The organism is Methylocystis sp. L43, assembly GCF_015709525.1.
GTDB lineage: Bacteria > Pseudomonadota > Alphaproteobacteria > Rhizobiales > Beijerinckiaceae > Methylocystis.
In genome coordinates this window covers 1-57,540 of record NZ_JADNRA010000014.1, presented here as the reverse complement: position 1 = coordinate 57,540, position 57,540 = coordinate 1, and the positions used below count along the sequence as shown (strand labels likewise).

General features: G+C 62.7%; 50 protein-coding genes (1 of these 50 only partly in view). 22 read left to right on the top strand and 28 right to left on the bottom strand.

Annotated elements, in window-relative coordinates:
* On the bottom strand, window positions 1-62 hold the 5' portion of the coding sequence (locus IYX23_RS01925) for a MarR family winged helix-turn-helix transcriptional regulator (protein WP_196391775.1). Its footprint begins 415 nt before the window's first position; only the first 62 of its 477 coding nucleotides appear in the window; it begins with the start codon at window positions 60-62; its stop codon lies off the left edge, out of view.
* A gap of 242 nt (window positions 63-304) precedes the next feature.
* Between IYX23_RS01925 and IYX23_RS01920 the strand changes: the two genes are divergently transcribed.
* Window positions 305-775, top strand: coding sequence for a VOC family protein (locus tag IYX23_RS01920; RefSeq protein ID WP_196391776.1), 471 nt, complete (start codon window positions 305-307; stop codon window positions 773-775).
* A gap of 73 nt (window positions 776-848) precedes the next feature.
* Here the strand turns inward: IYX23_RS01920 and IYX23_RS01915 are convergent, their stop codons facing one another.
* Window positions 849-1,157 (bottom strand): hypothetical protein, encoded by a 309-nt coding sequence (locus tag IYX23_RS01915; RefSeq protein WP_018407231.1) that lies wholly within the window; start codon window positions 1,155-1,157, stop codon window positions 849-851.
* Window positions 1,158-2,438: 1,281 nt separating this feature from the next.
* Between IYX23_RS01915 and IYX23_RS01910 the strand changes: the two genes are divergently transcribed.
* Together IYX23_RS01910 and IYX23_RS01905 are read left to right on the top strand one after the other, a co-directional pair.
* Window positions 2,439-3,344, top strand: coding sequence for a ferritin family protein (locus IYX23_RS01910; RefSeq protein ID WP_196391777.1), 906 nt, complete (start codon window positions 2,439-2,441; stop codon window positions 3,342-3,344).
* Between the two features lie 81 nt (window positions 3,345-3,425).
* Window positions 3,426-3,905, top strand: coding sequence for a ferritin family protein (locus IYX23_RS01905; protein WP_196391778.1), 480 nt, complete (start codon window positions 3,426-3,428; stop codon window positions 3,903-3,905).
* A 15-nt stretch (window positions 3,906-3,920) separates the two neighbouring features.
* On the opposite strand, the gene IYX23_RS01900 is transcribed toward IYX23_RS01905, so the two are convergent.
* The 9 genes from IYX23_RS01900 to IYX23_RS01860 form a co-directional block, all read right to left on the bottom strand.
* Window positions 3,921-6,521 (bottom strand): PAS domain S-box protein, encoded by a 2,601-nt coding sequence (locus IYX23_RS01900; protein ID WP_196391779.1) that lies wholly within the window; start codon window positions 6,519-6,521, stop codon window positions 3,921-3,923.
* A 3-nt stretch (window positions 6,522-6,524) separates the two neighbouring features.
* The gene (locus tag IYX23_RS01895) at window positions 6,525-9,869 is read right to left on the bottom strand and encodes an NAD-glutamate dehydrogenase domain-containing protein (protein ID WP_348643611.1); all 3,345 of its coding nucleotides are present in this window, start codon (window positions 9,867-9,869) and stop codon (window positions 6,525-6,527) included.
* Window positions 9,870-9,945: 76 nt separating this feature from the next.
* Window positions 9,946-10,392, bottom strand: coding sequence for an ATP-binding protein (locus IYX23_RS01890; protein ID WP_246716413.1), 447 nt, complete (start codon window positions 10,390-10,392; stop codon window positions 9,946-9,948).
* Window positions 10,393-10,400: 8 nt separating this feature from the next.
* The gene (locus tag IYX23_RS01885; RefSeq protein ID WP_196391781.1) at window positions 10,401-10,733 is read right to left on the bottom strand and encodes an STAS domain-containing protein; all 333 of its coding nucleotides are present in this window, start codon (window positions 10,731-10,733) and stop codon (window positions 10,401-10,403) included.
* Between the two features lie 121 nt (window positions 10,734-10,854).
* Window positions 10,855-12,132 carry a cystathionine gamma-synthase family protein gene (locus IYX23_RS01880; RefSeq protein WP_196391782.1) on the bottom strand — a complete coding sequence of 426 codons (1,278 nt, stop codon included), beginning with the start codon at window positions 12,130-12,132 and terminating at the stop codon, window positions 10,855-10,857.
* Window positions 12,133-12,195: 63 nt separating this feature from the next.
* Entirely contained in the window at window positions 12,196-13,455 is a 1,260-nt protein-coding gene (locus IYX23_RS01875; protein ID WP_246716412.1) for an aminotransferase class I/II-fold pyridoxal phosphate-dependent enzyme, read from the bottom strand.
* Window positions 13,433-14,425 carry an NAD-dependent epimerase/dehydratase family protein gene (locus tag IYX23_RS01870; protein WP_196391783.1) on the bottom strand — a complete coding sequence of 331 codons (993 nt, stop codon included), beginning with the start codon at window positions 14,423-14,425 and terminating at the stop codon, window positions 13,433-13,435. The genes IYX23_RS01875 and IYX23_RS01870 overlap by 23 nt, the downstream gene beginning before the upstream one ends.
* A gap of 51 nt (window positions 14,426-14,476) precedes the next feature.
* Window positions 14,477-15,925, bottom strand: coding sequence for a VOC family protein (locus IYX23_RS01865; RefSeq protein ID WP_196391784.1), 1,449 nt, complete (start codon window positions 15,923-15,925; stop codon window positions 14,477-14,479).
* 71 nt (window positions 15,926-15,996) lie between these two features.
* Complete coding sequence (locus tag IYX23_RS01860) at window positions 15,997-17,535, bottom strand: aldehyde dehydrogenase family protein (protein ID WP_196391785.1); 1,539 nt, start codon at window positions 17,533-17,535, stop codon at window positions 15,997-15,999.
* Between the two features lie 125 nt (window positions 17,536-17,660).
* On the opposite strand from IYX23_RS01860, the gene rocD reads away from it, so the two are divergent.
* Entirely contained in the window at window positions 17,661-18,899 is a 1,239-nt protein-coding gene (rocD, locus tag IYX23_RS01855) for an ornithine--oxo-acid transaminase (protein WP_196391786.1), read from the top strand.
* A gap of 9 nt (window positions 18,900-18,908) precedes the next feature.
* Here rocD and IYX23_RS01850 read toward each other — a convergent pair whose 3' ends face one another.
* Window positions 18,909-21,356, bottom strand: coding sequence for an FAD-dependent oxidoreductase (locus tag IYX23_RS01850; protein ID WP_196391787.1), 2,448 nt, complete (start codon window positions 21,354-21,356; stop codon window positions 18,909-18,911).
* The gene (locus IYX23_RS01845) at window positions 21,353-22,243 is read right to left on the bottom strand and encodes a choline kinase family protein (protein WP_196391788.1); all 891 of its coding nucleotides are present in this window, start codon (window positions 22,241-22,243) and stop codon (window positions 21,353-21,355) included. Before IYX23_RS01845 ends, IYX23_RS01850 begins: the two co-directional genes overlap by 4 nt.
* Before the next feature lie 163 nt (window positions 22,244-22,406).
* Here IYX23_RS01845 and IYX23_RS01840 point away from each other — a divergent pair, with 163 nt between their 5' ends.
* The 5 genes from IYX23_RS01840 to IYX23_RS01820 all read left to right on the top strand — a co-directional run bounded on the left by IYX23_RS01840 (window position 22,407) and on the right by IYX23_RS01820 (window position 28,002).
* Window positions 22,407-23,786 (top strand): ethanolamine ammonia-lyase subunit EutB, encoded by a 1,380-nt coding sequence (locus IYX23_RS01840; protein WP_196391789.1) that lies wholly within the window; start codon window positions 22,407-22,409, stop codon window positions 23,784-23,786.
* A 2-nt stretch (window positions 23,787-23,788) separates the two neighbouring features.
* Complete coding sequence (gene eutC / locus IYX23_RS01835) at window positions 23,789-24,574, top strand: ethanolamine ammonia-lyase subunit EutC (RefSeq protein WP_196391790.1); 786 nt, start codon at window positions 23,789-23,791, stop codon at window positions 24,572-24,574.
* Window positions 24,575-24,697: 123 nt separating this feature from the next.
* Window positions 24,698-25,705, top strand: coding sequence for a class I SAM-dependent methyltransferase (locus tag IYX23_RS01830; RefSeq protein ID WP_196391791.1), 1,008 nt, complete (start codon window positions 24,698-24,700; stop codon window positions 25,703-25,705).
* Between the two features lie 3 nt (window positions 25,706-25,708).
* Entirely contained in the window at window positions 25,709-26,635 is a 927-nt protein-coding gene (locus IYX23_RS01825; RefSeq protein ID WP_196391792.1) for an iron-containing redox enzyme family protein, read from the top strand.
* Window positions 26,636-26,643: 8 nt separating this feature from the next.
* A complete protein-coding gene (locus IYX23_RS01820) occupies window positions 26,644-28,002 on the top strand; it encodes a phosphoribosylglycinamide synthetase C domain-containing protein (RefSeq protein ID WP_196391793.1) in 1,359 nt (452 codons plus the stop codon).
* On the opposite strand, the gene pdeM is transcribed toward IYX23_RS01820, so the two are convergent.
* The 4 genes from pdeM to IYX23_RS01800 are packed head-to-tail and all read right to left on the bottom strand — an operon-like array spanning window position 27,999 to window position 33,923.
* The gene (pdeM, locus tag IYX23_RS01815; protein WP_196391794.1) at window positions 27,999-28,697 is read right to left on the bottom strand and encodes a ligase-associated DNA damage response endonuclease PdeM; all 699 of its coding nucleotides are present in this window, start codon (window positions 28,695-28,697) and stop codon (window positions 27,999-28,001) included. The two genes, IYX23_RS01820 and pdeM, sit on opposite strands and share 4 nt — an antisense overlap.
* Window positions 28,691-31,171 (bottom strand): ligase-associated DNA damage response DEXH box helicase, encoded by a 2,481-nt coding sequence (locus tag IYX23_RS01810; protein ID WP_196391795.1) that lies wholly within the window; start codon window positions 31,169-31,171, stop codon window positions 28,691-28,693. The genes pdeM and IYX23_RS01810 overlap by 7 nt, the downstream gene beginning before the upstream one ends.
* Window positions 31,168-32,898 carry an ATP-dependent DNA ligase gene (locus IYX23_RS01805; RefSeq protein WP_196391796.1) on the bottom strand — a complete coding sequence of 577 codons (1,731 nt, stop codon included), beginning with the start codon at window positions 32,896-32,898 and terminating at the stop codon, window positions 31,168-31,170. Before IYX23_RS01805 ends, IYX23_RS01810 begins: the two co-directional genes overlap by 4 nt.
* Window positions 32,895-33,923, bottom strand: a complete 1,029-nt coding sequence (locus tag IYX23_RS01800) for a ligase-associated DNA damage response exonuclease (RefSeq protein WP_196391797.1) — start codon at window positions 33,921-33,923, stop codon at window positions 32,895-32,897. Before IYX23_RS01800 ends, IYX23_RS01805 begins: the two co-directional genes overlap by 4 nt.
* A gap of 252 nt (window positions 33,924-34,175) precedes the next feature.
* Between IYX23_RS01800 and IYX23_RS01795 the strand changes: the two genes are divergently transcribed.
* The 8 genes from IYX23_RS01795 to ligD all read left to right on the top strand — a co-directional run bounded on the left by IYX23_RS01795 (window position 34,176) and on the right by ligD (window position 42,594).
* The gene (locus IYX23_RS01795) at window positions 34,176-35,900 is read left to right on the top strand and encodes a thiamine pyrophosphate-binding protein (protein ID WP_246716411.1); all 1,725 of its coding nucleotides are present in this window, start codon (window positions 34,176-34,178) and stop codon (window positions 35,898-35,900) included.
* A 13-nt stretch (window positions 35,901-35,913) separates the two neighbouring features.
* On the top strand, window positions 35,914-36,471 hold the full coding sequence (locus IYX23_RS01790) for a carboxymuconolactone decarboxylase (protein ID WP_196391799.1): 558 nt from the start codon (window positions 35,914-35,916) through the stop codon (window positions 36,469-36,471).
* A gap of 173 nt (window positions 36,472-36,644) precedes the next feature.
* A complete protein-coding gene (locus IYX23_RS19900; protein ID WP_210330435.1) occupies window positions 36,645-37,031 on the top strand; it encodes a CsbD family protein in 387 nt (128 codons plus the stop codon).
* 109 nt (window positions 37,032-37,140) lie between these two features.
* On the top strand, window positions 37,141-38,196 hold the full coding sequence (locus IYX23_RS01780; RefSeq protein ID WP_196391800.1) for an AI-2E family transporter: 1,056 nt from the start codon (window positions 37,141-37,143) through the stop codon (window positions 38,194-38,196).
* Between the two features lie 90 nt (window positions 38,197-38,286).
* On the top strand, window positions 38,287-38,607 hold the full coding sequence (locus tag IYX23_RS01775) for a hypothetical protein (protein ID WP_196391801.1): 321 nt from the start codon (window positions 38,287-38,289) through the stop codon (window positions 38,605-38,607).
* A gap of 18 nt (window positions 38,608-38,625) precedes the next feature.
* Window positions 38,626-39,123: a hypothetical protein gene (locus IYX23_RS01770; RefSeq protein WP_196391802.1), complete on the top strand. Its 498-nt coding sequence runs from the start codon at window positions 38,626-38,628 to the stop codon at window positions 39,121-39,123.
* Window positions 39,124-39,168: 45 nt separating this feature from the next.
* The gene (locus tag IYX23_RS01765) at window positions 39,169-40,029 is read left to right on the top strand and encodes a Ku protein (protein WP_196391803.1); all 861 of its coding nucleotides are present in this window, start codon (window positions 39,169-39,171) and stop codon (window positions 40,027-40,029) included.
* Window positions 40,030-40,035: 6 nt separating this feature from the next.
* Entirely contained in the window at window positions 40,036-42,594 is a 2,559-nt protein-coding gene (gene ligD / locus IYX23_RS01760; protein ID WP_196391804.1) for a DNA ligase D, read from the top strand.
* Here the strand turns inward: ligD and IYX23_RS01755 are convergent.
* Window positions 42,591-43,397: a Ku protein gene (locus IYX23_RS01755; protein WP_196391805.1), complete on the bottom strand. Its 807-nt coding sequence runs from the start codon at window positions 43,395-43,397 to the stop codon at window positions 42,591-42,593. The two genes, ligD and IYX23_RS01755, sit on opposite strands and share 4 nt — an antisense overlap.
* Before the next feature lie 141 nt (window positions 43,398-43,538).
* Between IYX23_RS01755 and IYX23_RS01750 the strand changes: the two genes are divergently transcribed.
* Window positions 43,539-43,817: a NepR family anti-sigma factor gene (locus IYX23_RS01750; protein ID WP_196391806.1), complete on the top strand. Its 279-nt coding sequence runs from the start codon at window positions 43,539-43,541 to the stop codon at window positions 43,815-43,817.
* Between the two features lie 151 nt (window positions 43,818-43,968).
* Here the strand turns inward: IYX23_RS01750 and IYX23_RS01745 are convergent, their stop codons facing one another.
* The 9 genes from IYX23_RS01745 to IYX23_RS01705 all read right to left on the bottom strand — a co-directional run bounded on the left by IYX23_RS01745 (window position 43,969) and on the right by IYX23_RS01705 (window position 52,311).
* On the bottom strand, window positions 43,969-44,142 hold the full coding sequence (locus IYX23_RS01745) for a hypothetical protein (protein ID WP_196391807.1): 174 nt from the start codon (window positions 44,140-44,142) through the stop codon (window positions 43,969-43,971).
* A 200-nt stretch (window positions 44,143-44,342) separates the two neighbouring features.
* Window positions 44,343-44,546, bottom strand: coding sequence for a CsbD family protein (locus IYX23_RS01740; RefSeq protein ID WP_018407191.1), 204 nt, complete (start codon window positions 44,544-44,546; stop codon window positions 44,343-44,345).
* 109 nt (window positions 44,547-44,655) lie between these two features.
* Complete coding sequence (locus IYX23_RS01735) at window positions 44,656-45,171, bottom strand: YchJ family protein (RefSeq protein WP_196391808.1); 516 nt, start codon at window positions 45,169-45,171, stop codon at window positions 44,656-44,658.
* Between the two features lie 115 nt (window positions 45,172-45,286).
* Entirely contained in the window at window positions 45,287-45,559 is a 273-nt protein-coding gene (locus IYX23_RS01730; RefSeq protein ID WP_196391809.1) for a formate dehydrogenase subunit delta, read from the bottom strand.
* Entirely contained in the window at window positions 45,549-46,376 is an 828-nt protein-coding gene (fdhD, locus tag IYX23_RS01725) for a formate dehydrogenase accessory sulfurtransferase FdhD (RefSeq protein ID WP_196391810.1), read from the bottom strand. Before fdhD ends, IYX23_RS01730 begins: the two co-directional genes overlap by 11 nt.
* Window positions 46,373-49,252 (bottom strand): formate dehydrogenase subunit alpha, encoded by a 2,880-nt coding sequence (gene fdhF / locus IYX23_RS01720; RefSeq protein ID WP_196391811.1) that lies wholly within the window; start codon window positions 49,250-49,252, stop codon window positions 46,373-46,375. The genes fdhD and fdhF overlap by 4 nt, the downstream gene beginning before the upstream one ends.
* A gap of 10 nt (window positions 49,253-49,262) precedes the next feature.
* Entirely contained in the window at window positions 49,263-50,813 is a 1,551-nt protein-coding gene (locus tag IYX23_RS01715) for an NADH-quinone oxidoreductase subunit NuoF (RefSeq protein WP_196391812.1), read from the bottom strand.
* A complete protein-coding gene (locus IYX23_RS01710) occupies window positions 50,813-51,286 on the bottom strand; it encodes a formate dehydrogenase subunit gamma (protein WP_196391813.1) in 474 nt (157 codons plus the stop codon). The genes IYX23_RS01715 and IYX23_RS01710 overlap by 1 nt, the downstream gene beginning before the upstream one ends.
* 125 nt (window positions 51,287-51,411) lie before the next feature.
* Window positions 51,412-52,311: a LysR family transcriptional regulator gene (locus IYX23_RS01705; protein ID WP_196391814.1), complete on the bottom strand. Its 900-nt coding sequence runs from the start codon at window positions 52,309-52,311 to the stop codon at window positions 51,412-51,414.
* A 233-nt stretch (window positions 52,312-52,544) separates the two neighbouring features.
* On the opposite strand from IYX23_RS01705, the gene IYX23_RS01700 reads away from it, so the two are divergent.
* From IYX23_RS01700 to IYX23_RS01685, 4 genes are all read left to right on the top strand, one after another.
* The gene (locus tag IYX23_RS01700; RefSeq protein WP_196391815.1) at window positions 52,545-53,945 is read left to right on the top strand and encodes a histidine kinase; all 1,401 of its coding nucleotides are present in this window, start codon (window positions 52,545-52,547) and stop codon (window positions 53,943-53,945) included.
* Window positions 53,942-54,598 (top strand): response regulator transcription factor, encoded by a 657-nt coding sequence (locus IYX23_RS01695; protein WP_196391816.1) that lies wholly within the window; start codon window positions 53,942-53,944, stop codon window positions 54,596-54,598. The genes IYX23_RS01700 and IYX23_RS01695 overlap by 4 nt, the downstream gene beginning before the upstream one ends.
* A 142-nt stretch (window positions 54,599-54,740) precedes the next feature.
* A complete protein-coding gene (locus tag IYX23_RS01690; RefSeq protein ID WP_196391817.1) occupies window positions 54,741-55,292 on the top strand; it encodes a DUF3280 domain-containing protein in 552 nt (183 codons plus the stop codon).
* Window positions 55,293-55,457: 165 nt separating this feature from the next.
* A complete protein-coding gene (locus IYX23_RS01685) occupies window positions 55,458-56,873 on the top strand; it encodes a D-alanyl-D-alanine carboxypeptidase family protein (protein WP_196391818.1) in 1,416 nt (471 codons plus the stop codon).
* 172 nt (window positions 56,874-57,045) lie between these two features.
* On the opposite strand, the gene IYX23_RS01680 is transcribed toward IYX23_RS01685, so the two are convergent.
* On the bottom strand, window positions 57,046-57,540 hold a 495-nt coding region (locus IYX23_RS01680), incomplete at its 5' end, for a transposase (RefSeq protein ID WP_210332542.1).

Sequence of the window (57,540 nt, the reverse complement as noted above, 5' to 3'; positions counted from 1 at the left end):
GCAAGGCAGAGACAGGCGTCGCGAACCTCATGAACGACCTCGATCGGGAGCTTCTTTGACATGGCGTCATTATGTTGATATCAACGCTTATTGCGTTTGTCGAGTCTTTCGCATCACCGCCCAACTTCGCCCTCATGCTGAGGAGCCGCCGAAGGCGGCGTCTCGAAGCACGAGGGCGAGCCTAAAAGGCGCGCATGAAGGTTCCCTCGTCCTTCGAGACGCGTGCTCCGCACGCTCCTTTAGGATGAGGAAACCTTCACCCGATCGCGCGTTGGAAATGACAGTCACGAAGCAAGGAGCAGCCATGCCGTCGAAAGTCAGAACCTGTATCGCCTTCAAGGATCAGGCGGAGGAAGCGGCCCGCTTCTATGTCTCGATCATTCCCGATTCAGTGTTCGAAGGCGCCTTCCGCCGCGAGCCGGACGGGCCGGCGCTGCTGGTCTCCTTCACCCTCGCCGGCGCGCCCTATCAGGGGCTGAACATGGGCCGCGAGACGATTCACAATGAGAACTTTTCGATCTCGGTGATGACCAAGGACCAGCGCGAGACCGACGAGCTATGGAATAAGCTGCTCGAAGGCGGCGGCGCCGAGATCCAGTGCAGCTGGCTGAGAGATCGCTTTGGCGTGCGCTGGCAGATCGTGCCGGAAGCCTTGCCGCGCATGTTCATGGATGACGATCGCGCCGCCGCCGGCCGCGCCTTTCAGGCGATGCTCGGCATGGTGAAGATCGACATCGCCGCGGTCGAAGCGGCGTTTCGCGGCGACGCCCCTTAAGCCGGCGGCGAATGAAACGCGCCAACGGCGCTTCGTCGCAACCCTGCGAGCCTGCGACTGTCTTAGCGTCGCCTTAAGCCGAGCGCGCGATCGGCGCGGCGTCGCTTTTGGCGGCGACGGCGTTCCATTCCTGCTCCCAGAAATCGGCGACGCCGAAGCGCGCAATGACGGCGCCTTTTTCGTCGAGAACGATCACCTCGTCGAAATCGACGACGTCGAGCGCCTTGGGGCTGGAGAGCTCCATCTCGAAGAAGCGGCTCACCTCGGCGATGACGCTCGCCGGATCGGAGGATTCCCGCTCATATTCACGCAGCGGCTTCAGCTTCACATGGCCGCCTTCGGTCTCAATGAATTTGACTTCGCGTACACGATAAATCGCCATTGTCTTACCCTCGCTTGCGCCGGGCACATGAGGGTGAAATTGGCTGCGCAAGCGGCGCGTCAAGAGGGATAGCGGGACCGTCGCTGTCGTTTGGAAGCGCGGGCCAACCTGTCGTTCCAGCGCGCGCGCTTGTGATAGGCCGTGGTGTCATTCCCGACGCGCGCATCGCGCGCGATCGGGAATCCAGAAAAACCGATCATTCGCGAATTTGCTCTGGATTCCCAATCAGGCCTTCGGCCTGTCGGGAATGACGCTGGAGCGCGCCATCATATTCGCACCCTCATGCTGAGGAGGCGCCGAAGGCGCCGTCTCGAAGCATGCGGCCTGCTCAGCCGCGCAGGACTCGGAACTCGGGTTTATTTAGCTCATTTTCAGTCGTCATGGCCGGGCTTGTCCCGGCCATCCACGCCAGGACATCGCGAAGCGTTTCACGCTGAAAAAGGCGTTCGGCTCATGCTCTCACATTTCAGCACGTCGTCGCGTGGATGGCCGCGACAAGCGCGGCCATGACGCTGTGAGCAGGCTTCCCGCGCGCCTCTTGACATCCATGGAATAAATTCCTATCATCCGCTCGCCTTCGTCAAGCGAGGGCGCGGCTCAGGGTCGAGCGGCGCCGGCGAAGGACGGATCCGGCGGGACGAACGACCCTCGTTCCCTGGTCCGGCGGCGCGTCGCCGGTCTGGGCTTCTCTCCTTTGCGCGGAGACGCATGAGCCCTTCGATAGGCCGCAAGGCTTAGCGAACCTCATGTGCAGGCTTTGAAAGCCCGGACCATAATATCCGAGGATGGCGCAGGCGTCGGTTACCCGAACGATGGGGAGCGGCTCCCTCAGCCCGGAGGCGGCGAGACGACGCGATCCGTGTCCGGGAGAATCCGGCCGTCGAAGACAATTTTTTGCGCTGCGGCCAGCGATGGCCGGGGGCGTCCCGGACCGCTCGCCCCCCGCGCCTTACGGCGGCGGGAAATCTTCGCGCGCCCGCTGCTCGCCCGATTCTTGGCGCGCCTTCTCAGCGCACTTTCAGCGCCGCCATGGCGAGTCGCCATGCGGCGACGATCGGATTCACCTCAGCTTCGCGCCATCGCATCAGTAATACCGCACGCGTGCGACAATGCGTCCTCCAGCGCGTCGTATTGCGTGGCGAGATTTCTGCTTTGCAAAGTCTCTGGCAAGATAACGGGCTGGGCTGCCGCTTAGAATACCTCCGGTGAGCTTACATTTAGACCCGGATTGCCCCTTAAACGCCAAAACATGTCTGAGTTCAGACAAAAGGAGCAAAAACAGTGGCTAATGTGACATTCTCATCCCCCGTCCTTGCGCGCGACATTACTGTCTATGCGATCGCCGGAGACCGGGGCACGATCCTGGCGGTGGCCAAGGCGCATAAAATTCCCATTCCCTTCGACTGTCAGGACGGCGAATGCGGCTCCTGCCTCGTCGAGGTCACGCATCTCAGCCGCAACCAGAAATACGGCATCGCGCTGACCGAGAAGGAAAAGGAGATGCTGCGCCAGCTCGGCAAGATCACCAAAGCCGAGATCGAGGCCGCCGAGGTCAACGACATGCCGCCGCGCTATCGCCTGGCGTGCCAATGTTTCGTCCGTAACGAGGACATCCTCGTCAAATTCGAAGGCGATCAAACGCTGCCGGCGCAGGGCGCCCATATCACCCATGCCGCGAAGCGCTACACGGGCGGCATTGAGATCGCCACGGTGGATGAATTCATCGGCTACGCCGTGAAGGTCGAAGAGGATGCGGCGATTCATTTCGATGAACTCGCCGGCATGATGGAAGGCTGCGGCAATACGGAAGTCGCCAAACTGTTTCGACAGCTCGCCGGCTTTTCACGCCTGCATCTCGCCGAGGCCAAGAAGCGCGCGGGATCGATCGACCTTTCGGCGGTCATTCCGCCCGATTACGTGTGGCCAAATCATGCGACCCCGGAACGCACCGAAATCTGGGCCGCCGATCCGACCCTGTCGCGGCTCGACGGCTTGAAGGCCGCCCTGCAGGGCGAACGCCGAGGCTATGAGTTTTATCGGGCCGTGGCCGCCAAAACCAAGTCGCCGGAGATCGAAGCGATGGCGAAGGAATTCGTCAAGGAAGAGGCCGAGCACGTCAAAATTCTCGAAGCCTGGATCACGCGCGAAGAATGGACCATAAAGAACCCGTCAAGCGCGAACGCTTAAGCGAGGAACCTGATAGCTCAAGGCGGGGGCGGCCTTACGTGGCCGCCGCTCGCTTCTGAGCTCAGCGAGCGAGGGGGAGACATGGAATCGGTCGAGGAATTTCTCGCTTATGCCATCCATCTGGAATTCGAAGCGGCCAACCGCTACGGGCAACTGGCCGACGCCATGGAGTCAGGCGGCAATCGCGAAGTCGGCAAACTGTTTCGTCGATTGGCGGATTATTCCAGACTGCATCTGGCCGAGGCGCAGGCCCGTGGCGGCTTTCGTGAATTGCCCAAGATGAGGCCGGACGAGTTCGTCTGGCCCGGACTGGAGAGCCCCGAGACGGCGGCGATCTGGGCCGCCGATCCGTTCATTGGACGCGAACAGGCTCTTGAGATTGCGCTCGACGCCGAGACCGCGGGCCTCAAATATTACCAGCACGTTCTCGACACGACGTCCGACCCGGAGATCAAGATCCTCGCCAAGGAGTTTGTCGCGGAAGAGCTTAGTCACGTCACTGAACTGAACAAATGGATCGCCGCGAATAAGGCCGGGAAAGTTCTGACCGTCGATCCGTGAGTTCATCGTTCGACGTCAGCACACTTGCGCCACCACCATGGCCACGTCGTCCGACGCCGGCGCCTCGCCGCGGAAGGCGCGCACGTCGGCGAGCACCGCCTTGATGAGGTCGCGCGGCGAGAGGCTGCGATGCTGCATGAACGCGGCGGACAGGCGCTCGAGTCCAAAGAAGTCGCCCTGGCGGTTTTGCGCCTCGGTGATTCCATCGGTGTAGAACAGCAGCTTGTCGCCCGCGGCGAGTTCGATGCTCCCCTCCTTGAATTCGACCGCGCGAATGACGCCGAGCACCAGGCCGTCGCCGTCGAGCTGCACGCACACGGCGCCCTCCGCGCGCAGCAGCAAGGGCGGATTTTGGCCGGCGTTGGCGTATTGCAGCGTGCGCGTGCGCGGCAGGAACCGGCAATAGAACATGGTGATGAAGAGGTCGGCGGCGGTCAGGTCCTCGTGCAGGAGCTCATTGAGGTCGTGCAACAGCTCCGCCGGCCCGCTTAAAGCGTTGGTCGCCTTGCGCGTTTCGGCGCGCAGCGTGCTGCGCACTTCGGTCATGATCAGCGCCGCGCCGACGCTATGGCCGGAAACGTCGGCGATGACGATGTCGATCACGCCGGAATTTTCGAAATAGTCGAAATAATCGCCGCCGACATGGGTCGCCGGCACGCAGATTCCGGCGATCTCCATATGCGGGGTGCGCAGCGGCGCGTTCGGCAGCAGCGACAGCTGGATCTGCTTGGCGATTTCGAGTTCGTGGCGGTTCTCTTCGACCCGCCGCCGATCGGAAATATCGGCGTGAACGCTGACGAAATGGGTGATGCGCCCCGCCTCGTTGGCGACCGGCGAGATCGAGAGTTCGTCCCAGAAGGAGACGCCGTCCTTGCGATAGAATTTCACCACCACCTGGCAGCTCGTGCGATGCACGATCGCGTTGCGGATTTCCTCGAGCGCCGCAGGGTCCGTCTCCGGCCCGCGCAATAGATGCAGGCTGTGCCCGAGCAGCTCTTCGCGGGTGAAGCCGGTGATCCGGCTCAGCGCCGGATTGACGTAGATGTTCGGAACGCGAGGCGCCTGCGCGTCCCAGACCGCAATGCCGATCGGGACGGATTCGATCGCGCGGTTGCGCACGCGCAGCGCGTCTTCGAATTTTTTGCGCGAGGTGATGTCGTGATCGACGCCGCGCCATTTTACCAGTCGGCCGCCTTCGTCGAAGATCGGCGCGCCGGTCGACTCGGTGAAGACGTCGCCGTCGTTCTTGTGCCGGTAGTGGTTGACGACGCGATGGAAGGCGCGGCGCAGCGCGATCGGGCTCGGCGCCGTCTTGAGAGCAGCGTCTTCTGCGCTCTCCTTCGCGAAGAGATCGACATAGGTCTTGCCGAGAACTTCGTCGGGCGTCATGCCGAGCACGTCCTCGACGGCGCTGCTGCTATAAGTGTAGCGGCCGTCCTGATCCTGCTCCCACAGCCAATCGCCGGCCATGTCGGCGATCTGCCGGAAACGCTGTTCGCTCTCGAACAGCGCCTCCTTGTCGCGCTTCTGTTCGGTGATATCCTGCTGCATGGCGAGATAATGGGTGATCTCGCCATTCGCGTCGCGTAGGGGCGTGACGATTTCGGAAGCCCAATAGAGCTCGCCGTCCTTTCTTTTGTCCTGGATCTGTCCGCGCCATTCAACGCCGGCGCGAATGCTCTCCCAAAGCCGCCGATATTGATCGCCCTCGGTCCGCTTCGATTGAAGCATCCTCGGGTTCCGGCCGATGAGCTCATGCGGCGGGTAGCCGGTCAGGCTGGCGAAGCGGCTGTTCACATATTCGATTTCACCGTGCTTATTGGTGATCATCACCGCGATCGGACTTTGCTCGACGGCGGCGGAAAGCGTCAGCAACCTGTCCTCGGCGCGCTTGAGCCGCGTCAGATCATGGGTGACGCCGACGAAGTAGCGCGTTCCTTCGAGCCAGATTTCGCCGATCGACAGATACATCGGGAAGGTGGTGCCGTCCTTGCGACGCCCGACGACCTCCTGGCCCACGCCAATGATCTTCTTGACGCCGGTTCGCCTGTAGGCGGCAAGATAACTGTCATGCGCCTCGCGATAGGGCGAAGGCATCAACAGCTTGACGTTCCTTCCAAGCGCTTCCTCGGCGCGGTAGCCGAACAGCTTCTCCGCGCCTCTGCTGAAGAGCAATATGTCGCCGGCCTCATTGATCACAACCAGACCATCGACCATGCCGCCGAAGATGGTTTCGAGCTTTTTCGTCGTCTCGTCGAGCGCATCGGGCTCATTCGGCCCGTCGAGCGAACGAAGTTTGAGCAGCGATCCGCCATCGCCATTGCCGGAAAGCGAGTCGATCTCGCAGCGAACGTCAAGCGTTGGTCCATCCTTGCGCCGAATGCGCAGAGACAGCCGCTGGCGGCCGCGCAGCGAGGGCGACGAGGGCTCGAAATCATCGGCGTCTGGCGCGAGAACCTGCGGAAAGAAAGGCTGGCCGCGAAGCTCCCCTTCGCGATAGCCCGTGAGACGTTCGGCGGCTCGGTTCATCGATCGCAGGGCGCCCGACGATTCGAGGATGCAAAGAGCTTCATCAAAAGCGTCGAGAATGGCGCGATCGGCCGCGACCGTTTCCATGCGCTACGAAGCTCCTGCTTCCAAGGACGCGCGCCTTGGCTTTCGCGCCCTCTCCACGCCCTCCGCCGAGCGGCTGCGATAAGCGGCGTCGCATGCGTCGACCAGGGCGTTCAGCTCCGCGACGAACGCTGCGAAGGGCGTCAGCGTCGTAAAGAGCGAAGCCTCAAGTTTAAACGCCAGCCGCTCGAGCCCGGCGAGACGAAACTCCAGGCCGACGTTTCGAAACAAAGTCCGCGCGTCGGCGATTCCGCTCAGCAACTGCATGGACGCAATGCGCGCGGACGCATCCCGCATTCGCGCGTCGAGCGCGGCCTGCAACTGCTGCTCCCAGAGGTCTCTTGGCTTCACGTCCGCGAGAAAGGCGGTAAGTTTCTGCAAGCCAAACAGATTGGCGGCCTTATCAAAACACGCCCCGGCGATTCGCATGTCCTCTCCCGATTCGCGGGTGAGCGCGACAAGGAAAGGAAAATTCCGCAGCCGATCGAAATCGGGCGCCGCCACAGACTGATCGCCCTGCGCTTCGCTCACACCCGCGCGTTCACGATAGGCGCGCAGATCGGAACGCCAACGCTCGATGTCTTCGTCGTCGGGACTCAGCCGATGCCCACGTCGCATGGCCCAGTGGCACATATACGCCAAAGCGTCCTCAAGCTGGAGAATCAGCCCATACTGGCGCGCGGCGTCCAATTCGCGGCTGTCGCCAAAACTGGCGCGCCATCGATCTCCCTCGAAGATTCGATCAAAAGAAAGATAGAGCTTGACGGCATAGCTGAGCAGAGTTGGGACTAATCCCTCGCCGAGCAACAGGAAGCAAACTCCCGCTTGATCGACGACTTTGTTGCAGATCATCGTGACGGCGATTTCCCGCGCGAGTGAATGACTCCTGATCCGCTCCGAAAAATGAGAACGCAAATATTCTGGGAAATAGCTCGCGAGAAATTCATATGACCAGGAACCTTGCAGAAAGGTCTCGTCTTCCAGCAGTCTCTGCTTCAGCGCCAGCTTCGAACCGGCCATCAGCAACGCGAGTTCCGGTCGCGTCAGCTCTTTCGTCTCGCGCGCCGAGACATCCTTTCGTGTCGGGAAGGCCTCTGCCGCAGGATTGATATAGCCGGCGTTCTCAAGCTGCTCGGCGAGGTCCATGAATGGATCGAGATTGATGCGGCACCGCGCGCGATCCAGCGACAGGCAAAGACTCTGTCGGTCGTTGTCCTGCAGTACTGACGCGCAAACTTCTTCGGTGAGGGATTGAAGCAAGCGATTGGGATCTTCGACGTCCGGCGCGCGCTCGTCCGGCCGCATATGCAACAGTGTCTTTAAATTAACTTCGTGATCGGAGAGATCAACGCCGGCCGAATTGTCGACCGCATCGGTATTAATCCGGCCGCCTCTCAGGGCGTATTCAATCCGTGCCCGCTGCGTGAAGGCGAGGTTGGCGCCTTCGCCGACGACCTTGGCGCGAAGCTGCAGCGCATCGACGCGCGCGCCGTCATTTACGCGATCGCCGACGCTCTCATTCGTCTCCGAGCTCGCCTTGACATAAGTGCCGACGCCGCCCATCCACAACAGATCGATGGGCGCGATCAAGAGCCAACGGACCAGCGCTTCGCCATCGACCGCGCTATGTCGCACGCCAAGCCATGCGCGCACTTCTGGACTCAGCTGGATATCCTTGGCGTCGCGCCGATAGACGCCTCCGCCTTGTGAGAGCAGCGCCGAGTTATAGTCACGCCACGTCGAGTGTGGCAGTTGGAACAGACGGCGTCGCTCGCCGAAGGAAATGAGCGGATCCGGGTTGGGATCGATGAAGATGTACTGACCGTCAAACGCGCCAAGCAGCCGGATGTTCGGCGTGTGCAGCATGCCGTTGCCGAAGACGTCGCCGTCCATCGAGCCGACTCCGACAACTGTAATCGGCTCCGCATCGACGTTGCGACCGAGTTCATGGAAGTGCCGTCTTACACAGACCCAAGCGCCGCGCGCGGTAATGCCCAAACGCTTGTGATGATAGCCATGCGCGCCGCCGCTCGCGAAAGCGTCGCCGAGCCAGAAGCCATAGAAGTGCGAAATCTCATTGGCGACATCGGCCCAGGAGGCGGTGCCCTTGTCGGCCGCGACGACGAGATAAGGATCGGGGCCGTCATAAGCGACAAGCGCCGGCGGCCGAACGATCTGTGAATCCTTCAGATTGTCCGTGAGATCGAGAAGGCCGCGCAGGAACTGCGAATATGCCTCCCTCCCGAGACGCTGCCGCTGCGATGCGTCGTCGAAGGGAAGCTTCAGAACAAATCCGCCCTTAGCGCCCTGCGGCACGATGAGGGCGTTCTTGATCATCTGAGTCTGCATCAGCGCCAGGACTTCGCCGCGAAAGTCCTCGGGCCGGTCCGACCAGCGGATTCCGCCGCGCGCGACTTTGGCGCCCCGCAGATGCATGCCCTCCATTGAAGGGGAGTGAACGTAGATCTCCGCCATGGGCTTTGGAGCCGGCATGTTGAACACGCCCAGACTGCTGATCTTTAGAGAAATGAACTTTCGCGCCCAATCGCCGCAAAAATAGAAGTTGGTGCGCACCGTCGCGTCGATGAGATTGAAGAGATCGCGAAGAATGCGATCGTCGCCACCGTCCGTAACCTTGTCTAGCACGTCCACGAGCTGCGCCCTGATCGGCGTGAGCAACTCCAACTCGATCTCAAAGGAGTCGCGTCCCCCGTGATCCGGCTCGAACCGCGCTTCGAAGTAACGAAAGAGCAGTTGGGCGACCGCCGGACTGTGCAAAAGCGCGCGATAGATGCGCGTGCGCTCGATCCGCAGACCGAGCTGCTGATAGTAGTTGCTATAGGCGCGAAAAAGATCGATCTGCCGCCAGTCAAGCTCCGTGACCAAGACCAGGCCGTTCAAGGCGTCGCTCTCAACATCGGCTGAAAGCACGGCTTTGAGCGCCGCCAACAATCGACCGTGCGATCGTGCGACGCTCGCGCCGCTGCGCATGGAGGGCTCGACGATGAAACTTCGAATGAAACGCGGCCCGATGCTGAGATTGAGCGCGAACTGAATTTGATCTGCGACGCGCAGTCCGAGGTTCTGCAGCATCGGCAGAAGTTCATCGAGCGCATGGTCTTTGGAGCCGATCAGCCGAACCTCATATCGGGCTACACCGGTTCCGGGGCCGCGCAGCGGGCGCAATTCGACGATCTCGTTCTCGCTTTGGTTTGCTGCAATCAGCGCGAGATCGCGCGCGGCGCGCCGCGCGGGGACGAGATAGCGATAGGCTTTGGGCAGTGCGTCAAGCGCCTCGCCGCAAAGATTCAGCCCAGAACGGCGACTGGCGCGGCGGAGGAAATTCCGCACCGCAGAATCCCAGTCCGCGACGCGGGGCGTCTCAAACGTCAATGTGTCCGGAGAGCGAAGCACGGGCAACCATCAGCTAAGCGAGCTTCTTGCGCATTTCGAGAACATTGCCCGAATCCGTCTTGTGATATTGAACAGAGTCCATCACAGAGCGAATGAAGAATATGCCGCGGCCGCGTTCGCGAAGTTCATCGAAATCGGGCATCGGCAGGGCAGCAAGGTCGAAGCCCCCTCCATGATCGTAAACGCGGACGGAAAGATAGGCGTCCTCTACCGAAAAACAGATCCGGACGGAGTCGGTCGAATTTGCTGCGGAGCTATATTGAATGGCGTTGGCGACGGCCTCGGTCAGCGCAAGATTGAGGTGAAAAGCGAGAGTGTCGCGTGTGTCCTCCTGAACATCCAGCTCCTTCGCAAGCTGCTCGGCGATCGCGCCAACGAGGCGCAGATATCGTGTTTGACTAGGAACGACGATGTCCAGATTGACGAATGTCTCGCACATCTCGATCACCGCCCACCTCATTCGCGGACTCACGCGCTCAGCGCCAACTGCAAGCTTGGATAGATGTCGAAAACGCGGTGCAGTCGCGTCAGTTCGAACATCGACCTGACACGCGGCTGCAGACCCGCCAAAGCGAACCCGCTGGAGCGCAAACTCGCATTCTTGTAGCCGGAAAGCAGCGCCCCGAGCCCTGAGCTGTCGATGAACTGAACTCTCGCCAAGTCGATGACGACGTTTTTAGTGCCGCCTTCCAGCGTCTTGAGCACCAAGTCCTTGAGCTCGCCGGAGTTGTGCGCATCGATGCGATCCTCCTGGATGCTCAGAACGGTTCGGTCGTCTCGCACTTCCTTCGCTACTCTCATTGTCCAGTCTCAGCTCGATATGACTACGAAAGTCTCCTGGAAATAGATATGTCTGCGGCGAGCGATTAACAGGCCCTAGCGCGCAGTCTCCGCTAAGTCGACCGCGACGGTTAACTTCGCGTTAAGCGAAGGCCTGCGCCAGATCGGCGATAAGATCGTCCGGATGTTCGATGCCGATCGAAGCGCGAATGAGCGAAGGCGTAATGCCGATCTCCCGGCGGGCCTCTTCGGTGAGCCCCGAATGCACGGTGGTCGTCGGATGACAAATCAACGATTCGGTGCCGCCGAGGCTGACGGCGAGCTTGAAGATCTGCAGCCGATTGAGGAAGGCGAAGGCTTCGGCTTGTCCGCCCAAGACCTCGAAAGAGAAGGTGGAACCGGCGGAACTCGACTGGCGCGCCATCAGCAAGCGCTCGGGATGATCAGTCGGCAGCAGCGGCGGGTAGTGAACGCGGGTCACCTTGGGATGATTGGCGAGAAACTCCGCGACGATCGCCGCATTCTCCGCCGCCCGGTTCATGCGCAAAGACAATGTCTCAAGCGAGCGGCCAAGCATCCAACAGGAATGCGCATCAAGCTGCGTGCCGATGGCGCTGCGCATCGCGCGAATGGTCTTCAGATGCGCACAAGATCCGACCACCGCGCCGCCGATGAGATCGCTGTGTCCGCCGACATATTTCGTCAGCGAATAGAGCGACAAATCGGCGCCGTGCCGGAGCGGCGATTGGAAAACGGGGCCGAGCAGCGTGTTGTCGCAGCAAATGACCGGCCTCGCGCCCTGTTTTGCCGCGACGTCTTCGGCGATACGTCGCACCAGCGCGATATCAACCAGGCTGTTCATCGGATTGGACGGCGTCTCGATGAAGATCATCGCGATGCGTCCGACGTCCATCGCGCGCGCGGCCGCAGCGCGGATATTGTCTTCATCGAGCCCGTTGGTGAAGCCGACGCCGGTCAATCCGAACGGCGCCAGCGTCTTGTCGATGAGAACTTCCGTGCCGCCATAGAGCGGGCGGCTGCGCAGGATCGTTTCTCCCGGGCGCGCGAAGGCGAGAATCGTGGTGACGATCGCCGACATGCCGGAGGAAAAGACGAGACCGCATTCGGCGTGCTCATAGATCGCCAGGCGGTCCTCGACGATCTCGAGGTTGGGATGGTTGAACCGTGAATAGACCAGTCCGGATTCTTCGCCTTCCGGCGGCGCACGACGGCCGGCCATATAGTCGAAAAAGTCGCGCCCCTCTTCGGCGGTTCGAAATACGAAGGTCGACGTCAGAAATACCGGCGGCTTGACCGCGCCTTCCGACAGCGTCGGATCGTAGCCGTAGCCCAGCATGAGCGTTTCCGGCTGAAGCAAGCGGTTTCCGATGCTCGCCTTGTGGTAACGCGCGCTGTCCATGGATTCTTCCTCGGCTGTCGCCGCGCTCGATTGATCAGCGGCGCCGCCACGGTAGATAGCGCGCTAAAGCTGCTTGGCCCGCGCCAGCGGAACATTCGCCTCCGCCATCTCGGCCAGCGCCGCCAAAGCCGCGTCGATGTCGGCGGTCGTATGATCCGCGCTGATCTGAAAGCGGATCTCCTCGTCGCCCCTCGGCACGACCGGATAGGTCAGCCCAGTAACCAGTATGCCTCGCCGCCGCAGATGCTCAACGAGCGCCACGGTGCGAGCGCTGTCGCGGGTCACAAGCGGCGCGACCGGATGCTCACCGGGCAGCGTCTCGAAACCAAGCCTGACGAGCCCCGCCTTGAAGCGTGCGGTCATGGCGCGCAGATGCTCGAGCAAGGACAGGCCATCCGGACTGTCCAGCAGGTCGATCGCCTTATGCGCGGCGGCGGCTTCCGCCGGCGTGATCGGATTCGAGTAAACGTAGAAGGGCGAGCGCTCGCGCAGGTAGCGGATCAGGATCTCGTCGCCGACGACATAGCCGCCATTGACGCCGAAGGCCTTGCCGAGCGTCGCCACCAGAATGTCGACCGGCGCTGATTGCGTATATTCCTCCGCGCCGCGCCCGGTCGCGCCAAGCGCGCCGACGCCATGTGAATCATCGACGACGACGATCGCGCCCTCGACGAAGGCGTTATCGCGACTGCGCGCCAGCGTCATGATACGGTCGAGCGGCGCGTGATCGCCGCGCATGCTGAACACGCCGTCGGTCACGATGAGGGCGCGGGTGCATGATTTCGCCGTCTCGTCGAGACATCGCTCGAGTTCGCCCATGTTGAGATGTTTGTAGATCCGCTTCTCCGCAGGCGCCGCGAGAGAGATCGCGTTGATGATGCAACTGTGGTTGAGCTCGTCGCTGATGACCGCGGTCTTCTTGCTGACGAGCTGCGGAATGAGTCCCATGATCGCCGCATAGGCGGACGAAAAGATGATCGCCGACGGCCGCGCATGAAAGGCGGCGAGCCGACGCTCCAAGGCGACATGAGGCGACCAGGTGCCGCTGATGAAGCGCACCGCGCCGGGCCCAGCGCCATAGTGCGTCGCCGCCGCGTCTTCGGCGTCAATCACCTCTTCGTGCAGCGACATGCCGAGATAATTGTTGGCGTTCATGCGCAGGAACGGCCTGTCGCCTTCGCCTTCGATGAGAAAGCGCGGACCGTGGCCGTCACGCGGGGCAATGACGCCACAGAGCACGCTTTCCGCGCCCTTGAGCAGCCCGGCCTGCGAGAGTTCGCCGAGCTGCGCGGCGAGCGCCTTAGCCAAACCCTGCATTGGCATTGGGGACCTCGTCAGAATTCGGATCGTCAAATGGATCTGTCGCCGCGCCAAGAAGCGCGAGCATATCCCGCGTCATGGCGGCGAGATCGAAGCGCGGCGCAAACCCCCAATCTTCCCGCGCCGCACTGGCGTCAAGCGACTGCGGCCAGGAGTCGGCGATCGCCTGGCGTAGCGGGTCGATGCGGTAGTCCACCGCGAAGGAGGGCGCATGTTTGCGAATTTCCGCGGCGATTTCGCCCGGCGTGACGCTCATGCCGGTGACGTTATACGCGTTGCGAAACCGCAGGCGCTCGGGATCAGCCTCCATGAGCTCCATGATCGCGCGCGTCGCGTCCGGCATATACATCATGTCGAGACGGGTCTCTGCGGCAAGGAAGCAGGTACAGCGCTTGCGCCGAACAGCCGCACGATACATTTCGACGGCGTAGTCCGTCGTGCCGCCGCCCGGCGGCGCCGCGGAAGAAACGAGACCCGGCAGGCGCAATCCGCGCGCATCGACGCCAAAGCGAGTCGCGTAATAGTCGCAGAGCAATTCGCCGGCGACTTTGGTGACGCCGTAGATGGTCGTTGGCCGCTGAATGGTGATCTGCGGCGTGCCGCGGCGCGGCGTCGACGGGCCGAACGCCGCAATGGAGCTTGGGAAAAACACCTGGCAACCGAAGCGGCGGGCCGCCTCCAGCACATTATAGAGCCCGCTCATATTGACGCTCCAGGCGTCTTGCGGCCTGTCCTCGGCGACAGCCGAGAGCAGCGCTGCGAGGTGGTAGACGACGTCGATGTCGCGCCGGCGCATCAGATCGGCGACCGCTTCCGCCTGCGTGCAGTCGAGGCGTTCATAAGGATCGTCAGATGGCCGCGCCTCTGCGAGGTCTGAAGCGATGACGCGCGCCGCGCCATATCGCTTTCGCAGGGCCGGCGTCAGTTCGGCGCCGATCTGGCCGAGGGCGCCCGTAACGAGGATGCGTCGCATGCGCCTTCCGATACCGCGGCGCCTCCGCCCATGCGTCGGGCACCCTACCCCTCAGTTATGGCTGCTTTCCGCCGCGCCAATATGCGCAGCGCCTGTTTTTGGCGCTTGAACCCAAGCGGCGCGATCGACGCCAAGCGCCTGCAGGCTTGCGCCTAAGGAGCGCGTCTCCGCTTCCTCGTAGAGCGCGAGTTCGTCGAAAACCGGCGCGCCGAGCGCGGCCTCGAAGGCGCGTCGGTCGCCGCGCGCGATCAATTCCTCTTCACCCTGCTCCCCAAGATTCGAGCGAAAGATTCCTGCGGCGCTGACCGGCAGAAAATCCTCGTAAACGATCGGTTCGGCGCGCAGAACTCCCGTCTGCAGAAGGTCATCCAACGAGCCAGCAAAGATCGGCTCTGTCGTTGCCCTCGCGCTTGGATCGGCCGAATAATGGAAGAAGGCGAGCTTTTCGCGTCGCAGCGCCTCATCATCATCGGGAAACGCCGCGAAGCGCCGCGCCAGCTCCTCGTTAAAGGCTAGCGAATTGGGGCCGTCTGTCGCGAGCGGAACCGCGGCCTGGGCTTCGGCGAGAAGCCTGTCGTAAAGCGCGCGGCCCTTCGCGGTCAGCGCCCCGCCTCTCTGCTCGATCTCGCCGAAACGCGCGGCATGGGCGCCTGTCACGCGCCGTCCGTCTTCCTCGATGAATTCGACAGGCTCGGGGCGCGCCTTGAAGCTCGTCTGGCGCAACAGGATCGGGCAGCGGCGACGCGGGGGCCCCTCGACAATCGCTTTCGGAGCCATCCCGCGCGCCGCCATGGCGCTGTGCGCGGCGTCGATATCGAGCGCGTGCAAGGTAAGATGATTGATGTGCGGTCCTTTGAAACAGACGACGTCGGCGAGGAGCGGATGCGTCGCATACAGCGTCCGATAAACCGCCGATGAAACCGTCGCCTGCCCGTTCCAACGAAAAATCTTCGCCGCCTCGAGGACAAAATCGCCCGCCTCTCCGTCGTCGAACCCGCGTCTTTCGAAGAGATCAATCAGCGTTCGGCAGCGCGGCGTAAAAATATCGCGCCGCGCCAGCACCTTGGCGGCGATCTCGCGCGCATTTCGGTCAGGGATGAGATCAAGCCTGAGAAGCGATGTAAAAATTCGAAATGGGCTCGCCCGCAATGCGCTCGCGCCGATCGGACGGAATGCCGTCGAATGCACGGGAATTCCGGCGATCGACAGATCGTAATAGCCGACGGGCGCCATCCCCATGATCGCGAAGAGCCGGCGCAGCATCGACAGTTCCTCGGCGGTTCCGACGCGAATCGCGCCATGGCGCTCAACGTCGAGTCGCTCGAGTTCGTTGTTTTCCGCCAGGCGCCGCTTGAGTTGCGGCGCGTCGACGAGCGTCTGCCGGTTCACCTCGGCGACGAGCGCCTTCATCGCCCGATACTGCGGCGCTTCGGCCTGATACATGTCCGAGATCGCCGAGGCGAATATCGTCCGAATCGCGTCAGCGGAAGCGACATTCATGTTTTGTGACCTTCGCTACCCTCGGGTATTTAATCCATCAGCGGCGGAAATCATGAGCGTAGCGTCATGCGCTAAACACTCAGATCAAATTTGACGCCCTGCGCCAGCGGCAGTTCGCCTGAATAGTTAATCGTGTTGGTGGCGCGGCGCATATAGAACTTCCAGCAGTCCGACCCCGCTTCGCGGCCGCCGCCCGTGTCCTTCTCGCCGCCGAAGGCTCCGCCGATTTCGGCGCCGGAAGGTCCGATGTTCACATTGACGATGCCGCAATCCGATCCGTCGGCGGCCATGAATCGCTCGGCTTCGTCCAGACGCGCGGTAAAGATCGATGACGCAAGGCCATGTGCGACATCGTTATTCAGCGCTATCGCTTCATTGAGGCTGCGGAACTTCATCACATAAAGGATGGGCGCGAATGTCTCCCGCCGCACGACGTCCGTCTGCCCCGGCATTTCGACGAGCGCCGGGCGGACGTAGAACGCGTCCGGGAATGTCTCCGTCAGCACGCGTTCTCCGCCAAAGATGACGCCACCTGCTGCGCGCGCTTCGTCGAGCGCAGCGCGCATCGTGGCAAAGGCGTCCTCATCGATGAGCGGGCCGACAAGCGCGGCGCCGTCTCGGGGATCGCCGACCGAAACTGATGCGTAGGCGCGCCGCAAGCGACCGAGAAGTTCGTCATAGACGTCTTCATGCACGATCAGCCGCCGCAGCGTCGTGCAGCGCTGGCCCGCCGTGCCCATGGCCGCAAAGGCGATCGCTCGCACAGCGAGATCAAGGGGCGCAGAGGCGCAAACGACGGCGGCGTTGTTGCCGCCAAGCTCCAGAATAGACTTCGCGAAACGACCCGCGAGGTGAGGCGCGATGGCGCGCCCCATCGCCGTCGAACCGGTCGCCGAAATAAGTTGAATCCGCGCGTCTTCGACGAGCGTTTCACCGACGTCTCGCCCGCCGACGAGCACGGTTGAAAGCCCGTCCGGCGCCTCGCCGAAACGCGCGGCTGCGCGCTCGAACAGCGCGTGAGTCGCGAGCGCGACAAGCGGCGTCTTTTCCGAAGGCTTCCAAATCAGCGTATTCCCACAGACCAGCGCAAGCGCCGCGTTCCAGGCCCAGACGGCGACGGGAAAGTTGAAGCTGGTGATAATGCCGACAACGCCGAGCGGGCGCCAGGTCTCCATCATCCGATGGCCGCGGCGCTCGGTCGCGATCGTCAACCCGTGGAGTTGACGCGAGAGACCCACGGCGAAGTCGCAGATGTCGATCATCTCCTGGACTTCGCCGAGGCCCTCCGTCGTGATCTTGCCCGCCTCGATCGTGACAAGATGCGCCAACTCGGTCTTGGCCGCCCTCAGCTCCTCGCCCAGCAGGCGCACGAACTCCCCCCGGCGGGGCGCCGGGACGTTGCGCCAGATGCGAAAGGCATGCGCCGCTCTAGCAATGGCGCCATGCACGGCCGCCGAATCCGCGCTCTCGACGCGCGCGATGATCTCGCCGGCAATTGGCGAGCGAGTCGTCAGACTTCCACGCTCGAAGGCTTGAGATTCAACCCCGAGCTTCTTGAGAAGAGCCGCTGTTTCGGCGGCAATATCAGCATGCAGAACGCGCGCCTCCATTTCGACACCCGATTGTTCGCTCGGACTTGCGCGGCTGGCGCCGCCCGTCGCGTCTACTATGTAACAGACACGCACATGCCCGCACGCGTCTATGTAATGTCGGCGGGCGCAAAAAGCTCTCGGATATGGACAACTCGGAGTTCAGAAACCCGCACGTCGCCGGAAACTACGACCCGCTGCCCGTCGTACTCACGCGGGGACAGGGCGCATATCTGTGGGATGTAGAAGGCCGGCGCTACATCGACATGATGAGCGCCTATTCGGCTGTGAGCCTCGGTCACGCGCATCCTCGAATTCTTGCAAAGCTCGCCGAGCAAGCGCAGCAGCTCGCTGTCCCCTCTCGCGCCTTTTACAATGATCGGCTCGCGCCGTTTCTCGAGGAGCTCTGCACTCTGACAGGACTCGATGTCGCGCTGCCGATGAACACCGGCGCGGAGGCGGTTGAGACGGCGATCAAAGCGGCGCGCCGCTGGGCCAATCGCGTAAAGGGCGTCGCCGACCCAGAGATTATCGTCGCCGCAGGCAATTTCCACGGGCGCACCACCACGATCATCAGCTTCTCCTCGGAGCGCGAGTATCGGGACGGGTTTGGTCCGTTCATGCCAGGCTTTCGCGCCGCGCCCTTTGGCGATCTCGCAGCTTTCGAAGCCGCCATCACACCGCAGACCGCCGCCATTCTCGTGGAGCCGATCCAGGGCGAGGCTGGCGTCATTGTGCCGCCGGACGGCTGGCTCGCGGGGCTGCGCCGACTGTGCGACGAACGCGGCGTTTTGTTGCTGCTGGACGAAATCCAATCCGGATTGGGGCGCAGCGGCGCCTGGTTCGCCTTTGAGCATGAGAATGTCCTCCCCGACGGCGTGACGCTGGGAAAGGCGCTCGGCGGCGGCGTTCTGCCCGTCTCCGCCTTCGTGGCGAAACGCGAAGTGATGGATGTCTTCACGCCCGGCTCGCACGGGTCGACCTTCGGCGGCAACGCTCTCGCCGCCGCCGTCGGTTTAGAGGCGCTGCATGTCATTCGTGACGAACGGCTGGTCGAACGCAGCCAAGCGCTTGGCGCGAGAATGCTGCAACGGCTGCACGCGATGCGCGCCCCGGCGATCAGCGAAATTCGCGGGCGCGGCCTCTGGGCAGGCGTCGACATAGACCCGCGTTATGCGAGCGCGCGAGAAATCTGCGAAAGTCTGCTCAAAAAGGGCGTGCTGACGACCGCGACGCATCACACGGTCGTTCGCTTGGCGCCGCCTTTTGTCATTTCTCAAGAGGATCTTGATTTTGCGCTCGACGCCGTCGAGGAAGCGATCTCGAAATTTCACGCGCCGCGCAATCATGGCGCCGCCAATGTCGGCGATTCACTTGAAGCATAGCCGCAGCGGCTATAACCGAATGCGTTCGCCTTTCGGATCGTAGAACGGCGAAAGCGAGACGGTCGCCGGCCGGCGCCCGCCGGCGACTTCGAGCTGATAGTCGCCAGAGAGCACAAAAGTCGGATCGACGCCGTCCGAGTTGCGGACATAGCCATAGCCGATCGCCTTGCCGATCGAATAGCCGTAGCCGCCGCTCGATAGCCATCCAACGCGCAGGCCGTTGCGATAGATCGTCTCGCGCCCGAGCAGCACGATCTCAGGATCGTCAACAACGAAGCCCGCGAGAAGTCGCGGCAAGGGCAAGCCCGCAGCTTGAACGAGCGCGTCTCTCCCTTGAAAAGGCGCGCCCGACTTCATCTTGACGGCCCAGCCGAGTCCCGCCATCGGCGGCGTGTGATCCGGACCGATATCCGAGCCCCACGCGCGGTAGCCCTTCTCCAGTCGCAAAGATTCGATGGCCCGATAGCCGCCGTCGACAAGGCCAAAGGGCGCCCCCGCCTCAATGAGCGCGTCATAGGCCGAGACCGCGAAATCGACAGGGATATGAAGCTCCCAGCCGAGTTCGCCCACATAAGTGACGCGGATCGCCAGCGCCGGCGCGCCGGCCAAGCGAATTTCGCGGGCGCTCAGAAAAGGGAACGCCGCATTCGAAAGATCATCGTCGCAGCACGATTGCAGAATCTCTCGCGCGCGCGGACCCATCAGCGCCAGCACGGCATTCGCCGAGGTGACGTCGATCACTCGCGCGTCCATGCCTTCGGGAATCGATCGCCTGATCCAGTCGAAGTCGTGCGTTCCGAAGGCGGTCCCCGTCACGACATAGAAGCGGTCCTTCGCCAATCGCGTGATCGTCAGATCGCATTCAATCCCGCCCTTGCGGTTCAACAACTGCGTATAGGTGACGGCGCCCGGCGGCTTGGCGACATTGTTGGCGGCGATCCAGGACAGCGCCGCTTCGGCGTCTTTGCCGACAATGAGCGCCTTGGCGAAGCTTGTCTGATCGAAAAGGGCCGCCGCCTCCCGGCAGGCGCGATGCTCTCGTCCGACCGCGTCGAACCAGCCGGGCCTGCCGAAGGAATAGCGATCCCGCGGCGCTTCGCCCACGCTCACATCCGCGAACCAGTTGGGCCGTTCGAAGCCCATCTTTTCGCCGAAGCACGCGCCCTTGGCCTTGAGGCGTTCGTAGAGCGGCGAGCGCCGCAGCGGCCGGCCAGACGTAAATTCTTCGAACGGCCAGGCGATGCTGTAATGGCGCGCATAGGCTTCGAGCGTCCGCACCCGCACCCACGACGGGTCCCTGTGCGGCGCGCCGAAGCGGCGGATGTCGACCGGCCAAAGATCGAACGGCTGTTCGCCGTCCGCCGCCCATTCCGCCAGCGCCATGCCGGCGCCGCCCGCCGACGCGATGCCGAAGGCGTTAAAGCCGGCGCCAACGAAGAAATTGCGCACCTCCGGCGCTTCGCCGATCATCCAATTGCCGTCGGGCGTGAAGCTTTCGAGGCCGTTGATCATCTGCTTGACGCCCGCCTCGGCGAGCGCCGGCACGCGGCCGAGCGCGAGATCCATGATCGGCTCGAAATGATCCCAATCGTCTTCGAGAAGCCGAAAGGCGAAGTCCTCTGGCACGGCGCCGGATGACCAGGGCACGGGGTTGGGCTCATAGCCGCCCATGACGAGGCCGCCGACCTCCTCCTTGTAATAGGTCAGCCGATCCGGATCGCGCAGAGTCGGCAGATCGCTCGTCACGCCGTTGATCTTTTCGGTCACGAGATATTGGTGATGCACCGCCGAGAGCGGAACGGCGACGCCGGCGCGCGCCGCGAGCGGCTGGGTCCAAAGGCCGGCGCAGAGCACGAGCTTCTCGCAGGCGACGGCGCCGCGATTCGTGACGACGCCGCGCACGCGATCGTTCTCGATGATGAAATCCTTGACGGCGACGCCCTCGACAAGCTTTGCGCCCGCAAGCCGCGCGCCTTTCGCAAGCGCTTGGGTGATGTCTGAAGGATTCGCTTGTCCATCGGTCGGCAGGAAAGCCGCGCCGACGACGTCATCGACATTCATCAGCGGCCAGAGCGCCTGCGCCTCCTTGGCGCTCAGGAGCTGCATCTCCAGACCGAAGCTCCGCGCGGACGTCGCCTGCCGCTTCACTTCGATCCATCGGTCGGCGTTGCAGGCGAGACGAAGACCGCCATTGCGCCGCCAGCCGGTCGCATAGCCCGCCTCTTCCTCAAGCCGATCGTAGAGCTCCACCGAATAGCCGAGGAGCTTGGTGATGTTGGCGTTGGTCCGCAACTGACCGATCAGTCCCGCCGCATGCCAGGTCGAACCCGAGGACAGTTGGTGGCGTTCAAGCAGCAGCGTCTCGACGCCGCGCTTGGCGAGGTGGTAAGCGACGGAACAGCCAACGATGCCGCCGCCCACGACGATGATCTGCGCGCTTGCCGGGAGATCCGTCATGCTCTTTCCATCTGCTGAAACGCCGCCCAGGCCTGATCGAAGCGCGTCAGATTTTGTTCTGAGTAAGCGACGTAATCGAAATCAATCGACGACCGACGTTCCGAGACAAGGCTCCACAACGCTTCGCGCAACAGCGACGCGCAAAGCATCGCCTTGAAGCGGCGCCGCAATGCATCGGCCGGCGCCGCTTCGAAATAGTCCTCGAGCATCGCGTCGTCATCCGCGGCGTCAAAGCCATTGTTCGACGAGAGTCCGCCGAGATCGAACAGCGGCGTATTCCATCCCGCATAATCCCAGTCGACGAGCCAAAGCCGACGCCCGTCGTCGATGAAATTGGCGGCAAGGAGATCATTATGGCCGAAGACAAGGTCGATCGCGCCCGTCGCTTTTTCCAAGATTTCGCTCGCCGCGAGCAAGCGCGGCAATTTGGCCGCCAGCCGGTTTTTATCCTCGACAAGCGTATGGGCATAGTCGCGAATGATATGGAAGACGTTGAACGCCAGGGTCGGCCCACGCAAATGCAGCGCAACCTCACGATGTACGCGCTTGATCAGATCGACACAGCGCCTGCGGTTCGCCCGCATGTCTTCCGGCTCATAGGTGCGGCCGGAAATATATTCGAGCGCCATCGCCATCGGCGCGGCATACAGAACTTTCGGCGATATTCCGGCGGCGCCCGCGGCCCTGCTCGCCGCCAATTCGTTAAAGCGCATGACGCCATGAACCGGAATGTCGCCGCCAAGGCGAACGACGACGGATCGATCGCCATCCTTGACGATATAATTTTTGTTGGTGATGCCGCCGAGCAACGGCGCGATCTCGATCGGGCCGCGCCAGAGCGGAAGCGCGCGTATCAGAGTTTCTGGATCTGCGGTATGGGCTGACATCGGCTCCGGCGGGGCAATATAACAAACTCTGACTGAGCTAATATATGCGGCTGGCGCGCAAAGGCCATGGGCTAGGTAGGCCCTTGGGGAAAACCTTACGCGCGGACAGTGACATGTCCGCTGGGGCGCCATAGCCTGTGAGAAGGTCTTTCGAGGTCTGGCCATGTATGCGACGACGATACTTGGAACGAGCTACAGGTTCCCAGACCTTAAAACGCTGATGGCGAAGGCGACCCCATTGCGTTCCGGCGACTGCCTCGCCGGCATTGCGGCGGCGAGCGCCGCGGAGCGCGTCGCTGCGCAGATGGCCCTCGCCGATCTGCCCTTGAGCGTGTTCTTGAACGAAGCGCTTGTCCCCTACGAAGAGGACGAGGTCACGCGATTGATCCTCGACGGCCACGACCGAAACGCCTTTGCGCCGATCGCTTCGCTGACCGTCGGCGAATTTCGCGACTGGCTTCTCTCCGACGCCGTGGATGAGGACGCGCTCGCCGCCTTGACCTTCGGACTGACGCCTGAAATGGCCGCAGCGGTCTCGAAGATCTGCCGCAACCAGGACCTGATCCTGGTCGCCGCAAAGCGGCGCGTCATCACGAAATTTCGCAATACGCTCGGCCTGCGCGGGCGGCTGTCATCGCGCATTCAGCCCAACCATCCGACCGATGATGCGCGCGGCGTCCTCGCAAGCGCCATCGACGGGCTTCTGCTCGGCAATGGCGATGCGGTCATCGGCGTCAATCCAGCGTCCGACAGTCCGGAGCAGTGCTACGAACTCCTGAGCCTTCTCGATGAGCTGCGCGAGACGCTCAGCATTCCGACGCAATCCTGCGTGCTCGCCCATGTCACGACGACGCTGCAGCTGATGGAGCGACATGCGCCAGTCGATCTTGTGTTTCAATCGATCGGCGGCACGCAAGCCGCCAATTCGAGCTTCGCGATCGACCTCGCGTTGTTGCGCGAGTCGCGCGAAGCGGCGCTTGCGCTCAAGCGCGGAACGGTCGGCGACAATGTCATGTATTTTGAGACTGGCCAGGGCAGCGCGCTTTCGGCCAATGCCCACTGGAACTGCGATCAACAGACGCTTGAAGCCCGCGCCTATGGCGTCGCGCGCGCGTTCGATCCTCTGCTGGTCAACACCGTCGTCGGGTTCATCGGCCCCGAATATCTTTTCGACGGCAAGCAGATCACGCGGGCGGCGCTCGAAGACCATTTCTGCGGCAAACTGCTTGGACTGCCGATGGGTTGTGACGTTTGCTACACCAATCACGCCGAAGCCGACCAGAACGATATGGATGATCTGCTGACGCTGCTCGCGGTCGCCGGCGTTAATTACGTCATGGGCGTCCCCGGCGCGGACGACATCATGCTGAATTACCAGAGCACCTCCTATCATGACGTGCTTGCCGTTCGGCGCATGCTGAATCTGGCGCCCGCTCCCGAATTTGCGCAATGGCTTGCTGACGTCGGTTTGACGGACGCGCGTGGCGAATTGCGGCCGCTGGCGCTGCCTGCATCCTTTGCGCCGCTTCTCGAAAGAGCCTGAGGATGGCCGACGATCGCCCGGCGCCTCTCGACAAGATTGCGATCCTCCGTTCGGCGACGCCGGCGAGAATTTTCCTGCCACGCGCCGGAGCGGCGCTGACGACGCGCGCTACGCTCGATTTCCAGCTGGCGCATGCCGAAGCGCGAGATGCGGTTGAAGAGCGACTCGACGCCGACCGGCTCTTCGACGAGTTAACCTTCCGCGGGCTGACGGCCGTCCGCGTGAAGAGCGCCGCCCGCGATCGGCGAAGCTTTCTGCTGCGTCCCGACCTTGGCCGAAAACTCGACGACGATTCCCGCCAGCATCTCAAAGCCCTCGCGGGCGATTACGACCTTGCGTTTGTCATCGCCGAAGGACTTTCCGCCCGCGCGATCGCCCGGCACGCACTTCCGGTGCTCGAAAGAGCGCTGCAATCTCTCGGCCAAACATCGTGGAAAATCGCGCCGATCGTTCTCGCCGAACAGGGGCGCGTGGCGCTCGGCGACGATATCGGCGAGACACTCGGGGCAAGGCTTGTGGCGGTTTTCATCGGCGAACGACCTGGACTCTCCTCGCCCGACAGCATGGGCGTCTATCTCACATTTGCGCCGCGCGTCGGCCGCACCGACGCCGAGCGCAACTGCCTCTCGAATATCCGCCCGCAAGGGCTTTCCTATGCCGACGCCGCGCACAAGCTGATTTATCTTTGCAACGAAGCGCGCCGACGCCAGCTGACCGGCGTTGATCTCAAAGACGAAGCGAACACGCTCCCATCGGGAGAACTGCGCACGATCGACGCCAAGAGTTAGCTACCCGTTCTCGCGCTTGCCGCAGGCTTTACGATCCAACTTTGGCGCAAGCACAAACCTATCGGAACTATCGTCATCGCCGTGAGTTGAGACCTCTCTTGGCGCTTGGGGCGTTGGCGATTGATGCAACTGGATCTCTGCTCTGACGAGACGGCTACCGGGCCGTCGAACGCTTCTCACCAAGATCTGAGCGTGGCGGACGAGGCGTTGCTATGGCTGGGCGCGTTCCTTCGGGACCAGAACTACCGGTTCACCACCACGACGCCGCTAACGCATAGCCGCGTCGTGCAACGTCCGGCAGTGGATGGATCGAATTTGACGCGAGCATTCGGATGGAGTCTGCCTTTTTCTGCGAGCGATCTGCCGGCGCCGGTGTTGCGCACACTTGCTGAGGCGAAGGCGCTAGCGCGTTGCAACGGTCTCTTGCGCAGCAAGGTGCGATTCTCGACTCTCAAGAACCAGCTCTTTGCGCACTCGGCCTTTCCCACGGACGCCGCCGATTCGGTTTTCTTCGGACCTGACACTTACCGTTTCGCGCGCTGCATCGAATCGGTCCTTAATTCACAACCTCTCTCAGCCTCGGCGCCCCGCCGTCTCGTCGACATCGGGTGCGGCAGCGGCGCCGGCGGGATTTTCGCCGCGAGCCTGGTGAGACCCGGCGTCGAGCTGCTGCTCGCCGACATCAATCCCCAAGCGGTGCGATATGCGCGCGTCAACGCTTCGTTGAACGATTTGAAGCGCACACGGGCTATTCACAGCGATCTCTTCCAGAACGCTGGCGGCCCGTTCGACTACATCATCGCCAATCCGCCCTATCTCGTCGATGACTACCAACGTCTTTATCGCCATGGGGGCGGCGAGTTTGGCATCGCCCTTTCCGTCGACATTGTACGGGAGGGCGTCCCGCGTCTGACGGAAAGCGGAAGGCTGCTGCTCTATACCGGCTCGCCGATTGTCGGCGGCGTGGACCAGTTCCTTGCCGCCGTGACGCCAATCCTCGACGCTTCGCCGGTAACTTTCGATTACGAGGAAGTCGATCCCGACGTCTTCGGCGAAGAGCTGGAGCGCCCCGCCTATGACAACGTTGACCGCATCGCCGCAGTCTTCCTCAACATCAAGAAAGACGGCTGACATATGCGTGACCCCGATTGGATCGCCCTGGCCCCAACACTAAACGGCCCAGCTTTTGAGCGCTTCCAGAGAGAGCTTTCCCGACGCAACGGCGCACGGCTCGAGCCTCTCACGCCTTCCGGCGATTGGCGCGCCGATGTGCATGCGCGCGCCGCGCTCGCCGAGGCGGAGATCGCCTATGTGGAGAGCGTTCGCGCGGCGATCGCGCCGTTCGTCGCCGATATTCCGAGCGACGCCAACGCCTTCCTGGACTGGTATGAGCGCCTTGCCGAGAATGGACCAGGTCAGAACGATCCGCTGTTCCCCTGGCTCGAGCGATTCGCGAGCTTCGAGGACATGAAATGGTTTCTTGAGCAGGAAGTGTCCGGCGAGGCAGGGTTCGACGATCTCGTGGCGCTTACCCAGATCAAGATGCCGCAGACCCCCAAGCTCGAAATGGCGCGAAATTACTGGGACGAAATGGGCCGAGGCAATGCGCAGGGCATGCACGGTCCGATGCTGACGCGGCTCGCCGCCTATTTCGGCGTTGACGCGCAGCCCGAGCGCGTCTGCCCCGAGTCGCTCGCGCTCGGCAATATGATGGTGGCGCTCGCCAGCAATCGTCGCTACGCCTTCCATTCGATCGGCGCGCTTGGCGCGATCGAGATGACGGCGCCGGGACGCGCGATTCAAGTCGAGCGTGGATTGCGTCGGCTTAAAGTCCCCGGCAAGCAGCGTCAGTATTTTTCGCTGCATGCGATTCTCGACGTCAAACACTCCGAGGCGTGGAATCGTGAAGTTCTGCGTCCTCTCTTTGAGGAAGACCCGCGCCGCGCGCAAGCGATCGGCGAAGGCGCCGTTCTTCGGCTTTGGCATGGCGCGCGATGTTTCGAACGCTACAGACGTCATTTCCGACTGCAGATGGAGCCCCCGCGAGAAGCGGCGGCCTAGGAGCATCCATGCGGGTTCTGGGGATTGGGAATTACTGCGACCTTGCCGCACTCTACCTTAGACTTTCGGCGGAAGGACATGAGGTCAATGTCTTCATCGACGCGCCGCCTTGTCAGAGCATTCTGAATGGAATGATCGCTAAGACAGACGATTGGCGTTCGGAACTGCAATGGGTGAAGAGCGCCGGGGACGAGGGAATCATTCTATTCGAAAACGTCTCGTTTGGCGGCGTGCAGGACGAGTTGCGCAAAGATGGATTCAATGTCATCGGCGGAAGCGCCTTCGGCGACCGGCTCGAAATCGACCGGGCCTACGCGCAGAGACTTCTTGCTGAGCTTGGCCTCTCAACTGCGGCGACCCACTACTTTCCGAACCGGCAGGACGGCTGGCGTTTTCTTCGCGAGCGCCCCGGACGCTATGTCCTAAAATTCAATTCGCCAGATTTGGCGCATCGCAACTTCGTCGGCGGTCTCGGCGACGGACGCGACATTTCCGCGCTGCTGCAAAATTTGCCCGACACTCCAGCTGACGAAGCCGGCTTCGTCCTGATGGATTTCATAGATGGCGTCGAGATGGGCGTCGGCGCGTATTTCGACGGCGAGAAGTTTTTACGGCCCGCCTGTCTCGACTGGGAGCACAAGCGCTTCTTTCCGGGCGACCTTGGAGAGCTGACGGGAGAGATGGGCACGGTCGCCACATTCGAGCGTTCGACCCTCTTTTTTGAAAACACTCTGGCCAGGATCGCGCCCTTACTCAAACGTCACGGCCATTGCGGCTATGTGAACCTCAACACCATCGTCAATGAGCAAGGTATCTGGCCGCTCGAGTTCACCTGCAGATTCGGCTATCCCGGCTTCGCCATTCTGTCGCCGTTACAGCGAACGTCCTGGGCGGAATTGTTTGAGGCGATGGTCCGGCGCGATCACGATCATCTGGATGTCGATGACGGGTTCTCGGTCGGGGTCGTCCTAACCGTGCCGCCTTTCCCCTATTCGCGACGGCAGGCGCAAGAGCCGATCGGCATGCCGATACTCTTTGACGGCGCATTGTCCCGCAGAGACCAGGAACATCTGCATTATTGCGAAGTGGCTCTCGACAACGGCCAGCTTGTCACCGCCGGCGCCTATGGCTGGACGATGGTGGCGACGGGCTGCGGGCGAACGATCCAGAGCGCGCGTCGCGACGCTTATCGGCTGATTGAGCGCGTGCATATGCCCAACATGCGTTACCGACGCGACATTGGAGAACGGCTGATCGCAGCGGATTACGCCAAAGTCGATGGCCTTGGCCTGCTGGGAGACGAGATCGAATTGCTCGCTCGCCCGCCTTCCCCACCTGTCGCCGCGATTCATGCAACGCGCAGCTAGCCGGCAACGAGCAGTCGTTCGTCGACGATCGCGCAGGTTTTGACACCCCGCCCACGCGCCAGCGCGCCGCCCGTGAAAGCGCCAAAGGCGGGCAGCACGATCTGTCGCGCCTGCAGCACAAAGCAGGGAAGACGAACGCTGTCGCGCGCCGCCCCGCTCAGCCGTACGCAAGGGTGCAAATGCCCCGCAAGAATGGTCGCCCCCTGCCCTTCGCATTCGTCGGACGCAAGCGGGTGATGACGCGCGACGATCCCTTCTGAGTCATAGGGTTCGTCAACAAGCTCGATTCCGAACTGTTCCGACGGATCGCCTGCGCGCCGATCATGATTGCCGCGCACGAGCGTCAGTCGCAACGCAGCGCGGCGCCTGCGCCAATCGAGAAAGGCGGCCGCCACCCCCGGCGCATGCGCCTGCCGCGCGTGAAACAAATCGCCCAAGAAAACGAGTCGGATGGGATTGAATCGGTCGACCAGCGCGTCGAGCCGGGCGAGATTGTCGCGCGTCGTTCCCTTGGGCGCCGGTTGGCCGAGCGCGCGAAATGTCGCCGCCTTGCCAAGATGCGCGTCGGCGATGAACAGCGTGCGCGTCTCAACGCGCCAGACAGCGCGCTGCGGCAGCAAAACGACGCCGCGATGCTCGTGAGAGGAGACGAGGCCGGCGCCTTCGCTCCGCAAAGTCTCGTCAGGCTCTAACATTTGTCCGCGGCCCGCTCCAACTGCGAAATCATGCGCTCGATGCGCGCCGCGAGCGTTTCATTGCTGAGGCGCTCGCGCATTCTCTCCACCATCAGCGGAAAAGCGAGCGGCGAACAGCGCTGTAGCGCGACATGGACGATCTCTCTATTTTGCAGCCGCTCGAAGCTTTCGGCAAGACGCGCGATGTCGAGCGCGTCTTCCAGGACCTCGCGCTCAGCCTGGCGCAACAACCCGTTTTCCGGATCGAATTTGCGAAAGACGTCGTAGAACAGGCTCGAAGAGGCCTGCAACTGGCGCACGCTCTTATGTTGTCCGGGATAGGTCGTCACGACGAGACCGGCGATCTGCGCAATGTCACGAAAACGTCGGCGCGCCAGCTCCGCAGCGTTCAGGCTCGCGAGCGTTTCATGCGTCAGATCATCAATGGCGCGCGGCGCAATCAGTTCCGGCAGCGTGGCGGCCCAGTCGCGCGGGTCGGCGCTCAAAAGCTCGAAGCCGTAATCGTTCACGGCGATCGAGAACGTGCTCGCGGTCTTCTGCGCCGCCCGCCAGGCGATCAGGCTCGCCATGCCGATATGCGCGTTGCGGCCCGCGAAAGGATACACAAACAAATGCCAGCCGTCGCGGCTTTTCAATGTTTCGGCAAGCAACGTCGTCGGCGTCGGCAGATGCGACCAGCGCGCTTGCAATCTCAGCATTTTCTCAGCCGCCCGCAGCTCCGGCGTGTCATAACGCCCCTCGGCCGCGCGCTGCAATTGCTCCACCATGGCGTCCGCCAAAGTCGTCGAAAGCGGCATTCGCCCGCCGTCCCAGCGCGGAACCGCGCCGCTGCGCGTTTTCGCCGGACGCACATAGGCGACAAGGTCGCGCAAGCGCACGAACTCCAACAGCCGTCCTGAAAACCAGAAGCTGTCGCCTGGCTTGAGCCGCGCGATAAAGCTTTCCTCCACGACGCCGAGCTTTTGACCCGGCGGCGCGGGTCCGTATTGAACGAGAACGCTGGCGTCCGCCGTGATCGTCCCGATGTTGAGCCGATGGCGCAAAGCGATCTGCTTGCTGGCGACCCGCCACACGCCGTCAGCGTCAGGACCGCAGCGGCGATATTCGGGATAGGCCGAAAGGCTCGGCCCGCCGCCGCTCACGAAGTCGAGACACCAGCGCCAATTCTCGTCACAGAGATGTTCATAGGCGGCCGTCGAACGAATTTCCGCGAGCAATTCGTCAGGCCTGAAGCCGCCGCCCAGTCCGATCGTGACGAGATGCTGCACCAGCACGTCGAGCGGCGCATTCGGCGTGCGGCGGCTTTCGATGCGGCCCTCCCGCACCGCCTGCTGCACCGCCGATGATTCGACAAGCTCGAGCGCATGGCTCGGCACGAGCGTGATGCGCGACGTGCGCCCCGGAGCATGGCCGCTGCGGCCGGCGCGCTGCAGAAGGCGCGCGACGCCCTTGGGCGAGCCGACCTGCAGGATGCGTTCGACGGGAAGAAAATCGACGCCAAGATCTAGACTGGACGTGCAGACGACCGCCTTGAGCTTGCCGAACTTAAGTCCATGCTCAACCCAATCGCGCGATTCCCGCGCCAGCGATCCGTGATGAACCGCGATGAGCCCTGCCCAGTCCGGCCGTGCGCGCAGGAGATTGTGATACCAGATTTCAGCCTGCGAACGCGTGTTGGTGAAAATGAGCGACGTCGGAGATTGATCAATCTCCGCGACCACCTGCGGCGCCATTTTGATCCCAAGATGCCCGGCCCAGGGAAAGCGCGCGAAATCTTCCGGTAACAGCGTGTCGATGACGATTTCCTTGCGCACGCCGCCCGCCACAACCGCGCCATGCGGCGCATCGGTTGGACCGAGCAGGACGCGCTTTGCTTCTTCAAGATTGCCAAGCGTCGCCGACATGCCCCAAATCAGCAGATCGGGACGCCGGCGCTTCAACCGCGCCAGCGCGAGCTGCGTCTGCACGCCGCGCTTATTGCCGATGAGTTCGTGCCACTCGTCGACGACAACGCATCTGATCGCGCCGAGATATTCGCGAGCGTCGGCTCGCGAGAGCATGAGCGACAGGCTCTCCGGCGTCGTGATCAACACGCTGGGCGGACGACGCGCCTGCCGGGCGCGCTCGGCTGAGGACGTATCGCCGCTGCGAACGCCAACCGTCCAGTGCTGGCCATGCGCGGAGAGACCGCCGAACGCCTCGTTGAGCGCCTTGGAGGTGTCCGCGGCCAGCGCCCGCATCGGCGTGATCCAGAGAACACAGAGTCGTGGCGGCGCTTCCGCATCGTCGGCGAGCGCCTGCCAGGCGCCGAGGGCAACGGCCAGAGTTTTGCCGGCGCCGGTCGTCGCGTGCAGCAGGCCGCTGCGTCCCTTCGCCATTTCGCGCCACACTTCTTGCTGGAAGCGAAACGGCTTCCAGCCCCGCGCCGCCAACAGTGTTTTCACGGCGGACTGTTTGGCGCGTCGTCCGCTCATGCGCCGCCGCCAGGCAGTAGCGCGCGTAGGGCCTCGATCGTATCGGCGTCCTCCACGGGCTTGTCCTGTCGCCAGCGCAACATCCTTGGAAAGCGAACCGCGATGCCGCTTTTGTGGCGGTTGCTGGCGCCAATTCCCTCGAAGCCGAGCTCGAAAACCATCGTCGGGCGCACGCTACGCACCGGCCCGAAATTCTCAATCGTCGTCCTTCTGATCGTCGCGTCGACCTTGCGCATCTCCTCGTCCGAAAGCCCGGAATAGGCCTTGGCGAAGGTCAGCAGCGTGCGGTCCGTCTGCTCCGGCGGGCCGCTCCACACCCCGAATGTGTAGTCGCTGTAAACGCCCGAACGGCGCCCATGACCCCGCGCGGCGTAGATCAGCACCGCGTCGACGCTCATTGGATCGAGCTTCCATTTCCACCACAGATTGGCGCCGCTCTTCTGGCGTCCGACGCCATAAGGCGCGCCCATCGCCTTCAGCATCATGCCTTCGGCGCCGCGCGCCCGCGCCTCTTCACGCTGTCTTGCAAAGGACTCCCAATCGGGTTGCGTCAGTGCTGGGCTCAGTCGCAGCGGCAAATCGGCGCCGACCTGCATCGCGGTAGAATGCGCGCGCGACACGACCTCCTCGAGGAGCGCGCGTCGCTCCCGCTGCGGCCTTTCACGCAGATCGCGGCCATCTTTCTCGAGCAGGTCATAAGCGATCAGCGCCACTGGCCTGTCGCGCAGCATTTTTGGCGTGAGAACCTTGCGTCCGAGACGCTGCTGCAATTCAGAAAAGGGGCGCAGATCGCTAAGATCGTCCACCGCGGAACGCGCGTCCGAACGGGGCGCGACGACGATGAGCTCGCCATCGAGGACAATATCGTCAGGCAGAAACTCGACGAGCGCGGCGAGCTCCGGAAAGCTGTCGCTCACCAGCTCTTCGCCGCGCGACCATAGCCACCACTCTCCGGCGCGATGAATGAACTGCGCGCGTATGCCGTCGAATTTCCATTCAACAAGCCAGTCGTCGACGGGGCCGAGCAGTTCTGGAAACGCCGAAAGCGGCGCCTGAAGCGGATGCGCGAGAAAGAACGGATAAGGCTGGCCGCGCAGAGGCCGCCCGTCTTCGCCCGCTTCGGCTGGCGCGACGAGCGCGACGAAATCCTGCGCCTGAGGCGCCCGGTTCGCCTGCGTGTAGCCCATCATCCGCTGCGCGACGAGCTTGGCGTCAAGCTCCGTCGCCTGGGCGATCGCGTGAGTCATTTGCAGCTTCGAGACGCCGATGCGCAATTCGCCGGTGACGAGCTTAAAGAACGGCAAGCGGTCGTCGGAGGGCATGGCGTCGAGCCAATCGCGCAGCGCCGCGAGCCGCTCAGCGTCATCGCGCTCGCGCAAGGGCAATAGCCGTTCATTCATCCAAAGATCGAGCGGCGCGTCTTCCACGCGCGTCGCCGGCGGCAGCAAGAGCGCCAGAGTCTCGGCGAGATCACCGACGCTGTGATAGCACTCGTCAATGAGCCACTCGGGCAGGTCCGTCGCCTCCAAGGCGAGCTGGCGTAGGAGCTTGGTCGAGATCATCTGGCGGGGCTTGCCGCCGGCGAGGAAATAAACCGTCCAGGCGGCGCTGGCGTATTGCTCCGGATCGCCGACCGCAAGGCGCAGATAGTCGATCAGCGCCTGTCTCTTATGCTGCGTCGACGTCGCGGCGTCGATGCGCCGGTAGAGCGTGGCGAAGGTTTTCATGCGCCGTCTGTGTCGGCCTCGACGTTCGGCTCCGCCTCGCCCTCCTCGTCGCCATATTCAGTCGCCATCGGCCACGCGTCGTATCCTTTTTCGCGCAGATAGCGCGACAGCGCCTCCCCGCTTCCATGCGTGACAAGGATACGCTCTGCGCCGGTTGCGGCGATCGCCTGCAACAGCCCCGGCCAGTCAGCATGATCCGAAAGCGCGAAGCCTTGATCGAGGCCGCGGCGTCGCCGATTGCCGCGCAGCCGCATCCATCCGCTGGCGAAAGCGTCTGAATGATCGCCAAAGCGTCGAATCCACCCGCTTTGCACGGCGTGGGGCGGCGCGAGCGCAAGGCAGCGCGAAAGCCCCGCCTTGTCGAGCGCGCCAACGTTGAGCGTCGGCGGCAGCGCGATGCCGAGATCGCGATGAATCTGATTGAGCGGTTCGATCGCGCCGTGGCAGACAATCGGTCCAATATTGGCGTCGAGATGTTTGAGCAGGCGCTGCGCTTTGCCAAGCCCATAGGCCTGCATGACGCTGGCGCGTCCCGCACGCGCATTTTCCGCCCACCATGAATTGATGTCGGCCATCACTTCGGCTTGCGGGCGCCAGCGATAGATCGGCAGACCGAAGGTCGATTCGGTAATGAAGACATCGCAGGGGACAGGCTCAAAAGGCGCACTGACGCCATCCGCTTCCAGCTTGTAGTCGCCGGACGCGACCCAGACTTCGCCGCGGTGCTCGATGCGCACCTGCGCCGAGCCGAGGACGTGGCCGGCGGGATGCAGCGAGAGCCGCACCTCGCCGATGTCTCGGCGCTCGCCATAACGCAGCGTCTCGATGCGAACATCGCCGAGTCGTCTGCGCAGGATCGGCGCGCAATCCTCGTGACAGAGATAGGCCCCGCTGCCCCATCGCGCGTGATCGGAATGGCCGTGCGTAATCACCGCCAGAGCCGCCGGGCGCCAGGGATCGATGTGGAATTTTCCAGGAGGGCAATAGAGGCCCTCCGCGGCGGGAACGATCAGATCCTTGGTCATCTAGCCGAAGATGTGAAAAGCGCGACTGCGCCACTCTTGAAGCAGCGCCGCCAGCATAAATAGGAACTCGGTCGCTCGGATTCACTTCAGGCGGCGAGGGCCAAGTTCGCGATGCGCCACGAGGCCTCGCTTGCTGTCGCTTAGCTGTTCGTGGCCAAATCGTCCATTGATCCACAAGCTTGCGCTCGACTATATGAAGCGCTGGCGAATGCGCTTTTTTCATGCGCGCCTGACGCGTCAATGGAGCTGGGAATGCACCTAGGGGTCGATTTCATCCTCGAAGCGCTGACGCGCGAAGGACTCGACCATGTGTTCATGGTGCCCGGCGGCCTCGTTGATCCCTTTCTGCCCGCTTTCGGACGACAGGAGGCGCTGACGCCGATCGTCGCCGCGCAAGAGGGCGGCGCCGCCTATATGGCGGACGGCTACGCGCGGGCGAGCGGAAACTTCGGCGCTGCGATCTGCATCGGCGGACCCGGCCTCACCAATACGGTCACCGCCGTGGCGACGGCGCAGTCCGACGGCTCGCCGCTTCTTCTGATGAGCGGCGAAGTGGCGACTGTCCTCGAGGGCTTGGGCGTATTTCAGGACGCAAGCCCCCAGACGCTGGATGACGTCGCGATCATGAAGCCGCTGACGCGCTATTCCTCGTCGATCGACAATCCGAAGAATATGCCGCATCTGTTTGAGCACGCCCTGCTGCAGCTTCGTACCCGTCCCGCCGCGCCCGTGCATCTCTCATTGCCCGGCGACTGCCTGGCCGCAGAGATCTCCGTCACCCATACGCCGATTGACCGGGCGCTGATCGACTACAACGCGCTGTCGATGACGGCCGCCGAGTCGTCGCTGCAACATTTTTATGGCGGGTCTGGCGGCGAGCCGCCCGTCAAGATCGCCATATTGGCCGGCGCGGGCGTCGAGCACTCGAAAGCCGCCAATGCGCTGAAGGAATTCGCCGAGACTTGGCGCGTTCCCGTCGCGACGACGCTGCGCGGGAAGGGCGTCTTCCCGGAGGACCATCCGCTTTCGCTCGGCGTCTTCGGCTATGCGGGGACGCACCACTCCCGCGCTGCGCTGATGGACCCCTCGCTCGATCTGCTGATCATTCTGGGGTCGGGACTGAACGAGCGCGACACCATGCATTGGGCGCTGCAAGTCAAACCCAATAAAACGATCTGCGTGAATTTGCTGCCCTCCGCCATCGGGACGCATGTCCAGGACGGCGGGATCGTGGGCAGCTGCGGCGCCTATCTTCGCTATCTGCTCGATCAAAGCGACACGTTGCGCGCGGCTCTCGAACCGACGCTCTCCGCACGCGCGGCTTGGATGTCCGAGATCCGCTCCCAACCCCGTCTGCAGGACCCGGAAAACTGCGAGAGCGACGCGGCTCCGATTCATCCGGCGCGCGTCATCAGCGAGCTGAGAAAGGCCTTACCGCGCGACGGCATCCTGGTCGTGGATTCCGGCGCGCATCGCGCGTTCGCGGGCCATTACTGGGAAGCTTACGAACCCAAAACCTACGTATCCGCCACCAATCTGGGCCCGATGGGCTGGGCGATCGGCGCTGCGATCGGCGTCCAATGCGCGCGACCGGACCGCCGCGTGGCGGTCGTCACGGGCGATGGATGCATGCGCATGGGCGGCATGGAAATCGCCACCGCGGCGCGCTACCAGCTGCCGGTGATCTATGTCGTCATCAACAATGCCGCGCTCGGCAATGTCTGGTTGCGCGCGCATGGACTGGGTCCAACGCCCGACGAACTGACGCGATTGCCGGACCACGACTGGGCGGGCTTTGCGCAGGCCTTGGGCTCTCGCGCCGAAACCGTGCGCTCTCCCGGCGATCTTGCCGCCGCATTCGAGAGAGCGTTGCAGGGCGAAGGCCCCTGCCTTATCGACGTCAAAGCCGACAAGACCTTCACGACGCCCGTCAAGGACTGGGCCGAGGCGATTGCGGCCTATTCCTACCACGAGTGACAAGGGACGGCCGATGGCTCAGTTGCCTTTTGATCCTTCAACGCTGTCGCCGGCCGATCGTGCGCGCTACGACCGCATGGTCGAACGGCGGAAGGCGCAAGGCGCGGGCTTCGGCGGCCCCTACGCCGCCCTGATGAACCATCCGCAGCTTTGCGAAAAAATCGAGGACCTCGGCTATTATTTGAAGTTCCAGGGCCATCTGCCCCGCGAGGTCTATCAGTTTATCGTGCTGTTCGTCGCGCGTCGGACCGGCGCCGCCTTCGAATGGGCTGATCATGTTCAGCACGCCGAAGCGGCTGGCGTTCCATCCTCGCTGATCAGCGCTCTGGAAAGAGGCGAAGATTTAGGCGCCATCGCGTCGTCGCCCTATGATCTTGTCACTGCGGTGCTGGCGTCGACATTGTCCTGGCGAAATATTCCGCAGAACGTTCAGGACAGAGCCATTCAGACCTTCGGCGTCGAAGGGTTTATCGAACTCGTCGTCCTGTCCGGTTTTTATCAGATGTTTTCGGCGATCAACCAGGGTTTCCACGTCGCATTGCCGCCAGGCGTCGAGAACCCGTTCAAGTAAATTGCGCATCGCCATTTTCGTTGCGTTTTTTTATTTAGCAGCTGTTCCGAGCCTCGAGCTGCGCAATACACGACTGCGCGAAGCCTCGGAACATAGAACCCTTCAAATCAGTTTTCATACTGGCGGGCGGCATTGGCCGAACCCAGGAATTGAGATTTAGGAGTATGGAATCGATGGATGCGTTAACTGAAAATGGCGGGGACCCCATTATCTGCGCCGATGAAGAATGCCGTTCTGGCGATGCATCGAATCCACCGGCGAGCGCAGAGGGAAATTCTGTTGATCTGGAGCCGTCAACTCGGGCTCGCTACTCGGTCGCCCAAGTGAAGGATTCGATGCGGGAGGCACTCGACAACATCGTACAGTCGGGCGCAACTGATCAGATGCGCGGCTATGCCAACGAGGCCATGGGCAAGACCAAGTTGACCCTTGGACTCGCGACGCAGTCGACCCATCTCACGCTCACCGGACTAGCGCAGATCGTCGTCGGTGAATTTCAAAAATCCATAGGCGAAGCGAAGCTTGCCGAAGACGGCAAGGACATCTTTCCGGGACTGTAAAAAGCGATTGCCCGCAGCAAACTGGCGCGTGGGCGCGGTGCAGTGGAACATTGGCGAGCGCCGTTGAGTTACGTCTCCGCCGAATTGTCGCGCATTCCCGGGGCTCACTTTGCCGACGCAGACGGTCCAAGACCAGCCGCTGGAACCCTCGCTCAATCTCCAGAAAATCTCATCCTGGGCGCTCATTGGCATGTTCGTGCTGATGCTCGCCGTCGCGATGAGTCTGGCGCAAACCCTGTTGGTGCCGCTCGTTTCGGCAGGCGTGCTCGCTTTCATGCTCGGGCCTTGGGTGACCACCCTGCGAAAGTGGGGCGTGCCGCCGAGCATCTTTGCAGCTGCGGTCGTCTTTGGCGCTTTGTTCATTATTCACACAGCGATTGCTCAGGGGTCGACGATCGCCGTCGACTGGGTCGGCCGCGCGCCCGAACTATTGGCCTCATTCAGCGATAAGCTGCGATCGGCGTTCGGCCCGGCGTTTTCGCTGGAGCGGCTACAAAGCACATTCGCACGAACCGGGGGCGGCTCCTTTGACGCAGCGGCAGTCCTGCAATCGACGATGAATTTTCTTACCCCGACCATTGGCGAGTTGATTGTATTTCTCGCGGCCTTGTTCTTCTCCTTGTCCGGACGAGAGGAGCTGCGCCGCTACCTTGTATTCGTCTTCGATGACAAGGAAACGCGGTTGCGCACGCTGCGGCTTCTGAACAACATCGAACGAGATTTCAAGAGCTATATGGCGGTGGTCGCCGCCATCAACCTCGTTCTGGCGTTGATCGTCGCCGTGACCGCTTTTGCTGTCGGCCTTCCAAATCCACTGCTTTGGGGCATCGTCGCCTTCGCTCTCGAATTTATCCCTTATGTGGGCCCGATCGCGATCTACGTCGCATTGTTTCTGGTCGGCTTCGCTACGTTCGGATCACTTTCGCAGGCGCTCGTCGCCCCGCTCATTCTTCTCGTCGCAGATACGTTAGAGGCCAATGTCGTATCGCCGAGCGTCATCGGCAGGCGACTGACTCTGAACCCCGGACTGGTCTTCCTGGGACTCGTGTTCTGGACATGGCTCTGGGGCCCGGTCGGCGCAATTCTCGCGACGCCTCTGCTCATCGCCGGAACAGTGACCTTCAGCCACGTGTTCCCTCAGCACGAGATCAATCTTCCAGAGTAGCGTGCGCCAGTTGGGACGCGGCGAGGAACAATCAACCGATCTGGAAGTTCAGTATTCGCCCAGCGGGGCAATACCAGCGGAGAAGAGGGCATGAGCATAACATCGCAAGTCACGAACAAGGTCCAGGAGGCGCAAGACGCCATGACCAAGGCGTCGGCGAACGCCGCCGCGAAGGCCGGCTCCATAGCTGACGACGTCAGCGCTAAGTACGACGATACCATGGAGAGGGCTGAAGCCGCATTGACGACAGTCGGCGAGCAGTCCCGGGAAATCGCGGAGAAGGCCAGGTCGGCTGGCGAAGGGCTCAAGACAACCGTCGAAGGCGCGGTGCGTGAACAGCCGGTGACGGCGCTGTTGCTTGCCATCGCGGGAGGATTCCTCGTCGGGGCCATGTGGAAGGGCCGCAGCTAATCTGGAGCGGGCAAGATCATGATGCTGGATCCGCTATTCCATCGGGTTGACGAGAGTATCGCGAACGCGACGCGAGGCGCGTCGCGACTCGCCATCGTCGCGATCCTCGCGCTGCTCGCGCTCGGCTTCGCAACGGCCGCCGCCCACGCCTACGCCATGAGAACGTGGGGAGAGATCGCCGGCAACCTTATCCTCGCCGGAGCTTTTCTTTTCGCGGCTCTCATCGTCTATCTCGCGACAAAGGACTCAGCCTCGCTGGAGACTCAAGCTCCAGCAGCCGAACTCGAACAGAGCAGCTTTGCGCAACTCCCCTTCATTGATCAGCTGTTCAAGCCGGATGGAAATCTCGTGCGCTCGATCGGCTCCTCCATCGGTTCGATGGCGCCCGTGGCGGCGAAAGCAGTGGCGGAACGCGTAGCGCCAAACCTTCATCTGATCATCGGCGCCGCCGTCGGATTGATGCTTGCCTCAAAAATCTCGGCAAAGCTTGACAGTACGAAGTCTCCAGAGGCGTAATCAGCGGGCGAGCGTTCAGCCGCCCGCGAGCGTACGAGGTTTGCGTTGTCGCCGAGAGCGAACTGGAAGGGCTCTCTGAAGATTGCGGAGCTCACCTGTCCGGTGGCGCTCTACTCCGCGACGTCGACGTCTGACAGGATCGCGTTCCACACGATCAACCGATCCACCGGCCACCGTGTGCGGCGGACCTTTGTCGATAGCGACACCGGCGAACCTGTGGAATCCGGCGATCAAGTCAAAGGCTATAAAGTCGGCAAGAACGAATATGTTATTCTCGAACCGGAGGAAGTCGCTCAGGCAACGCCAAAGAGCGACAAAACTCTGGCCATCGAGACATTCTTGGATTGCGGCGAAATCGACGCCGTCTATTTCGACAAGCCCTATTATCTGTCCCCCTCGCAAAGCGACGCGAACGAGCTTTTCGTTCTGATCCGCGAAGGCATGCGCAAGAACAAAGTCGCAGCCCTCGCGAAGACAGTGCTGTTCAGACGCGCGCGCACCGTTCTGATCAGCGCTTATGGCGACGGGCTGCTCGCGACCACGCTGAACTTCGATTATGAGGTGCGCTCGGCGCAACAGGCGTTCGACGAAGTGCCCGAGGTTAAAGTTCAAGGCGAAATGCTTCAGCTCGCCAAGCACATTATCGACACCAAGAGGGGCGTCTTCGACCCGTCGACGTTCGATGACCGCTATGAGGCCGTCCTTGCCGAGTTTGTAAAAGCGAAGCTGGAAGGCACGCCAGTCGCGCCGCCGCGTAAGGCTCGCGAAGCCAAGGTCGTCAATCTGCTCGAGGCGTTGCGCGAGAGCGCGGCTCTTTCCGAGCAGAGTGACAAAGCTGCAGCAAAGAAGCGAGCCGCCCAGCCTCGCAAGACCCGAACAGCCGCGACACGCCGGAAAGCGAGCTGACCTCTCATGTCGCTTGCCGACTACCGTAAGAAGCGCGACTTTGGGGCGACGCGCGAGCCGAAGGGGCGAGGCGCTCGAAAGACCGGCAGCATCTTCGTCATACAGAAACATGCCGCGAGGCGACTGCACTATGATCTTCGCCTGGAGATGGACGGGGTTCTGAAAAGCTGGGCTGTGACCAGAGGCCCAAGTCTCGTGCCGGGCGAAAAGCGGCTTGCCGTTCACGTCGAGGACCACCCTCTCGACTATCGCAATTTCGAAGGCGTCATTCCGGAAGGCCAATATGGCGCCGGCGAAGTGATCGTGTGGGACAAGGGCGTGTGGATTCCCGAAGGCGATCCGCACAAGGGCTATGCCAAAGGCCACCTCGATTTCGAGCTGCGCGGCGAGAAGCTCGGCGGCCGTTGGCATCTCGTACGCATGGCGCGAAAACCGCGCGAGAAGCACGACAATTGGCTGCTCATCAAAAGCGAAGACGAATTTGCGCGTGCGCCTGAAGACGAGGACATACTTGAGGAGATGCCGCGTTCGGTAGACACCGGGCGCACGATCGGCGATGTCGCAGAGGGCAAGCCGGCGCGGCGCTCGAAAAAAGCCGCCGCGCCAAAGCAGGCCGCGGCGCCCCGGTCAATCAAGACAAGCGCCGTCGCGCCAACGCAAGCGCCTGCGGTCGACATCGACCCGTCGCGTCTCAAGGGCGCAAAGAAAGCGCCGCTGCCGAATTTTATTGCGCCGATGCAGGCCAGTTCCGGCGCCGCGCCGGCGAGCAAGGAATGGATTCACGAAATCAAATTCGACGGCTATCGCGTGCAGGCGAGCATCGAGGCGGGACGCGTACGGCTGCTCTCACGCAGCGGTCTCGATTGGACGAAGAAATTCGGCGATGAGGTCGCGTCGGCGCTGCGCGCCCTGCCGCTCGGCACCGCGCTCATCGACGGCGAAATCGTCGTCGAGACGAGTTCAGGCGCGTCGGATTTCTCCGGGCTGCAGGCCGATCTGAGCGCAGGGCGGACCGATCGCTTCGTCTATTGGGCCTTCGATCTTCTGCACCTCGAGGGCTACGATCTGCGCGGCGCGACCTTGCTGGAACGCAAACGTTTGCTGGAAGCGCTCCTGGGCGCTGAGAACGGCGACACGGTTCGTCTGAGCCTTCACTTTGAGGACAGCGGCGCGGTCGTGCTGTCGCACGCGTGTCGACTCGGTCTCGAAGGCGTAGTGTCGAAGCGGCGGGATTCGCCCTATCGCTCCGGCCGCGTGAAGAGCTGGATAAAGGCCAAATGCTTCGCGCGGCAGGAATTCGTCGTCGCCGGCTATACGCCGTCGACGGTGTCGCGCCGGGCGATCGGCGCCCTCGTGCTTGGCGTCTACCAGAATGGCGTGCTTTGCCATGTTGGCCGCGTCGGGACGGGATTTACGGCGGATATGGCGCAAGAGCTTTTCACGAAACTCGATCCCATGCGCACCCCCTCGAGCCCGTTCGGCGCGCGCCTCACGACGGAGGCCGCGCGCAATGTACGCTACGTGCGGCCTGAACTGGTCGCTGAGGTGGAATTTCGCGGCTGGACAGCCGATCAAGTTCTTCGGCACGCCTCCTTTCGCGGTCTGCGCGAAGATAAGGACGCGCGCGACGTCGTTCGCGAAAAGGCGCCGCCCCTTGAGCGGGCGACAGCGGCGAGAGCGGAGCAAAGCGCCGTGAGGCTCACCCATCCCGATCGGCTCTATTGGCCGGATCAAGGCGTAACCAAACAGGGCCTCGCCGATTACTACGCCGAAATCTGGCGCTATATCGCGCCCTTCATCGTCAATCGCCCGCTGGCGCTGCTGCGCTGCCCCAACGGCGTCGAGGGAGAGAAATTCTTCCAGAAGCATGCCTGGAAGGGCATCGATCCGAACATCGTGCTCATCGACGACCCGAAAGGCGAAGAAGAGCCCTTGCTCAGCATCAAGGACCTCAACGGCCTGATCGCGCTCGTTCAATCCGGGGCCCTGGAAATTCATCCCTGGGGCTCGACGGCGTCGGACTGGGAACGTCCTGACGTCATCACCATGGATCTCGATCCCGGCGAACAGGTCGCGTGGGAGGCCGTCATTGCGGCCGCGGAAGAAACGCGGGATCGACTCCAAGACCTTGGGCTCGCCGCCTTCGTGAAAACATCGGGCGGAAAGGGCCTTCATGTGGTGGCGCCCGTGAAGCCCAAAGCGGAATGGCCAGAGGTGAAAGCTTTCACCAAAAGCATCGCCGATGCCATGACACAGGACAGCCCGGGCAAATATGTCGCAACGATCACGAAATCGAAGCGCCGCGGAAAGATACTCATCGACTATCTGCGCAATCAGCGCGGCGCGACGGCTGTCGCGCCCTACTCCACGCGCGCCCGTCCGGGAGCCGCCGTATCGGTTCCGCTCGCCTGGGACGAACTTAGTCCGGCGATCGGACCCGACTATTTCACGATCGTGAAAACCCTTGCGCGCCTCGACTCGCTGAAAAGCGATCCCTGGGCGGATTTTCGTGAAGCGGCGACGCCCATCGAAAGGCCGAACCCGCGCAGCAAGAAAAAACCTTAGCGACCTTTGGCGCCGCGCTTTTCCGCATCGATGCTCTTGCGGAGCGCGTCCATAATATTGACGACGTTGCCCGGCGCCGCCGGCGCCTGCTTTTTGCCGTGAGCGGGTTTGTGCGCCTTCTTCTTTCCTGAAATGATGTCCAGCAACTGCGCTTGCACGGGATCATGAATCTTCGCCGGGTCCCAGTGACTCTTGCGCTCCTCAATTAATTTGGAAATCAGGTTGAGAGCTTTCGCGTTCGGCGGTTCGGCGCCGATCTTGTCGAGGTAGTCCTTCGGATCACGCACCTCGTCGGCGAAGCGCAATGTCCAGAGCACAAGCCCCTTGTCGCGCGGCTCGACCATCACGGCGCGCTCGCGACGATACATCACCAGCCGCGATAGGCCGACTGTGCCCGTCGCCTTCATCGCGTCACGAATCACGGAGAAGGCCTCGACGCCGATCGGATCGTCGGGCGCAAGATAGTGGGGCTTATCGAACCAGATCCAGTCGACGCTCGCGGCCGGAGCAAAAGTCTCGATATCGATCGTTCGCGTGCTTTCGAGGCTCAAGGCGTCGAGCTCTTCATCTTCAAGCAGCACGTAATCGTCTTCGCTGCGCGGATAACCTTTCGCCGCATCGTCTTCGCCAATCGGCGCGCCAGAGACCGCGTCGACATATTGGCTGACGACCCGATTGCCGGTGTTTCGATTCAGAATATGGAAGCGAACTTTTTCGCCTTCGGTCGTGGCCGGCGTCATCGCGACCGGACACGTCACAAGCGAAAGCTTCAAATAGCCTTTCCAGAATGACCGCGGCGCCATTCTAAACCTCTCCGAGGTCCGGGAACTCTCCAATAACGCGCCGTCGAATGCATCGTTCCGCTTGCGCCCTCATCGCCGCGACAAAAAGACGGTTAGCGCGCCTCCGGGAACTTTGACCCTTGAATATCGTTGAATTCAATCATGACCCTTCACCTGCCCGTATTCATTGGAGTCGACGGCTCCGATATCCAGAGCGCCGCCCAAGGGCTCTTCGACATGAATAAGAAGGCTGAAAAGCAAACCAGGCGGGGGGCGCTCAGAGAACAGCGACATAACGCGAGCCTTCAGCTATCATTCCTGGGAATCGATGGGCAACTGACGTCCGAACTGCGCCATATGTACGAGACGAGCATCTCGGACCCTATGCCGGATAAGGTTCTCGACTTACTCGCGCGGCTTTCCAGTCATGTCGCCAAATAGGCTGCTGCAGGGGATGTTTCACTCCGCGGAAGCCAGTTGAAGAGGTCGGCGAGGGCCACCGAGCCGCGCTGAAATGGTCAGAAACACATAGACAAAAAAATGATTGCCTGTCGTTCAACAGGCAATCATCAAGGTTCTGTTGTCAAGGGAATCATTTTCGGTTGCGCAGCCACTGCTCGATCTCCGCTTGTCGCGGTTCGCGAACATAAATGCGACGACGGCGCGGCGCTTCGTCTTGCTTCAGAAAGAGCATTCTGGCGACGACGCCGGATGCTTCGAGAATAAACTGTCTCCAGTCCACTCCAAGTTTCGGCTTCGAACTCATTTCGGCTCTCCTTTCAACGGAGACGGGTATGAAAACAACTCTCCCTTTTTAAGAATGTTCCAAGATGTCGGCAAAGCTCGGTTCTCACCTCTCTTCGCCAGCGAAGTGGGCGCCCGATAAAAAAAGCCCGAACCTGAGGTTCGGGCCGATCGAGAAGCGCCAGGAACGGGAGTCATGCTAAGCCCGCGATGCGCAAAAATTCACGAGTTTAGAGTCTTCAGCCAAGTGTCAACTTCTTCGCGAATGCGGTCCCGCCCTTCCCCGTAGCGTTCTTGGAGAACGCCCTCAAACTGTTCGCGCTTGCCGTCCATGCGCGCGAGATCGTCGTCGGTGAGCTCCGCCCACTTCTCTCTTACCTTGCCCTTGAACTGCTTCCAGTTGCCTTCGACACGATTCCAGTCCATCGCCGTTTCCCCAAGGTTAAGGAGTTCCACGCCGAGGCAACGCGGGCGGAACCGCTTTGTTCCGGGATTCTGGCGGAAGGGAATCGCAATCGTAGGGCGAAATTGCCGCTCAGGCGGCGACGCCGCAGCACTTCTTGAATTTCTTGCCGGAGCCGCAGGGACATGGATCGTTACGGCCCGCCTGCTTGCCCTTCACGACGGGCGCGCTCTTGCGATTGGCCTCTTCGAGGAAATACCAGCGGCCATCCTGCGCGTCATGTCGAAACAGCGATCGCTCCCGATGCGCATAGCGTTCGCCTTCGCTGGAGAAATGCGCGACGAATTCGACGAAGCCGGTTTCATCGCCCTGCAGCCCCTGTTCCGTCGACAGGATCTCAAGCCCAAGCCATTGCGAGCTGCGCGACCAATGCGTGATGGCCTTGCGATCGAAATCGTAACGCGACTCTGGCGCCAGGGAGTCGACAAGGTAGTCGATGTCACCCAATGCAAAGGCGGTGTAACGCGAGCGCATGAGCGCTTCAGCGCTTGGCGCCGGCTGTTTCTCTTCGATGTAACGGGCGCAGCAGGCCGCATAGGAAAGCTGTTGCGCGTCCATCGCGCGGCAGGGACATGTCTGGTCGTTCATCGCTCAGTCGGAGTAAGAATGATGGCGCGGCTGCGCCAAGGTCTCAGACCTAGGCGACGAACGCGCCGACGTCCAATGTTTTGCGACATGGAGAGTGCGAACAATCGAGCGTTCGTCAGCCGTCGGAACCGCCTTCGCCGGGACGCAATTCCGAAGCAGCGGCGCCCGCTGCATTTTTGAGGCGCTTCACCGCCTCCATCGCGATCGGATCGAGGCCGGCGCCGCCGTGATCGACATGCGTGAGGATGGCGTTCCGCATCCGCGGGTCCCAGAACTTCCTCAAGTGATCCGTCATGCTCGCGACGCCTTCGGGATGCTTCTGAGCCACGAAGAACGTGCCGATCTGGTTAGCCATTCTGACGAGCTTATCGACCGAATCATGCGACATGTGCGGAAACCTGTTCGAGGATGCGTCCTGGATGGGTGAAGACTTCGAAGTCCCGGCCGCGCATGACGGCGACGAGAGTCATGCCGCAGTGTTGCGCGTTGCGCACCGCGAGCGCGGTTGGCGCCGAGACAGCGGCGATGATCGGCGCGCCCATGCGCGCGGCCTTCTGCACGAGTTCGACGGAAACGCGGCTCGTCATCAGCACCACGCCTTGCCCCGCGGCGATGGCTTGCCGCGTCAGCGCGCCGGCGAGCTTGTCGAGAGCGTTATGGCGGCCGACGTCCTCACGCGCGATCAGCGCGCCTGAGACGGGATTCCAGAAGGCCGCGGCGTGGATGGCGCGTGTCTCCTGATTATATTTCTGAGCGGCGGGCAGACGCTCCATCGCCTCGATCAAGGCGTCGGCGCGCACCGACAGCGCATTGTCGAGCGTCGGCGGAATGCGCGTCGCCGCCTCGAGACTCTCAATGCCGCAAAGACCGCAGCCCGTCGGCCCCGCCATCGACCGGCGCCGCTCGACATAGGCTTCCTGCCGACCGCCCTTGAGCCAGGCGCGCAGTTCAATGCCCGCGTCGGAGACGACGATCTCGACGTCCCCCGCCTGCTCCGGCGAATCGATCAGCCCCTCTGTCAGCGCGAAGCCGATCGCGAAATCTTCGAGATCCGCCGGCGTCGCCATCATCACCGCATGCGTGGAGCCGCCATAGGTGAAGGCGACCGGCGTCTCTTCGGGGATCACGCGAGAAGAACGCGCCGTCACATCGTGACGGCGCGCCAGGCATTCCACCCGTAATGTCGGCGGCGGCCTCTCCGTCATTCCGCCGCGTCGATCGTGCTCGCGATGCGACGGCTCTGCTCCGTCAGCTCGCGATATTGATGCTGCCACTCGGTCGGTCCATTGGTGGTCGAGACCTGAACCGCCGTGACCTTGTATTCGGGACAATTGGTGGCCCAGTCGGAATTGTCGGTCGTGACCACATTGGCCTGGGTGTTCGGATGATGGAACGTCGTATAGACGACGCCCGGCGCCACGCGATCCGTGATCTTGGCGCGCAGCGTCGTCTCGCCGGCGCGGCTCGCCACCTTCACCCAGTCGCCCTCGCGCACGCCGCGATCTTCTGCGTCATGCGGGTGGATCTCGAGGACGTCCTCAGGATGCCACTGGCTGTTCTCGGTGCGTCGCGTCTGCGCGCCGACATTATACTGCGACAGGATGCGGCCGGTGGTGAGCAGCAACGGGAACCGCGGCCCCACCTTCTCCTCGGTCGGCACGTATTCGGTGATGACGAATTTGCCTTTGCCGCGCGCGAAGCTTTCGGTGTGCATGATCGGCATGCCTTCCGGCGACTGATCGTTGCACGGCCACTGCACGGAGCCGACCTCCGCGAGACGCTCGAACGAAACACCGGCAAAGGACGGCGTCAGCCGCGCAATCTCGTCCATGATCTCGCTGGCGTCGGCGTAGTTCCAATTCAGTCCCAGCTTGTTGGCGAGCAGCTGGGTGACTTCCCAGTCGGCATAGCCATTCTTCGGCGACATCACCTTGGTAACGCGCTGGATGCGGCGCTCGGCGTTGGTGAAGGTGCCGTCCTTCTCGAGGAAGGTCGCGCCCGGCAGGAAGACATGCGCGTAGTTCGCCGTCTCGACCAGGAAGAGATCCTGCACGATGACGATGTCCATATTCGCCAGCGCGCGCGACACATGGCGCGTGTCGGGGTCGGACTGCAGAATGTCCTCGCCCTGAACATAAAGGCCCTTGAACGTGCCTTCGATCGCCGCGTCAAACATGTTGGGGATGCGCAGACCCGGCTCCGGGTCGAGCGAAACGCCCCAATCCTTCTCGAACGCCTGGCGCGCCGCATCGTTGGAGATGTGGCGATAGCCCGGCAGCTCGTGCGGGAACGAGCCCATGTCGCAGGAGCCCTGCACATTGTTCTGACCGCGCAGCGGATTCACGCCGACGCCGCGACGGCCGAGATTGCCGGTCGCCATGGCGAGATTGGCGATGCCCATGACGGTGGTGGAGCCTTGGCTATGCTCCGTCACGCCGAGGCCGTAGTAGATCGCCCCATTGCCGCCGGTGGCGTAGAGACGCGCAGCGCCGCGAATGTCGGCGGCCGGCACGCCCAGCACGCTTTCAAGCGCCTCGGGGCTGTAGCGGTCGTCGGCGACGAAGGCGGCCCAGTCCTGATATTCGTCCCAGTCGCAGCGCGCTTTGACGAAGTCGAGATTGACGAGGTTTTCCTTCACGATCACATGCGCCAGCGCCGTGACCATCGCGACATTCGTGCCCGGCTTCAGCGGCAGGTGATAGTCGGCCTCGACATGAGGCGAGCGCACGAGGTCGATGCGGCGCGGATCGATGACGATCAGCTTGGCGCCCTCGCGCAGGCGCTTCTTCATGCGCGAACCGAACACCGGATGCGCGTCGGTCGGATTGGCGCCGATGACCAGAATGACGTCGGCGTCGTCGACCGAATCGAAATCCTGCGTGCCGGCGGAGGTGCCGAAGGCCTGCGCCAGGCCGTAGCCTGTCGGCGAATGGCAGACGCGCGCGCAGGTGTCGGTGTTGTTGTTGAGGAAGCCTTGACGCGCGAGCTTCTGAACGAGGTAGCTCTCCTCATTCGTGCAGCGCGACGAGGTGATCACGCCGACGGCGTTCTTGCCGTATTTCTCCTGCGCCTCTTTCAGCCGGTCGGCGGCGAAGCCGACCGCTTCGTCCCACGAGACGACGCGCCAGGGCTGGTCGATCGACTCGCGGATCATCGGATCAAGAACTCGGTCGCCGTGATGGGCGTAGCCGTAGGCGAAGCGGCCCTTGACGCAGCTATGGCCATGGTTGGCCTTGCCGTCCTTCCAGGGAACCATGCGGACGACTTCCTCGCCGCGCATCTCAGCCTTGAAGGTGCAGCCGACGCCGCAATAGGCGCAGGTGGTGACCTCGGAATGCTCGGGCTGGCCGACGGCCACGACCGACTTCTCGATCAGAGTCGCGGTCGGACAGGCCTGAACGCAGGCGCCGCAGGACACGCATTCCGACTCCATGAAGGCTTCGTCCATGCCGGCGGAAACGCGCGATTCGAAACCGCGGCCCGATATCGTCAGCGCGAAGGTGCCCTGCACTTCCTCGCAGGCGCGCACGCAACGGTTACAGACGATGCACTTGGACGGATCATAGCTGAAATAGGGATTCGACTCGTCCTTCGGCTTCCAGTCGAAATTCACTTCGCCACTGTTGCGGGCGAAGACGTGATTGGCGCCGTCATAGCCGTAGCGGACGTCGCGCAGGCCCACCGCGCCCGCCATGTCCTGAAGTTCGCAGTCGCCATTGGCCGCGCAGGTCAGACAATCGAGCGGGTGGTCGGAAATATAAAGCTCCATCACGCCGCGGCGGATCGCGGCGAGGCGCGGGGTCTGCGTCTTGACGGAAATGCCGGGCGCAACCGGCGTCGTGCAGGAGGCCGGCGTGCCGTTGCGGCCCTCGACCTCGATGACGCAGAGCCGGCAGGAGCCGAACGCCTTGATGCTGTCGGTGGCGCAGAGCTTCGGGATCTCCGTGCCGACCTCCATCGCCGCGCGCATGATCGACGTGCCCTCGGGCACGGTGACGCTCTTCCCGTCAATGGTCAGCGTGACCGATTTTACGGACGGCGATTCGGGCGTGCCGTAATCGATTTCTTTGATAAGCGTCATGGCGGCTACCTCACTCGGCGGCTTCAAGGGCCGGCTTGCGGAAGTCCTCGGGAAAATGTCGAAGCGCGCTCTCGACCGGATACGGCGCAAAGCCGCCCAATGCACAGAGCGAGCCAAACTTCATCGTGTGGCAGAGATCCTTGAGGAGCTCGATATTCGCATCGACGTCCATGCCGTTGCGAATCTTGTCGATCGTCTCGACGCCGCGCGTCGATCCGAGTCGGCACGGCGTGCATTTGCCGCAGCTTTCGATGGCGCAGAACTCCATGCCAAAGCGCGCCATCCAGGCCATGTCGACGGTGTCGTCGAAAACGACGAGGCCGCCATGGCCGATGAGACTGTCCTTGGCCGCGAAGGCTTCATAGTCGATCGGAAGGTCGAAAAGCGACACGGGCACATAGGCGCCGAGCGGACCGCCGACCTGAACCGCCCGGACGGGACGACCCGAGCGGGTGCCGCCGCCGATCTCGTTGACGACCACGCCCAGCGGAATTCCGAAGTCCGTCTCGAAAAGGCCGCCATATTTGACGTTGCCGGCGATCTGCAGCGGCATAGTGCCGCGCGAGCGGCCGACGCCGAGATCGGCGTAATGCTTCGCGCCCTTCTCCATGATCATCGGGATGGTGGCCATGGACAGCACATTGTTGATGACCGTCGGCTTGCCGAAGAGCCCGACATGGGCCGGCAGCGGCGGCTTGGCGCGCACGATGCCGCGCTTGCCCTCGAGAGATTCGAGCAGCGAGGTCTCCTCGCCGCAAACATAAGCGCCGGCGCCGATGCGCAGTTCGACGTCGAAGTCGAAACCCGAGCCCTTGATGTTCTTGCCGAGCCAGCCTGCCTCAAGCGCCTTCTCGATCGCCGCCTGAAAGACCTTGGCGACGATCGGGTATTCGGAACGCAGATAGACATAGCCCTTGGAGGCGCCGACGGCGTATCCGCAAATGAGCATGCCTTCGATCAGCGAGAGCGGATCGCCCTCCATGATCATGCGGTCGGCGAAAGTGCCGGAATCGCCCTCGTCGGCGTTGACGACCACATATTTCTGGCCCGGCGGACAGTCCGCCACCGTCTTCCATTTGATGCCTGTCGGAAAGCCCGCGCCGCCGCGGCCGCGCAGGCCGGACTTCGTGACTTCTTCGACGACGGCCACGGGCCCGATCTCGAAGGCGCGCTTGAGGCCCTTGAATCCCTCATGCGCCTCATATTCGGCGACCGACAGCGGATCGATGACGCCGCAACGGACGAAGGTGACGCGGTTCTGCTTCTTCATCCAGGGATGTTCGTCGACGATCCCGATGTTCAGCAGATGCGCGCCGCCGCGCAGGAACCCGGCGTCGAACAGCGACGCGACGTCCTTGACCTTGGCCGGCCCATAACCGACACGGCCCGCGGGAGTCTCCACCTCAATCAGGGGCTCGAGCCAGAGCATTCCACGCGAGCCGTTTCTGACGATCTCGACTGTTTCGCCGCGGGCTGCGGCCTCTTGCGCGACGGCGGCGGCGAGTTTGTCGGCGCCCATCGCGACGGCGGCCATGTCCAGCGGGATGTAAAGCTTCACCATCAGTCGCGCGCCTCCGCGGCGATTTCATCAAGTATTTCAGCGTCGACGCGGCCGATCGGCTCGCCGTCATAAAGCGCTGAAGGGCTATGGGCGCACAGTCCCAAACAATACACCGCCTCGACCGAGAGGGCGCCATCCGGCGTCGTTCCGCCCCAGTCGAGCTTCAACTTGTCGAGAAACGCCCGCGCCTGTCGCTCCGCCCCCATCGATTGACAGGATTCGGCCCGGCAGATCTTCAGCGTATGGCGTCCGTGCGGGGCGCGATGGAAGTCGTGATAAAAGGTGACGACGCCATGCATTTCGGCGCGCGAAATATTGAGCGCCTCAGCCATTTCCTTGACGGCGGCGTCGGGCACATAGCCGAATTCTTTTTGAAGCGCGTGCAGAATGGGCATCGCGGGTCCCTCGAGACCCATATGGGCGGCGATGATCTCCCGCGCGCGCTCGTCGCTATACTGAGCAGCGCCAGACATTTCTTCCCTTTCAGCCTGGACGTTGCGCATATGCGGTCGTCCTATTTAGACTAATTCCGAGAACAGTGCCGGAAATCCAAGGCCCGATCAATAGCGACCATCCGTTGTGCGATAGGGCGATCCTATCAACCATCCAGCGTGTGGCTTTCGGCAAGCTTTTTGGCCTCCGAGACCAAGGCGGCGACCAGCGGGATCACCGGTTCGCGCTGCGGCGCCACAAGGCCGATTTCATGCACAGCCTCCGGTTCAACGATGGGAATCGAACGTAACGGCGCCGCCACGTTTAGGGTCTTCGCGAGCTTCTCCGGCAGCACCGTCGCCCAGCGGCCGGATCTCACATGGTCGAACAGCAAGATGACATCGTTCGACTCGAGAATCGGCACCGGCTCCGACCCACCCTTGCGAATGAGCTGCTCGACGATGCGACGGTTCTGCATGTCCGGCGTGAGCAGACAGAGATCGATGCGTCCGACCTCGGCCCATGTCACCCGGTCGCGGTTCCCGAGCGGATTGTCGGCGAAGGTCAGCAGCCGGTAGCGTTCGGAGCAGAGCGGCACCGTGCGCACGCGGCCAAGCGGCTCATTGTCAAGATAAGTGATGCCGGCGTCGATCTCAAGATTGTCGAGCATGGTCAGCACCTCGCTCGACGACGCGGAGATCACGGAAAAGCGCACCGCCGGATGCTTCTCGCGATAGGGCGTCGTCAGCGCCGAGACGATGCCAAGCGCAGTCGGGATGACGGCGATCTTCAGCTGGCCGGTAAGGCCTTCCTTGAGCGTGCGAACTTCCTGGCGCATCGCGCGCGCATCGCCGACGATGCGCTTCGCCCATTCGAGCACCCGCTCGCCCTCGGCGGTCAGCCCGTGGAAGCGCGAGGAACGATTGACGAGCAACACGCCGAGCGAATCTTCGAGCTGCTTGACGCCGGCCGAGAGCGTGGGCTGGGTGACGCCGCAAATCTCCGCCGCGCGCGAAAAACTCTTCTCTTTTGCGACGGCGATGAGGAATTCAAGCTTGTCGATCACGACCGAGTCCACAAACGGGTCGCCCGGACGCAGCGTCCAGAGCGTCACTGGCGTCAACCCGCATGGGCGTCACATTAGCATATCCGCCCCGGCCGCGCCGAAATTTTGAAACGAATCCAAATCCCTCGCGCCAAGGCAATTTGCCCGATCAGAGCCTAAGCGCATGAAGCGCGCTGGACCTCGTTTCGATTCCTGCTCTACTGAGCGACGGGTTTTCGTCGAGGAATGCGCCAATGCGGTTGATCGTTCGGCTCGTCTTGCAGCTTGTCGGCATCACGCTCATCTGCCTTACGCTGACCGCGGGGTGGGTGATGGTCGACGCGCACCGCGCAATCGAAACGGAAGCGGCGACGTCCGCCGAGCGCGTCGCACATCACCTCGAAAATCTCTACTGGCAGGCCATCCTCTGGCGGGGCAGCATGCGGCGCGACAAGATTCTGCCCGTTCCCGACTGGGAGTCGCTTTCGACCTTGAAGCTCGTTTCGCCGGGCGTCTGCATCAGCTATGCGCCGGGGGAGGAAGAGCCGCGGACCCTTTGCAGTCAGCTCGAGGGCGTCGGCTCCGCCGCGCCGGCATGGTTTGCGGCGGCCTATGAGCGCATATTCGGCGCACATCCGCCGATCGTTCGGCACTTGACCGTACGGCAACCGGAAACCGGCGCCATCCTCGTCAGGGCGGACGCCGACGCGGCCATCCGACAGGCCTGGCGGCAGATCTCGATCATCGTCGGCGTTGCGGCCTCGATGGCGATCTGCATGTGCCTCTTGGCGGCCGTCGCCATCGTCCATGCGCTGGCGCCGACCCGGGCCATCGTCCGCGGGCTGCGCCAGCTGGAGCAAGGGAATTACGCCACCCGGCTAAACTCCATCACGAAAGGGGAGTTCGGCCTGATCGCGCGCGCGGTCAACGACCTTGCCGAGCGGCTGGCGCGGACGACGGCGGAACGCGCCGCGCTCACGAAGCGGCTGTTCGAAGTTCAGGAAGAGGAGCGCCGCGCGCTCGCCCGCGACCTTCACGATGAATTCGGCCAGTGCCTGACGGCGACGCTCGCCTTCGCCGGCTCGATCGAGACGGCGGCGGCTAAGATTGATCGGGGCGTCGCCGAGGACGCGCGGTCGATCGCGCGCGTCGCCAAGCGCATGATGACCACCCTGCGCGACGCGCTTGCCCGGCTGCGCTCGCAAGACCTCGATGAACTTGGGCTCGAAGCCTGTCTCGTTCAGCTCGCGGCGAGCTGGAACGCCAAAGTGGGACGAAAGGCGGTCATCCACCTGCGGCTCACGGGCGACCTCGCCGACCTTCCCCAGACGATTTCGACGAGCCTCTATCGCATCGCGCAAGAGTGCCTGACCAACGCCATGCGGCACGGCGACTCGAAAAACGTCTATCTGCGCGTCGAGCGCGCGGCGTCGGACGACCGGATCGTCGCGCTGACCGTCGAGGATGACGGCGGCGGCGACGCCTCCCGCCTCGCGGCGGCCTCTGGCCACGGCATTCTCGGAATTCGCGAGCGCATCGCGGCTTTTGGCGGAAGTCTGTCGATCAGCGACGCCACCAAAGGCGTGCGCATCGTCGCGCGCATTCCGCTCATCGCCGTCGCGCCCGCGCCGATGAAAACTCTGGCGCCCGCATGACCGCAATTCTTCTCGTTGACGACCACCCGATCGTTCGGGAGGGATATCGGCGGCTCCTGGAGCGCCAGCCGGATTACAGAATCGTCGCCGAAGCCGTCAACGCCGCGGAGGCCTATCAGGCCTATCGGAAGGTTTCGCCCGACATCGTCATCATGGACCTTTCTCTCCCCGGCGCGAGCGGCGTCGAAGCGGTCCGCCACATCAGGCAGTGGGACAAGGGCGCGCGCATTCTGATCTTCACCATGCACAGCGGCGCGGCCTTTGCGCTGAAAGCCTTCGAGGCCGGCGCGTCCGGCTATGTCACCAAAAGCAGCGACGCCGCGGAGCTGCTCCGCGCCGTGGCGATCGTCTCCAAGGGCGGCCGGGCGCTCAGCGACGATGTCGCGCGCGAAATCGCCGCGGAGCGATTGGGCGAGAGCCGCGCGCTCGTCGATGAGCTTGGCCCCAGAGAGACGGAGATCTTGCGGCTCGTCGCGTCGGGCCGAACGACCGAGGACATCGCCGGCATCTTAAATCTCAGTCCGAAAACCGTTCAGAACTACCACTATCAGATCAAATCCAAGATCGGCGCGCGCACCGACGCCCATCTCGTCTGGCTCGCCATCGGCGCAGGACTTGTCGGCGACGCGTCGGCGACCTCATCGGCTCCGTAGAGCCGGTTCCAAATCGATCACATGATTCCTTGTGATCGGGAAGCGCTCCAAAGGCAATTTGCCCAGACCGCCGCAGGCGAAAGGCCGAAGCTTTCAACGTTTCGCGCAGCTACGCCTTGAACTGCAAAAGCGGAGCCTGGCGATGGTCAAGAAGACGCTCACACACATCTTGTTATCGGCGCTCATCACAGTCGCGACCGGAGCCGCGGCGCGTGCGCAATCATCTCCGCCGTTCAAACTCGCGGTCTTCGACATCGAGCTCGACGACTTCACCGCCGGGGGTCCGATCGCCGGGGAAAGCCCCGAAGAAACCGCGCGCCTCCAGCGGATGACCGCGCTGGCGCGGGAACTCTTAGCCCAATCGGGCCTGTTCGAGATCATCGACGGAAGCGCGGCGACGGATCAGAGGGTCAAGGACCATTGGCTGCGCAAGTGCAACGGCTGCGACGCCGACATTGCGCGCAGGCTCGGCGCAGACCTGTCCTTCGTCTGCTTCTTTCGAAAAGTCAGCGTGATGGAGCAATATCTCGAACTGCGCATTCGCGACGCGCGCACGGGAGAACTGGCGCATATCTCGCAGACGGATCTGCGCGGGGAAACCGACCAGTCGTGGACCCGTGCGCTGAAGTTCCTGATGAGATATCATCTTGTCGGGCCAGAACTCGCGCGTCGAAACCACCCGCTTCAGCCGTGACGGCGGCGCGCGCTTTCCCTGAGGTCATGGTTAACAGCTTATAACCAACCGCCCCCGAATCGCCCGATTCCACGCCTATTCCGGCTAAGCGCCTCAGGCGCTATTATATAAGTGGCGTTTTCAAGCGATCCCGCGCGTTCAGCGCCGGGTAATGGGGCTAGGCGGATGATCTTCTCGAAGTCCACTTTGGTTGCGGCGGCCAGCGTATTGTTGATGGTGTTTGGCGCCGCCGCGCCCAGCCGCGCGACTCCGTCAATCGTCGTCGATGTCGCGTCGGGCGCCGTGCTCTCGCATGAGCAGGCGACCACCTCCTGGTATCCCGCCTCAGTGACGAAGCTGATGACGGCCTATGTCGCGCTCGACGCGGTGCGCCAGGGGCGCATCTCGCTCGAAACGCCGGTGATGATGTCGCCGCGCGCATGCAGCATGGCGCCTTCCAAGATGGGCTTCAGACCCGGCTCGGAAGTCACCCTGCAAAATGCGCTCATCATGCTGATGGTGAAATCCGCCAATGACATCGCCGTCGCCATCGCCGAAGGCGTGTCCGGCTCGGTCGAGGCCTTCGCCGACGAGATGAACCGCCACTCCGCCGCCCTCGGCATGACGCAGTCGATATGGGTCAATCCCAACGGCTTGCCCGATACGCGGCAGGTCACGTCGGCCCGCGACCTCGCCATTCTCGGCCGCGCGCTCTACCTGCAGTTTCCCGAGCACGCCAATCTGTTCAACATCGGCGCGATGCAGCTCGGCAAGCAGATCATCCCCACGCACAACCATCTTCTCGGCCGTTATGCCGGCGCCGACGGCATGAAGACGGGTTTCACGTGTTCGGCCGGATTTAACCTTGTCGCCTCCGCCACACGCGGCGGCCGGCGTTTGATCGCCGTCGTCCTCGGCGCGCCCAATCCGATTCTGCGCACGGCGAAGACGGCGGCCCTGCTCGATCGCGGCTTCCAGAGCGGCGCGGCCGTCGCCTCTTTGGCGTCCCTGCCCAGCTCCGGCCCAACTGCGGCGCCCGACTTGCGCGAGTCCGTGTGCCACCACCGCGGCCCGGCGGCGGCTGAATTCATGGCGGAGATCGAGGACGCCTCGGTCCCCGTCGGCTCAGGCGTGCCGCTACTCGACACGCTCGGCGGCGCTCCGCAGCAGCAGATGAACGCCAAGGAGATCGCGCACCTGCCGCGCCCGCGTTTTGAGCCCGTGTCGGTCTATGTGGGACGCGCGCCGGGATACGCCGGGCCGGTGGCGCGGGCCCGCGCGCCGGGAGCGCCTGTCGGCGAGCAGCCTGATCTTGCCGCCTATGCGTCGCAGCCTGAGCCCGGCGACGCCAGCGCCTCGCCGATCAGCAAGCCCGCGCCCGACGCGGTATCGCTGCGACGCGCCAAACACGCCAAGGCCGTGAAAGCGGCGCGCGCCGCCAAGGCGGCAAAGGCGGACGCGGTAAAGGTCGAAGCCGTCATCGCCGACGAGCCAGCCCCCAAGCCCAAGGCGGCGAGAAGCGCGACGAAGCCGAAAGCGGCCGCAGCGCAAAAGCCGGCGGCCTCGAAGGCGCACTCCGGCGCCGAACCGGGCAAGAGCTGAGAATCTCAAAGGATCAGGGGAATCGGGTGAAGGATTTTTTCCTCATCCTCATCCTGAGGAGCCGCCGCAGGCGGCGTCTCGAAGGACGAGGGTGAAGAAAAATACGCGAAAACGGGTTTCCTCGTCCTTCGAGACTCGTGCTGCGCACGCTCCTCAGCGACTGTCTTGGCGATCAAGCGTTTTGTGTGCGCCATGGCTTTGCGTCCCTGATGATGGCGTTAAGGATCGTAAGGAGCTTTCTCGCGACGGCGATGAGCGCGACGATCTTCGGCTTTCCGCTGTCGACGAGTTTGTCGCGGAAGGCCTTGAGGACGGGGTTGTGACGGGCGGCAACCATGGCGCCGAGAAAGAGCATGCTGCGCACGGTCTTGCGGCCGCCGCCGATGAAGCTCTTGCCGCGCCATTGACCGGATTGGCGGGTGTAGGGCGCAAGGCCGGCCAACGCCGCGATTCGCCTGCGGTCGAGCGCGCCAAGTTCCGGCAGTTCGGCGATCAGCGTGCGCGCAATCACTGGCCCAACGCCTGGAACGGAGGCGAGCAGATCTTGCTTTTCGGCCCAGGCGGGCGTGCCGCGCATATAATCGTCGATCTCGCCGTCGAGTTCGGCGAGTTCCTTTTCGAGCGCCTTGCGCAGGCGCGCGATGCTTTTCTTCAAGCGTTTGTCGGC

Excerpts from the sequence above, each read along its gene's own strand:
- IYX23_RS01890 (WP_246716413.1), bottom strand. The coding sequence starts at position 10,392 with ATGAGGTGGGCGGTGATCGAGATGTGCGAGACATTCGTCAATCTGGAC.
- IYX23_RS01750 (WP_196391806.1), top strand. The coding sequence starts at position 43,539 with ATGACCCTTCACCTGCCCGTATTCATTGGAGTCGACGGCTCCGATATC.
- IYX23_RS01900 (WP_196391779.1), bottom strand. The coding sequence starts at position 6,521 with ATGGAAACGGTCGCGGCCGATCGCGCCATTCTCGACGCTTTTGATGAA.
- IYX23_RS01845 (WP_196391788.1), bottom strand. The coding sequence starts at position 22,243 with ATGTCAGCCCATACCGCAGATCCAGAAACTCTGATACGCGCGCTTCCG.
- fdhD (WP_196391810.1), bottom strand. The coding sequence starts at position 46,376 with ATGACGGAGAGGCCGCCGCCGACATTACGGGTGGAATGCCTGGCGCGC.
- IYX23_RS01880 (WP_196391782.1), bottom strand. The coding sequence starts at position 12,132 with ATGGACAGCGCGCGTTACCACAAGGCGAGCATCGGAAACCGCTTGCTT.
- IYX23_RS01825 (WP_196391792.1), top strand. The coding sequence starts at position 25,709 with ATGCGTGACCCCGATTGGATCGCCCTGGCCCCAACACTAAACGGCCCA.
- IYX23_RS01805 (WP_196391796.1), bottom strand. The coding sequence starts at position 32,898 with ATGAAAACCTTCGCCACGCTCTACCGGCGCATCGACGCCGCGACGTCG.
- rocD (WP_196391786.1), top strand. The coding sequence starts at position 17,661 with ATGGACAACTCGGAGTTCAGAAACCCGCACGTCGCCGGAAACTACGAC.
- IYX23_RS01920 (WP_196391776.1), top strand. The coding sequence starts at position 305 with ATGCCGTCGAAAGTCAGAACCTGTATCGCCTTCAAGGATCAGGCGGAG.
- IYX23_RS01755 (WP_196391805.1), bottom strand. The coding sequence starts at position 43,397 with ATGGCGCCGCGGTCATTCTGGAAAGGCTATTTGAAGCTTTCGCTTGTG.
- IYX23_RS01875 (WP_246716412.1), bottom strand. The coding sequence starts at position 13,455 with ATGCCAATGCAGGGTTTGGCTAAGGCGCTCGCCGCGCAGCTCGGCGAA.
- IYX23_RS01870 (WP_196391783.1), bottom strand. The coding sequence starts at position 14,425 with ATGCGACGCATCCTCGTTACGGGCGCCCTCGGCCAGATCGGCGCCGAA.
- IYX23_RS01710 (WP_196391813.1), bottom strand. The coding sequence starts at position 51,286 with ATGTCTGGCGCTGCTCAGTATAGCGACGAGCGCGCGCGGGAGATCATC.
- IYX23_RS01850 (WP_196391787.1), bottom strand. The coding sequence starts at position 21,356 with ATGACGGATCTCCCGGCAAGCGCGCAGATCATCGTCGTGGGCGGCGGC.
- IYX23_RS01730 (WP_196391809.1), bottom strand. The coding sequence starts at position 45,559 with ATGTCGCATGATTCGGTCGATAAGCTCGTCAGAATGGCTAACCAGATC.
- IYX23_RS19900 (WP_210330435.1), top strand. The coding sequence starts at position 36,645 with ATGGATGCGTTAACTGAAAATGGCGGGGACCCCATTATCTGCGCCGAT.
- IYX23_RS01735 (WP_196391808.1), bottom strand. The coding sequence starts at position 45,171 with ATGAACGACCAGACATGTCCCTGCCGCGCGATGGACGCGCAACAGCTT.
- eutC (WP_196391790.1), top strand. The coding sequence starts at position 23,789 with ATGGCCGACGATCGCCCGGCGCCTCTCGACAAGATTGCGATCCTCCGT.
- IYX23_RS01840 (WP_196391789.1), top strand. The coding sequence starts at position 22,407 with ATGTATGCGACGACGATACTTGGAACGAGCTACAGGTTCCCAGACCTT.
- IYX23_RS01775 (WP_196391801.1), top strand. The coding sequence starts at position 38,287 with ATGAGCATAACATCGCAAGTCACGAACAAGGTCCAGGAGGCGCAAGAC.
- IYX23_RS01905 (WP_196391778.1), top strand. The coding sequence starts at position 3,426 with ATGGAATCGGTCGAGGAATTTCTCGCTTATGCCATCCATCTGGAATTC.
- IYX23_RS01790 (WP_196391799.1), top strand. The coding sequence starts at position 35,914 with ATGGCTCAGTTGCCTTTTGATCCTTCAACGCTGTCGCCGGCCGATCGT.
- IYX23_RS01795 (WP_246716411.1), top strand. The coding sequence starts at position 34,176 with ATGCACCTAGGGGTCGATTTCATCCTCGAAGCGCTGACGCGCGAAGGA.
- IYX23_RS01685 (WP_196391818.1), top strand. The coding sequence starts at position 55,458 with ATGATCTTCTCGAAGTCCACTTTGGTTGCGGCGGCCAGCGTATTGTTG.
- IYX23_RS01715 (WP_196391812.1), bottom strand. The coding sequence starts at position 50,813 with ATGGTGAAGCTTTACATCCCGCTGGACATGGCCGCCGTCGCGATGGGC.
- IYX23_RS01830 (WP_196391791.1), top strand. The coding sequence starts at position 24,698 with ATGCAACTGGATCTCTGCTCTGACGAGACGGCTACCGGGCCGTCGAAC.
- IYX23_RS01700 (WP_196391815.1), top strand. The coding sequence starts at position 52,545 with ATGCGGTTGATCGTTCGGCTCGTCTTGCAGCTTGTCGGCATCACGCTC.
- IYX23_RS01690 (WP_196391817.1), top strand. The coding sequence starts at position 54,741 with ATGGTCAAGAAGACGCTCACACACATCTTGTTATCGGCGCTCATCACA.
- fdhF (WP_196391811.1), bottom strand. The coding sequence starts at position 49,252 with ATGACGCTTATCAAAGAAATCGATTACGGCACGCCCGAATCGCCGTCC.
- IYX23_RS01860 (WP_196391785.1), bottom strand. The coding sequence starts at position 17,535 with ATGGAGGCGCGCGTTCTGCATGCTGATATTGCCGCCGAAACAGCGGCT.
- IYX23_RS01810 (WP_196391795.1), bottom strand. The coding sequence starts at position 31,171 with ATGAGCGGACGACGCGCCAAACAGTCCGCCGTGAAAACACTGTTGGCG.
- IYX23_RS01800 (WP_196391797.1), bottom strand. The coding sequence starts at position 33,923 with ATGACCAAGGATCTGATCGTTCCCGCCGCGGAGGGCCTCTATTGCCCT.
- IYX23_RS01820 (WP_196391793.1), top strand. The coding sequence starts at position 26,644 with ATGCGGGTTCTGGGGATTGGGAATTACTGCGACCTTGCCGCACTCTAC.
- ligD (WP_196391804.1), top strand. The coding sequence starts at position 40,036 with ATGTCGCTTGCCGACTACCGTAAGAAGCGCGACTTTGGGGCGACGCGC.
- IYX23_RS01770 (WP_196391802.1), top strand. The coding sequence starts at position 38,626 with ATGATGCTGGATCCGCTATTCCATCGGGTTGACGAGAGTATCGCGAAC.
- IYX23_RS01865 (WP_196391784.1), bottom strand. The coding sequence starts at position 15,925 with ATGAATGTCGCTTCCGCTGACGCGATTCGGACGATATTCGCCTCGGCG.
- pdeM (WP_196391794.1), bottom strand. The coding sequence starts at position 28,697 with ATGTTAGAGCCTGACGAGACTTTGCGGAGCGAAGGCGCCGGCCTCGTC.
- IYX23_RS01885 (WP_196391781.1), bottom strand. The coding sequence starts at position 10,733 with ATGAGAGTAGCGAAGGAAGTGCGAGACGACCGAACCGTTCTGAGCATC.
- IYX23_RS01740 (WP_018407191.1), bottom strand. The coding sequence starts at position 44,546 with ATGGACTGGAATCGTGTCGAAGGCAACTGGAAGCAGTTCAAGGGCAAG.
- IYX23_RS01695 (WP_196391816.1), top strand. The coding sequence starts at position 53,942 with ATGACCGCAATTCTTCTCGTTGACGACCACCCGATCGTTCGGGAGGGA.
- IYX23_RS01745 (WP_196391807.1), bottom strand. The coding sequence starts at position 44,142 with ATGAGTTCGAAGCCGAAACTTGGAGTGGACTGGAGACAGTTTATTCTC.
- IYX23_RS01915 (WP_018407231.1), bottom strand. The coding sequence starts at position 1,157 with ATGGCGATTTATCGTGTACGCGAAGTCAAATTCATTGAGACCGAAGGC.